This is a genomic window from Acinetobacter sp. AL9 (assembly GCF_041464035.1).
Lineage (GTDB): Bacteria > Pseudomonadota > Gammaproteobacteria > Pseudomonadales > Moraxellaceae > Acinetobacter > Acinetobacter towneri.
In genome coordinates this window covers 1-57,671 of record NZ_JAYFSK010000011.1, presented here as the reverse complement: position 1 = coordinate 57,671, position 57,671 = coordinate 1, and the positions used below count along the sequence as shown (strand labels likewise).

The 57,671-nt window shown below is 42.8% G+C and carries 46 protein-coding genes, 2 tRNA genes, 4 pseudogenes, 1 riboswitch and 1 other annotated feature (1 of these 54 running past the window's edge); of the genes and pseudogenes, 33 read left to right on the top strand and 19 right to left on the bottom strand.

Annotated elements, in window-relative coordinates; translation table 11 throughout:
• The 7 genes from murG to lpxC form a co-directional block, all read left to right on the top strand.
• A protein-coding gene (gene murG, locus ACEO2X_RS04335) for an undecaprenyldiphospho-muramoylpentapeptide beta-N-acetylglucosaminyltransferase (RefSeq protein WP_004974229.1) crosses the window boundary here: on the top strand, positions 1–816 show its 3' portion. Its footprint begins 288 nt before the window's first position; only the last 816 of its 1,104 coding nucleotides appear in the window; its start codon lies off the left edge, out of view; the stop codon is at positions 814–816.
• A gap of 3 nt (positions 817–819) precedes the next feature.
• Positions 820–2,268 carry a UDP-N-acetylmuramate--L-alanine ligase gene (gene murC, locus ACEO2X_RS04330; RefSeq protein WP_179990852.1) on the top strand — a complete coding sequence of 483 codons (1,449 nt, stop codon included), beginning with the start codon at positions 820–822 and terminating at the stop codon, positions 2,266–2,268.
• A gap of 56 nt (positions 2,269–2,324) precedes the next feature.
• Complete coding sequence (locus ACEO2X_RS04325; RefSeq protein WP_104852724.1) at positions 2,325–3,254, top strand: D-alanine--D-alanine ligase; 930 nt, start codon at positions 2,325–2,327, stop codon at positions 3,252–3,254.
• Between the two features lie 2 nt (positions 3,255–3,256).
• Positions 3,257–4,111 (top strand): cell division protein FtsQ/DivIB, encoded by an 855-nt coding sequence (locus tag ACEO2X_RS04320; protein WP_004974235.1) that lies wholly within the window; start codon positions 3,257–3,259, stop codon positions 4,109–4,111.
• A 67-nt stretch (positions 4,112–4,178) separates the two neighbouring features.
• Positions 4,179–5,441 carry a cell division protein FtsA gene (ftsA, locus tag ACEO2X_RS04315; RefSeq protein WP_371971123.1) on the top strand — a complete coding sequence of 421 codons (1,263 nt, stop codon included), beginning with the start codon at positions 4,179–4,181 and terminating at the stop codon, positions 5,439–5,441.
• A 159-nt stretch (positions 5,442–5,600) separates the two neighbouring features.
• Positions 5,601–6,782, top strand: a complete 1,182-nt coding sequence (ftsZ, locus tag ACEO2X_RS04310; RefSeq protein WP_004974238.1) for a cell division protein FtsZ — start codon at positions 5,601–5,603, stop codon at positions 6,780–6,782.
• A gap of 123 nt (positions 6,783–6,905) precedes the next feature.
• Positions 6,906–7,808 (top strand): UDP-3-O-acyl-N-acetylglucosamine deacetylase, encoded by a 903-nt coding sequence (gene lpxC / locus ACEO2X_RS04305; protein ID WP_004974240.1) that lies wholly within the window; start codon positions 6,906–6,908, stop codon positions 7,806–7,808.
• A gap of 97 nt (positions 7,809–7,905) precedes the next feature.
• Here the strand turns inward: lpxC and ACEO2X_RS04300 are convergent, their stop codons facing one another.
• The gene (locus ACEO2X_RS04300) at positions 7,906–8,346 is read right to left on the bottom strand and encodes a DciA family protein (protein WP_004974242.1); all 441 of its coding nucleotides are present in this window, start codon (positions 8,344–8,346) and stop codon (positions 7,906–7,908) included.
• A gap of 106 nt (positions 8,347–8,452) precedes the next feature.
• Between ACEO2X_RS04300 and ACEO2X_RS04295 the strand changes: the two genes are divergently transcribed.
• The 10 genes from ACEO2X_RS04295 (at position 8,453) to recJ (ending at position 22,205) form a co-directional block, all read left to right on the top strand.
• Positions 8,453–9,136 carry a M23 family metallopeptidase gene (locus tag ACEO2X_RS04295; protein WP_004974246.1) on the top strand — a complete coding sequence of 228 codons (684 nt, stop codon included), beginning with the start codon at positions 8,453–8,455 and terminating at the stop codon, positions 9,134–9,136.
• Positions 9,137–9,504: 368 nt separating this feature from the next.
• Positions 9,505–12,207 (top strand): pyruvate dehydrogenase (acetyl-transferring), homodimeric type, encoded by a 2,703-nt coding sequence (aceE, locus tag ACEO2X_RS04290; RefSeq protein ID WP_096901655.1) that lies wholly within the window; start codon positions 9,505–9,507, stop codon positions 12,205–12,207.
• Positions 12,208–12,209: 2 nt separating this feature from the next.
• Positions 12,210–14,189, top strand: coding sequence for a 2-oxo acid dehydrogenase subunit E2 (locus ACEO2X_RS04285; RefSeq protein ID WP_179988751.1), 1,980 nt, complete (start codon positions 12,210–12,212; stop codon positions 14,187–14,189).
• A gap of 98 nt (positions 14,190–14,287) precedes the next feature.
• A riboswitch (yybP-ykoY riboswitch) is annotated at positions 14,288–14,447 on the top strand.
• Between the two features lie 72 nt (positions 14,448–14,519).
• Entirely contained in the window at positions 14,520–15,095 is a 576-nt protein-coding gene (locus ACEO2X_RS04280; protein WP_004974251.1) for a TMEM165/GDT1 family protein, read from the top strand.
• 185 nt (positions 15,096–15,280) lie between these two features.
• On the top strand, positions 15,281–16,078 hold the full coding sequence (locus ACEO2X_RS04275) for an MBL fold metallo-hydrolase (RefSeq protein WP_004974253.1): 798 nt from the start codon (positions 15,281–15,283) through the stop codon (positions 16,076–16,078).
• Between the two features lie 106 nt (positions 16,079–16,184).
• Entirely contained in the window at positions 16,185–16,550 is a 366-nt protein-coding gene (locus ACEO2X_RS04270; RefSeq protein ID WP_004974255.1) for a YkgJ family cysteine cluster protein, read from the top strand.
• A gap of 328 nt (positions 16,551–16,878) precedes the next feature.
• Positions 16,879–18,345, top strand: coding sequence for an IMP dehydrogenase (guaB, locus tag ACEO2X_RS04265; RefSeq protein ID WP_004974257.1), 1,467 nt, complete (start codon positions 16,879–16,881; stop codon positions 18,343–18,345).
• Positions 18,346–18,487: 142 nt separating this feature from the next.
• The gene (gene glmM / locus ACEO2X_RS04260; protein ID WP_131261207.1) at positions 18,488–19,819 is read left to right on the top strand and encodes a phosphoglucosamine mutase; all 1,332 of its coding nucleotides are present in this window, start codon (positions 18,488–18,490) and stop codon (positions 19,817–19,819) included.
• Positions 19,820–19,831: 12 nt separating this feature from the next.
• Positions 19,832–20,488, top strand: a complete 657-nt coding sequence (gene pdxH, locus ACEO2X_RS04255; protein WP_131261206.1) for a pyridoxamine 5'-phosphate oxidase — start codon at positions 19,832–19,834, stop codon at positions 20,486–20,488.
• A gap of 13 nt (positions 20,489–20,501) precedes the next feature.
• A complete protein-coding gene (gene recJ, locus ACEO2X_RS04250; RefSeq protein WP_180043489.1) occupies positions 20,502–22,205 on the top strand; it encodes a single-stranded-DNA-specific exonuclease RecJ in 1,704 nt (567 codons plus the stop codon).
• A gap of 58 nt (positions 22,206–22,263) precedes the next feature.
• On the opposite strand, the gene ACEO2X_RS04245 is transcribed toward recJ, so the two are convergent.
• Together ACEO2X_RS04245 and ACEO2X_RS04240 are read right to left on the bottom strand one after the other, a co-directional pair.
• Positions 22,264–23,019, bottom strand: coding sequence for a putative porin (locus tag ACEO2X_RS04245; protein ID WP_371971122.1), 756 nt, complete (start codon positions 23,017–23,019; stop codon positions 22,264–22,266).
• Between the two features lie 173 nt (positions 23,020–23,192).
• Positions 23,193–23,978, bottom strand: a complete 786-nt coding sequence (locus tag ACEO2X_RS04240; RefSeq protein WP_371971121.1) for a putative porin — start codon at positions 23,976–23,978, stop codon at positions 23,193–23,195.
• A 576-nt stretch (positions 23,979–24,554) separates the two neighbouring features.
• Here ACEO2X_RS04240 and prfB point away from each other — a divergent pair.
• The 5 genes from prfB to ACEO2X_RS04215 all read left to right on the top strand — a co-directional run bounded on the left by prfB (position 24,555) and on the right by ACEO2X_RS04215 (position 29,288).
• Positions 24,555–25,650, top strand: a protein-coding gene (gene prfB, locus ACEO2X_RS04235) for a peptide chain release factor 2 (protein ID WP_179994026.1) whose coding sequence is annotated in 2 segments (ribosomal slippage) — positions 24,555–24,626 and positions 24,628–25,650 — 1,095 coding nt in all. Because the reading frame shifts where the segments join, the coding sequence is not laid out codon by codon here.
• A gap of 157 nt (positions 25,651–25,807) precedes the next feature.
• Positions 25,808–26,107, top strand: coding sequence for a helix-turn-helix transcriptional regulator (locus ACEO2X_RS04230; protein WP_019837093.1), 300 nt, complete (start codon positions 25,808–25,810; stop codon positions 26,105–26,107).
• A gap of 20 nt (positions 26,108–26,127) precedes the next feature.
• Positions 26,128–27,207, top strand: coding sequence for an alkene reductase (locus tag ACEO2X_RS04225; RefSeq protein ID WP_096901672.1), 1,080 nt, complete (start codon positions 26,128–26,130; stop codon positions 27,205–27,207).
• 84 nt (positions 27,208–27,291) lie between these two features.
• Positions 27,292–28,572: a 3-deoxy-D-manno-octulosonic acid transferase gene (locus ACEO2X_RS04220; RefSeq protein ID WP_371971120.1), complete on the top strand. Its 1,281-nt coding sequence runs from the start codon at positions 27,292–27,294 to the stop codon at positions 28,570–28,572.
• Between the two features lie 2 nt (positions 28,573–28,574).
• Positions 28,575–29,288 carry a 16S rRNA (uracil(1498)-N(3))-methyltransferase gene (locus ACEO2X_RS04215; RefSeq protein ID WP_371971119.1) on the top strand — a complete coding sequence of 238 codons (714 nt, stop codon included), beginning with the start codon at positions 28,575–28,577 and terminating at the stop codon, positions 29,286–29,288.
• Here ACEO2X_RS04215 and ACEO2X_RS04210 read toward each other — a convergent pair.
• Positions 29,262–30,248 (bottom strand): mechanosensitive ion channel family protein, encoded by a 987-nt coding sequence (locus ACEO2X_RS04210; RefSeq protein WP_317089754.1) that lies wholly within the window; start codon positions 30,246–30,248, stop codon positions 29,262–29,264. The two genes, ACEO2X_RS04215 and ACEO2X_RS04210, sit on opposite strands and share 27 nt — an antisense overlap.
• A gap of 469 nt (positions 30,249–30,717) precedes the next feature.
• Here ACEO2X_RS04210 and acs point away from each other — a divergent pair, with 469 nt between their 5' ends.
• From acs to cas3f, 5 genes and pseudogenes are all read left to right on the top strand, one after another.
• On the top strand, positions 30,718–32,661 hold the full coding sequence (acs, locus tag ACEO2X_RS04205) for an acetate--CoA ligase (RefSeq protein ID WP_371971118.1): 1,944 nt from the start codon (positions 30,718–30,720) through the stop codon (positions 32,659–32,661).
• A gap of 192 nt (positions 32,662–32,853) precedes the next feature.
• A pseudogene (locus tag ACEO2X_RS04200) lies at positions 32,854–34,314 on the top strand (DUF3375 domain-containing protein).
• A 10-nt stretch (positions 34,315–34,324) separates the two neighbouring features.
• Positions 34,325–35,032: a DUF4194 domain-containing protein gene (locus tag ACEO2X_RS04195; RefSeq protein WP_371971117.1), complete on the top strand. Its 708-nt coding sequence runs from the start codon at positions 34,325–34,327 to the stop codon at positions 35,030–35,032.
• Positions 35,007–36,240, top strand: a pseudogene (locus ACEO2X_RS04190) (IS3 family transposase). Before ACEO2X_RS04195 ends, ACEO2X_RS04190 begins: the two are co-directional and overlap by 26 nt.
• Positions 35,282–35,398 (top strand) — a sequence feature (AL1L pseudoknot). Its footprint overlaps the pseudogene before it by 117 nt.
• Before the next feature lie 36 nt (positions 36,241–36,276).
• Positions 36,277–38,312, top strand: a pseudogene (gene cas3f, locus ACEO2X_RS04185) (type I-F CRISPR-associated helicase Cas3f); the annotation flags it as partial.
• 65 nt (positions 38,313–38,377) lie between these two features.
• On the opposite strand, the gene ACEO2X_RS04180 reads toward cas3f, so the two are convergent.
• The 11 genes and pseudogenes from ACEO2X_RS04180 to ACEO2X_RS04130 form a co-directional block, all read right to left on the bottom strand.
• On the bottom strand, positions 38,378–39,637 hold the full coding sequence (locus ACEO2X_RS04180; RefSeq protein ID WP_131261189.1) for a type II toxin-antitoxin system HipA family toxin: 1,260 nt from the start codon (positions 39,635–39,637) through the stop codon (positions 38,378–38,380).
• A gap of 4 nt (positions 39,638–39,641) precedes the next feature.
• A complete protein-coding gene (locus ACEO2X_RS04175) occupies positions 39,642–39,944 on the bottom strand; it encodes a helix-turn-helix transcriptional regulator (RefSeq protein ID WP_070153706.1) in 303 nt (100 codons plus the stop codon).
• A gap of 286 nt (positions 39,945–40,230) precedes the next feature.
• Positions 40,231–40,306, bottom strand: a tRNA-Gly gene (locus tag ACEO2X_RS04170).
• Between the two features lie 313 nt (positions 40,307–40,619).
• Entirely contained in the window at positions 40,620–42,461 is a 1,842-nt protein-coding gene (glmS, locus tag ACEO2X_RS04165) for a glutamine--fructose-6-phosphate transaminase (isomerizing) (RefSeq protein ID WP_179989014.1), read from the bottom strand.
• Positions 42,462–42,473: 12 nt separating this feature from the next.
• On the bottom strand, positions 42,474–43,838 hold the full coding sequence (glmU, locus tag ACEO2X_RS04160) for a bifunctional UDP-N-acetylglucosamine diphosphorylase/glucosamine-1-phosphate N-acetyltransferase GlmU (protein WP_371971116.1): 1,365 nt from the start codon (positions 43,836–43,838) through the stop codon (positions 42,474–42,476).
• 18 nt (positions 43,839–43,856) lie between these two features.
• Positions 43,857–44,378 (bottom strand): phosphatidylglycerophosphatase A, encoded by a 522-nt coding sequence (locus ACEO2X_RS04155; RefSeq protein ID WP_096902633.1) that lies wholly within the window; start codon positions 44,376–44,378, stop codon positions 43,857–43,859.
• Positions 44,344–45,273 (bottom strand): thiamine-phosphate kinase, encoded by a 930-nt coding sequence (gene thiL / locus ACEO2X_RS04150; RefSeq protein ID WP_179990266.1) that lies wholly within the window; start codon positions 45,271–45,273, stop codon positions 44,344–44,346. The genes ACEO2X_RS04155 and thiL overlap by 35 nt, the downstream gene beginning before the upstream one ends.
• Positions 45,274–45,298: 25 nt before the next feature.
• Positions 45,299–45,748, bottom strand: coding sequence for a transcription antitermination factor NusB (gene nusB, locus ACEO2X_RS04145; protein WP_004974349.1), 450 nt, complete (start codon positions 45,746–45,748; stop codon positions 45,299–45,301).
• Positions 45,749–45,752: 4 nt separating this feature from the next.
• On the bottom strand, positions 45,753–46,223 hold the full coding sequence (gene ribE, locus ACEO2X_RS04140; protein ID WP_004974350.1) for a 6,7-dimethyl-8-ribityllumazine synthase: 471 nt from the start codon (positions 46,221–46,223) through the stop codon (positions 45,753–45,755).
• Between the two features lie 11 nt (positions 46,224–46,234).
• On the bottom strand, positions 46,235–47,356 hold the full coding sequence (ribBA, locus tag ACEO2X_RS04135) for a bifunctional 3,4-dihydroxy-2-butanone-4-phosphate synthase/GTP cyclohydrolase II (protein WP_096902634.1): 1,122 nt from the start codon (positions 47,354–47,356) through the stop codon (positions 46,235–46,237).
• Between the two features lie 346 nt (positions 47,357–47,702).
• A pseudogene (locus ACEO2X_RS04130) lies at positions 47,703–47,872 on the bottom strand (secretion protein HlyD); the annotation flags it as partial.
• 243 nt (positions 47,873–48,115) lie between these two features.
• On the opposite strand from ACEO2X_RS04130, the gene ACEO2X_RS04125 reads away from it, so the two are divergent.
• Positions 48,116–48,766: a response regulator transcription factor gene (locus ACEO2X_RS04125; RefSeq protein WP_004974358.1), complete on the top strand. Its 651-nt coding sequence runs from the start codon at positions 48,116–48,118 to the stop codon at positions 48,764–48,766.
• An 858-nt stretch (positions 48,767–49,624) separates the two neighbouring features.
• Here the strand turns inward: ACEO2X_RS04125 and ACEO2X_RS04120 are convergent.
• Positions 49,625–49,715: transfer RNA gene (locus ACEO2X_RS04120), tRNA-Ser, on the bottom strand.
• Positions 49,716–49,834: 119 nt separating this feature from the next.
• On the opposite strand from ACEO2X_RS04120, the gene ACEO2X_RS04115 reads away from it, so the two are divergent.
• Positions 49,835–51,715 (top strand): potassium transporter Kup, encoded by a 1,881-nt coding sequence (locus ACEO2X_RS04115; RefSeq protein ID WP_371971115.1) that lies wholly within the window; start codon positions 49,835–49,837, stop codon positions 51,713–51,715.
• An 83-nt stretch (positions 51,716–51,798) separates the two neighbouring features.
• Here the strand turns inward: ACEO2X_RS04115 and ACEO2X_RS04110 are convergent, their stop codons facing one another.
• Positions 51,799–52,404, bottom strand: a complete 606-nt coding sequence (locus ACEO2X_RS04110) for a hypothetical protein (RefSeq protein WP_004974369.1) — start codon at positions 52,402–52,404, stop codon at positions 51,799–51,801.
• 344 nt (positions 52,405–52,748) lie between these two features.
• On the opposite strand from ACEO2X_RS04110, the gene ACEO2X_RS04105 reads away from it, so the two are divergent.
• The gene (locus ACEO2X_RS04105; protein ID WP_004974371.1) at positions 52,749–53,825 is read left to right on the top strand and encodes a DNA/RNA non-specific endonuclease; all 1,077 of its coding nucleotides are present in this window, start codon (positions 52,749–52,751) and stop codon (positions 53,823–53,825) included.
• Positions 53,826–53,874: 49 nt separating this feature from the next.
• Positions 53,875–54,120, top strand: coding sequence for a hypothetical protein (locus tag ACEO2X_RS04100; protein WP_004974374.1), 246 nt, complete (start codon positions 53,875–53,877; stop codon positions 54,118–54,120).
• Positions 54,121–54,272: 152 nt separating this feature from the next.
• Here the strand turns inward: ACEO2X_RS04100 and aqpZ are convergent, their stop codons facing one another.
• Positions 54,273–54,923 carry an aquaporin Z gene (gene aqpZ / locus ACEO2X_RS04095; RefSeq protein WP_180060875.1) on the bottom strand — a complete coding sequence of 217 codons (651 nt, stop codon included), beginning with the start codon at positions 54,921–54,923 and terminating at the stop codon, positions 54,273–54,275.
• Positions 54,924–55,076: 153 nt separating this feature from the next.
• Positions 55,077–56,078: an AraC family transcriptional regulator gene (locus ACEO2X_RS04090; RefSeq protein ID WP_096902638.1), complete on the bottom strand. Its 1,002-nt coding sequence runs from the start codon at positions 56,076–56,078 to the stop codon at positions 55,077–55,079.
• A gap of 198 nt (positions 56,079–56,276) precedes the next feature.
• On the opposite strand from ACEO2X_RS04090, the gene ACEO2X_RS04085 reads away from it, so the two are divergent.
• Together ACEO2X_RS04085 and ACEO2X_RS04080 are read left to right on the top strand one after the other, a co-directional pair.
• Positions 56,277–56,918, top strand: a complete 642-nt coding sequence (locus ACEO2X_RS04085) for a hypothetical protein (RefSeq protein WP_096902615.1) — start codon at positions 56,277–56,279, stop codon at positions 56,916–56,918.
• A complete protein-coding gene (locus tag ACEO2X_RS04080; RefSeq protein WP_016659757.1) occupies positions 56,918–57,517 on the top strand; it encodes an IS607 family transposase in 600 nt (199 codons plus the stop codon). Before ACEO2X_RS04085 ends, ACEO2X_RS04080 begins: the two co-directional genes overlap by 1 nt.
• Positions 57,518–57,671: the final 154 nt, after the last annotated feature.

Sequence of the window (57,671 nt, the reverse complement as noted above, 5' to 3'; positions counted from 1 at the left end):
CAATTAAAAGTTGATGCTGTTGCAGGTTTTGGTGGTTATGTGGCAGGGCCAGGTGGCTTGGCAGCACGTGCTTTGGGTATTCCTGTGCTGATTCACGAACAAAATGCAGTTGCGGGTTTTACCAACACTCAATTGTCACGTGTGGCAAAAACCGTGTGTCAGGCTTTCCCAAATACCTTTCCAAACAGTAACAAAATTGTCACCACAGGCAACCCTGTTCGTGAAGAAATCACTGCGACCTTAAGCCCTGCATGGCGCTATCAGGAACGTGAAAAAGCAGGCTTGCCAATTCGTATTTTAATTGTGGGTGGTTCACTAGGTGCACAAGCCTTAAATGAATGTGTACCTGAAGCGTTAAAGCAACTAAATGTCGCTTTAGATGTTTATCATCAATGTGGGCAAAACCATGCCGAAGCGACGCAGGCACGTTATGCACACAAGCCTGACCATTTACAGGTTGAGGTACAGCCTTTTATTGAAGATATGGCCAAAGCCTATAGTGATGCCGATTTAATTATTTGTCGTGCGGGCGCACTCACGGTAACCGAGGTCGCGACTGCAGGTGTTGCAGCAGTATTTGTACCATTGCCTAGTGCGGTGGATGATCACCAAACTGCCAATGCCAAGTTTTTAGCCGATCTTGGTGCAGCAAAAATCTGTCCGCAAGCTAGCATGACACCTGAAAGTTTAACAACATTATTAACCCCGTTAATGAATCGTCAATTGTTGTCTGAAATGGCGGTCAAAGCCCGTCAGCAGGCGCAGCCTGATGCAACTCAACACGTGGTTCGTCTTATTCAAGCATTGTTCGAGTAAAATATGTCTCCATCTACACCCGCTGATCAAGCGAAAAAATTAATCAAAGTGCCTGAAATGCGCCGTATCAAACACATTCATTTTGTGGGTATTGGTGGCGCGGGGATGTGTGGTATTGCCGAAGTCTTGAAAAACCAAGGCTATAAAGTGTCGGGTTCAGACATCAAAGCTTCAAAAACCACAGCGCAATTAGAAGAAAATGGCATCAAGGTTTATATTGGGCATGCGGCAGAGAATATTAAAGGCGCCAATGTGTTGGTGGTGTCTACTGCAATTGACCCAGAAAACCCAGAAATTAAAACAGCAATTGACACCCGTATTCCTGTGGTGCGTCGTGCTGAAATGCTGGGCGAGTTGATGCGTTACCGTCATGGTATTGCAGTCGCGGGTACACATGGTAAAACCACCACTACCAGTTTAATCACCTGTATGTTGGCCGAAGAAAACATGGATCCAACCTATGTGATTGGTGGTTTGCTAAACCGTACTGGGGTCAATGCAGCATTGGGTGCTAGCCGTTATATCGTGGCAGAAGCCGATGAATCTGATGCATCGTTCTTATTCCTAGAGCCAATGGCGGCTGTGGTGACCAATATTGATGCCGACCACATGGACACCTATGGTGGTAGTTTCGATACCTTAAAAGATACCTTTATTCAATTTTTGCACAAACTGCCATTCTACGGTTTGGCTGTGGTGTGTGGTGATGATGCCAATATTCGTGAAATCATGCCGCGTATCGGGCGCCCTGTATTGACCTATGGTTTTAATGAAGACAACGATATTCGTGCCATTGATGTCGATCAAGACGGCATGCGCACACACTTTACTGTACTGCGTAAAGACCGCGAACCGTTACGCGTGACGGTGAATCAACCGGGGCTGCATAACGTATTGAATGCCTTGGCTGCAATTGGAATTGCCACCGATGAAGGCGTTTCTGATGGTGCAATTTGCCGTGCTTTAGAAGGCTTTAGCGGTGTCGGTCGTCGTTTCCAAGTACAAGGTGAGTTTGAGGTAGCAGACGGCAATGTGAAATTGGTAGATGACTACGGACATCACCCGAAAGAAGTGGAAGCCACCATTAAAGCTGCGCGTCAAAGTCATCCTGATCGCCGTTTGGTGATGTTGTTCCAACCACACCGTTTTAGTCGCACCCGTGACTGTTTTGATGACTTTGTGGAAGTGTTGTCACAAGTCGATCAATTGTTATTGCTCGATGTTTATCCTGCGGGTGAAAAACCAATTGTTGGCGCAGATAGCCGTACTTTGGCACGCAGTATTCGTTTGCGTGGTCAGGTTGAGCCAATTTTGGTCGATCCAAATGACGGCAACCTACCGAATATTGTGAAACAAGTGTTACAGGCCAATGACTTGTTATTGACCCAAGGTGCAGGTAATGTGGGGGCGATTTCAATCGAGCTTGCACAAAACCATTTATATTTAAAATAATCACAACCTGTGATGTTTGAATTTGATCGACCAGTTTAAAGTTTAAGGATATAAACGTGTCAAATGCTTCAAAGTTCGGCAAAGTTGCCGTGTTATTGGGTGGAAAATCTGCTGAGCGTGAGGTTTCTCTAGACAGCGGTCAAGCAGTACTCGAAGCACTGCTACGTTCTGGGGTCAATGCAGAAGCATTTGATCCACAAACACGTAGCGTGACCGAATTGGTCAATTATGATCGTGCCTTTATTGTGTTACACGGGCGCGGTGGTGAAGATGGTCAAATTCAAGGTGTTTTGGAATGGTTGAATATTCCATACACGGGTACGGGCGTGCAAGGTTCAGCCATTGGCATGGACAAAGTGAAGACCAAGCAAATTTGGCAAGGTTCTGACTTGCCAACTGCGCCATATCGTATTGTTAGCAAAGATTCCAATATTGAAGACGTGGTTGTCGAATTGGGTTTACCACTCATCATCAAGCCTGTACATGAAGGTTCAAGTATTGGCATGAGCAAAGTCGAAAAAGTAGAAGACTTTGCCGATGCTGTAGCGAAAGCAACTGCACATGACGCTATTGTTATGGCTGAAAAATGGATTACAGGACGTGAATTTACCATCGTGCTGTTAAATGGTCAGGCTTTACCGATTATTCGTTTAGAACCACCGAAAGATGTGGCGTTCTATGATTATGAAGCCAAATATCAACGTAATGATGTGCAATACGGTATTCCGTGTGGTTTAAGCACTGCCGAAGAGCAACAGTTACAAGCTTTGGCATTACGTGCCTTCCAAGCCGTGGGTGCAAGTGGCTGGGGTCGTATTGATGCCATGCAAGATGAGAACGGCAATTTCTGGCTATTGGAAGTGAATACCGTGCCGGGAATGACCAGCCACTCTTTAGTTCCGAAAGCGGCAAATGCAGTCGGCTATAGTTTTGATGAGCTGTGTGTGGCAATTTTGGCACAAACCCTTACAGGTGAAGCACACTAAATATGGCTCAACTTCCTGCATCCTTGCGCCGTAAACGGGCAGCGATTACCTCGATTCATGACAAACCGCCAACAGCCAAAGAAAAGCTGATTCATTTTGGCGGTTGGGTAATGCTGTGCGTTGCGGTGCTCGTGTTGGCAGTGGGTGCGTACGGGCTATACAAAGTCATGACCGATGCACAAATTGCCAAGCTAGATGTAGTGGGTACACGTTCAGATGCGGAACACCGCCAAGTGATGACGCATGTGAACCCTGTAATGACCAAGAACTATTTCACCTCTGACCTAGAGCAAATCCGCGATACCGCTTTGGAGTTGTCTTGGGTAGATCGAGTGGTGGTTTCACGTGCGTGGCCGAATGCTATTCGTGTGCGGGTTATGCCGCGTCATCCAATTGCACGTTGGGGGACAGGTCGTTTGCTCAGTGACAGCGGTGAAGTCTTTACCGAGGTCACGCCACAAAATAATCAACATTTACCGTTATTACACGGGCCAACGCATCAATCTAAAATGATGATGCGTCGTTATAATGAAATTAACCAATTATTCTTACCCGTCAACGATCGTTTAAAAGAACTATATTTAACAGAACGTATGACGTGGTTTATGCAGTTTGATTCAGGTCTACGTGTTATTGTAGATAAAGATCAAACCATGAGTAAGCTGCAGCGCTTGGGGCATCTTGCACAAAGTGATTTGAAACCTGTATGGTCTAAAATATCCGCCATCGATTTGCGTTATCGCAATGGTTTAGCCATTCAATGGAAAAACTCAATTCCGCCAAAAATTGCAAATGGTCACTTTGTTGTAACGATTGATGACACAAGCATTGCAGAGGGAATAAGAGCAAAGCCATAATATTGGGCTTTAAAAAAATAGAGGCATTAAGCCATAAATTAAACATACTGGTAATGGTAGTGAATAAATGAGTGAAGCTGTTCCCTCGGTTGTTGCGATTGACATTGGGACGCACAAAGTTTCAGTTTTGATTGCTAAGGTCCATGCGCCAGACAATATCCAAGTCATTGGTATGGCCACCGCACGTAATCGAGGCATGAGTAAAGGAAAAATTGTCAGTCTCGATAAAGTGATTACTGCAATTAAAAATGCCGTGCAAGAAGCAGAAGATATGGCGGAATGCCGTGTGCATTCGGCATGGATTTCTATTCCTAGTGCAGAGCTAAAAAGCTTTTATGCTTCAGGTCGCACACCTATTGAAAGTAGTGATCACACCATTACCACCAGTGAAGTGGTACGCGCATTGGACTTGGCCAAAGCCAGTCACCTCACCTCAGACCATTATTTGGTGAGCGCAGTACCACTCGGTTTCGATTTAGATGATTCGGGTGAATGGGTACAAAACCCAATTCGTATGTCAGCACATAGCATGACAGGGCATTATCAATTGATGATGTTGCCTATTAGCACCATGCAGAATTTAGACCGTGCTTTAAAAGGTGCCAATATTGGTGTCGAAAAAATGGTGGTGTCAAATTTAGCCACTGCAGAAGCCAGTCTGCTTAAAGATGAAAAAGAATACGGTGTGTGTCTGGTAGATATTGGCGCAGGTACGACCAGTATTGCAGTTTATTTAGATGGACGTTTGGCCTTGGCACACACTTTGCAGCGTGGTGGTGAGCATGTCACCCGCGATATTGCAGCGGTGTTACAAACCACAACTGAAGAAGCTGAACGGATTAAGCTATTGTATGGCTGTGTAGATATGAAAGTGGTCAAACCTGATCACATGATTCAGATTCAGGGCATTGATGGGCCGCAAACCATTAGCCGTATTGAACTGGCGGAAATTATTATTGCGCGTTATGAAGAAATTTTTGCACAAATTCGTCAGGAACTCGAAAAGAGCGGTGCCATTCATGGTTTATATCATGGTGTGGTTTTGGCGGGTGATGCCTCACAAATTGAAGGCATGATCAGATTGGTACGTCGTATGTTGGGTGTTTCGGCACACTTGGGGAATCATCCTTCACAAGTTTATGCCGATGAACCGCATCAGGCCGCCTTACGCCGTTCACAATATGCAACAGCTTCAGGCTTATTGCTTTATAGTCAAAACTATACTCAAGACACGATTGTAGAACATGAAGACCCTGAAACCTTATCGGTTTGGGGGCGTGTCGGACGGGCATGGTCTGGCTTGAACGAAAAGTTAAAATCTATTTTTTAGTTGAGTTTTTTGGGAATGTTGTTAGGAAGTTGTACGGATCATCACTGGTACTTGACAAGCCAGAAGTTGAACAGCATTCTTAAAAATAATTTTTATGAAGATCAAGGCAGTATACGGGCTTAAGTGACTGCCAATAACGTATTAGGAAATCTAAAGGTCATGGCCTCATTTGAATTTATAGATGATCAAACCGATAGCAACGGTCAAGCCCGTTTCACTGTGTTTGGTGTGGGTGGTGCAGGTGGTAACGCTGTGCAGCACATGCTTGAGTCGGATATTCAGGGTGTAAAATTTGTTTGTGCCAATACGGACAAACAAGCATTGGATCGCATGAATTCGCAATTCAAAATCCAGCTAGGTGAGCAAAGCACACGTGGTTTAGGCGCGGGCGGTGATCCTCAAGTGGGTCAAACTGCAGCGGAAGAAAGCCGCGAGCTGATCTGTCAGCAACTTGAAGGCACAGACATGGTGTTTGTGACTGCAGGGATGGGCGGTGGTACAGGTACAGGTGCTGCGCCAGTTGTGGCTGAAATTGCCAAAGAAATGGGCATTTTGACTGTTGGTGTGGTGACTACGCCATTTAACTTTGAGGGTAAGCGTCGCTTACTTTCTGCGGAAAAAGGGATTGCGGCATTAGAACAGCATGTAGACTCTTTAATCATTATTCCAAACCAGCGTTTAATGAAAGTTTACCGCGACATTTCAATGAAAGATGCGTATAAAAAAGCCGATGACGTTTTGTTGAACGGTGTACGCAGTATTTTTGATTTGGTGGTACGTCCAGGTCACATCAACCTAGACTTTGCTGACTTGAAAACTGCGATGAGTACGCGCGGTTATGCGATGATGGGTGTTGGTTCAGGTCGTGGTGAAAACCGTGCGCGTCAAGCGGCTGAACAAGCGATTCGTAGCCCATTGCTCGATAGCGTAACCATTGCCAATGCCAAAGGCTTGTTGATTAACGTAACGGGTGGTGATGATGTGACCTTCGGTGAAATCGAAGAGATCATGGACGTGATTCATCAACTTTCAGATACCGAACAAACCCAAGTATTCTACGGTACGGTATTTGATCCTGAAGCGCGTGACGAAATTAGCGTGACTGTTATTGCTACTGGTTTAGCGCGTAACACAGGCGATACACCAGAGCCTGCAAAACGCACCGTGACACAAACCACTTCTGCAGCACCAACAGCGGCAGTAGAAGAAGATGATGTGCCTGCAATTCAGCGTCAGCAGGCAGAAACTGCGCCTGCAATTAGTGCGACAACAACATCAGGCTCTGCGCGTCCAACGCCAATGAGTATTCAAGACTATTTGAAAAATCAGCAGCGTAAATAAGCCAAGATCCTCAATTTCATTGTGTGATCGGGAAAAGGCAGTTTTAAACTGCCTTTTTTGTTTTTTATCAATGGCTAAATATGCTAACGTATAGCGGTTTTAAAATTTAGATGAATTGAGAACATGCTGAAACAACGTACCCTACAACGTGTCGTCAAGGCGAGCGGTATTGGTCTGCACAGTGGTCAAAAAGTATTGATCAACTTTGTGCCGCATCATGCCGATGGGGGAATTGTGTTTCGTCGTATCGATTTAAATCCGCCTGTCGATATTCCAGCCGATGCCATGCTGATTCAAGAAGCATTTATGTGCTCGAATTTGGTTCAGGATAATGCCAAAGTTGGCACTATTGAGCATGTTATGAGTGCAATTGCAGGGTTGGGCATTGATAACTTGATTATTGAAGTGTCTGCCTCTGAAGTGCCCATTATGGACGGCAGTGCAGGGCCTTTTATTTATTTGTTGATGCAGGGTGGTTTAAAAGAACAGGATGCTGCGAAAAAGTTCATCAAAATTTTAAAACCTGTAGAAGCTTTAATTGACGATAAACGTGCGGTGTTCAGTCCGCATGAAGGTTTTCAGCTCAATTTCACCATCGACTTTGATCATCCTGCCTTTAAAAAAGAATATCAGTCTGCCACCATCGATTTTTCTACAGAAACCTTTGTCTATGAAGTCAGTGGCGCACGTACTTTTGGCTTTATGAAAGATTTGGACTATTTAAAAGCCAATAATTTGGCTTTGGGTGCGAGTTTAGATAATGCCATTGGGGTAGATGATACAGGCGTGGTCAATGAAGAAGGCTTGCGCTTCTCGGACGAGTTTGTACGGCATAAAATTTTAGATGCTGTGGGGGATTTGTACTTGCTTGGACATCAAATTATTGCCAAGTTTGATGGTTATAAATCAGGACATGCCTTAAATAATCAGTTATTACGCAATGTTCAGAGCGATCCAAGCAGTTATGAAATTGTAACATTTGATGACATAAATTCTTGCCCGATCACTTTTGTGCATGTGACATAAGTCATTGTCTTTTCTTACTACGTTATAATGTAACAACAATAATATGTGAATTTCATCACAAATTTGAGCACGAGTTTTTGGCGTTTTCTGCAAACAATTATTTTTTATTGCTTGCCAAACGTAACAAAGCTTGGCTAAGCTTAGGGTCGCTCACAAAGTCAGCAGCACCTCGTAACATATCTTGAGTTTCTGGACTAAGTGTTCTTAAAGGCTTTTCGCTTTTTGGGGGCGTTTGAGATTCAACTCTTAAACGAACTTGAATTTTTTGTATGTCTTTCAGTTCATGCAGTTGTGACAGTTGAGTAATGTATTGCTTTTGCAAATAAGCAAGTTGACTGACCATCGCTTGATTCGTTCCAGTAATGGTTAAGACACCTTGTTGATAACAAACCACCTGCCATTGCTCTGGTTGCGGCAGTAAAGGTTGAATAAGTTTGCCAAGTTTCTGCCATGCAGCAACTTGGGTTGAGAGAAACGTTAGGTTTCCTGTTTTTATGTGTTTTCTTGTTTGTTGAAAGAGATTCACAGGTTCGGACATACATCATTCCTTCATGTTTATGCCCTAATCTTATGCGCTCCTTTCAGTAGATATCAAGGAAGAGATCACAAGGAACTTCAAGTAAGAACAGTTAAGAGGTTTTTTTATGCATTCGCGCCGTATTTTATTAGCGTTTTCACTGGCAGCTTCGGCAGCATCTGTCGCATTTGCTGATTTAGTTGAGTTAGATTCTCAAAATTCATCGACTGATCGTATTGAGCAATTAACCCGCACCTTGTCACAAGGTTCTTATACAGAAACACAAGACATTGATGTTCCTGCACAAACGCAGATGACCGTTAAGCTTCGTGAAAAGACTACAGAATTAAACAATGCGTCTTTAGCAAAAAAATACGGTACCAATACCAGCACCCGTTTTGCTTCTTCAAATCCTTATGCTTGGTTAGTGTCACATCCATTACCAAATGCACGTATTAGCTCGAACTATGGCGGTCGTGTCATGAGTGGTCGTGCTGAAAACCATTCTGGCTTAGACCTTGCTGCACCAAGCGGTACTCCAATTTATGCGACTGGCCCAGGTATTGTGACCAAGTCAGGCTGGGGCACAGGTTATGGTCAATATGTAGAAATTAACCACGGTAATGGTTATATCACGCGCTACGCACACGCTTCACGTTTAATTGCACGTGTGGGTGACCGTGTAGATGCAGGCGAACATATTGCCAACGTGGGTTGTACAGGTCGTTGTACAGGTCCTCACTTACATTATGAAGTAGTGAAAGATGGTCAACGTAAGAACCCTTCTACCTATTTAGCAATGTTGCCGTAATGTTTTGGCTAGAAATTCATGCTCTAGCCACACTCACTGTAAACTACACGCGAACTACAAATTAAAACATGAAATTAAAGCGGCAAAGGTCGCTTTTCTTTATACTCACGTTTTAGCTTTTAGCGAAATCTAGTGAGACATTTCAGACATCAACTTATCACCTAAAAAAATAATAACACGCAGTATCTGCTTTATTGTATAAAAAACCGCCTAAATTGGCGGTTTTTTGTTATTTGCTGTAAGAATGTGTCAATGACTATTTATTTTCTAAATAGTATGCAGGATATGCATTTAAGATTAGCCATATCTACTAAAGTCTAAATTATGATACATATAAAGCATACGATTAGGCTTAGGAATAGTGAATTATGGCGTTTTACGGTGATACGGACTCACAAGAAACCCAAGAATGGCAAGACGCCTTTGATGCTGTGTTACAACATATGGGTACTGAACGGGCAGCATTTTTACTCGAAAAACTGTACCAACGTGCAATTGCAAAGCATGTACCCATTCAGCGATTAAATACTCCTTACCTCAATACCATTTCAGTGGAAGAACAACCTGCCATGCCGGGCGATCAGGATATGGAGCGTCGTATTCGCGCCCTGATTCGCTGGAATGCGTTGGCAATGGTATTGCGTGCCAATAAAACAGGTGATGATTTAGGTGGTCACCTTGCAAGTTTCGCATCTTCAGCAACATTGTATGATGTTGGTTTTAACCATTTCTTCCGTGCCAATAGTGATCATTTTGGCGGTGATATGATCTACTACCAAGGTCACTGTGCACCCGGTATTTATGCCCGTTCATTTTTAGAAGGGCGTTTAACCGAAGATCAATTGAATAATTTCCGCCGTGAAGTGGGCGGTAACGGTTTACCTAGCTATCCACATCCTTATTTAATGCCTGACTATTGGCAGTTCCCAACGGTGTCGATGGGTCTGGGTCCAATCATGTCAATTTATCAGGCACATATTCAAAAATACTTAATGAACCGCGGTTTAATTAAAGAAGAAGACCGTAAAGTCTGGGCATATCTAGGCGATGGTGAAATGGATGAGCCAGAAAGTTTGGGTGCAATTTCACTGGCAGGTCGTGAAAAGCTAGATAACCTGATTTGGGTGGTGAACTGTAACTTACAGCGTTTAGATGGCCCTGTACGCGGTAACGGTAAAATCATTCAAGAACTTGAGTCGTTATTCCGTGGCGCAGGTTGGCGCGTGATTAAAGTGGTCTGGGGGCGTCATTGGGATGCTTTATTAGACAAAGACGACACAGGTGCATTAAGAGCCATTATGGAAGAAGCGGTGGATGGTGATTATCAGCGCTTGCAAGTGAAAGGTGGTGCATACGCTCGTGAGAAATTCTTTGGTAAATATCCTGAAGCCAAAGAATTGGTCAAAGATTTAAGCGATGAAGATATTGATAACCTGAACCGTGGTGGTCACGATCCGTACAAAGTATTTGCGGCGTATGCTGAAGCATGTAAGGCCAAAGGTCAGCCAACGGTCATTTTAGCCAAAACTGTCAAAGGTTATGGTTTGTCTGATGAAATTGAAGCGGTGAACAAAACCCACCAAATCAAAAAAATGCAGTTGGATTCTTTAAAATATGTACGTGACCGCTTCAACTTGCCATTTAGCGATGAGCAACTTGAAGAAGTGCCGTTCTATCGTCCAAGTGAAAATTCGCCTGAATTGAAATATATGAAAGCGCGTCGCGAAGCGTTGGGTGGTTATTTGCCTGCGCGTCGTAAAGACAGCGAAGCTTTACAAATTCCTGAATTATCAGTTTTCGATTCAGTCTTGGCAGGTTCAGGTGGCAAAGAACAATCGACCACTATGGTGATGGTGCGTTTGATTTCTGCCCTGCTCAAAGAAAAAGCCATTAAAGACCGTGTGGTACCCATTGTACCCGATGAAGCACGTACTTTCGGTTTAGAAGGCATGTTCCGTCAACTGGGTATTTATGCCGCACATGGGCAAAAATACACCCCTGAAGACCAAGAACAATTGATGCATTATCGTGAAGCCAAAGACGGTCACATGCTGCAAGAAGGCATTAACGAAGCAGGTGCAATGAGTGCTTGGGCAGCTTTGGGTACCAGTTATTCGACCAATAACTTACCAATGATCCCAATGTATATGTATTACTCCATGTTTGGTTTCCAACGTATTGGGGATATTGCATGGGCGGCAGGTGATGCACAGGCGCAAGGTTTCTTGTTGGGTGCCACTGCAGGACGTACCACACTCAATGGTGAAGGCTTGCAACACCAAGATGGTCACTCGCATATTTTAGCCAATACTATTCCAAACTGTGTGTCCTATGACCCATGCTTTGGTTATGAGCTTGCCGTGATTGTGCATGATGGTTTGCAACGCATGTATGTCAATCAGGAGCGCGTGTTCTATTACCTCACCGTAATGAATGAAAACTACGAGCATCCTGAAATGCCACAAGGTGTGGAAGAAGGCATTAAGCGCGGCATGTATTTACTGCAGGAAGATGAAAAAGCCACGGTTCAATTGCTAGGTTCAGGTGTGATTTTGCGTGAAGTCATCAAAGCGGCGAAAATCTTGCGTGAAGAGTATCAAATCCACTCGAATGTCTACAGTGTGACCAGTTTTAATGAATTGGCGCGTGATGGTATGGCGTGTGAAGAATACAACCGTTTGCATCCATTGGCTGAAGAAAGCAAAGAGCCGTGGATCTCACAACAGTTACGTGGCAAAGATGGCATTGTCGTGTCTGCTACCGATCACATGCGCGCCTATAGCGAGCAAATTCGCGGTTACTTGCCAGACAATCGTCCATTTGTTGCCTTAGGTACCGATGGTTATGGTCGTTCCGATACCCGCGGTAACTTGCGTAGCTACTTTGGGGTCGATGCTGCACACATTGTGGTAGCCACCTTGAAAAAACTGGCTGATGAAGGCGAAGTCGATGCGCGTTTGGTCAAAGATGCAATCTCGACATTTGAGTTAGATACAGATCGTCCTGTCGCGTGGGCACCGCAAGCGGTTCCTGAAGTACAAGCGGTTGCTGACTACAAAGAGGAGCACTGATCATGCAAATTCAAACGCCTGATATTGGTGTCGATAAAGCCACTGTTGCAGATATTCTTGTCAAAGTTGGCGACACGATTGCAGTTGATGACAGCATTGTCCTATTGGAATCAGACAAAGCCTCTGTTGAAGTACCCAGCACCGTTGCAGGGGTGGTGAAAAGTATTTTGGTACAACAAGGCGATGAAGTGACTGAAGGTGCGGTGCTGATTGAGTTGGAAACTGAAGCTCAAACGGCAGCTGCTACAGAAGTTGCTGCACCGCAAGCCCAAGTAGATGCTGCACCGAAGCAAGATGCTGAACCAGTGATCGCTGCAGAACCAAGCTCAGCGACATCAAACACTGCGCAAGAAGTAGATGTACAAGTACCTGACATTGGCGTGGAAAAAGCCGTTGTTGGGGAAATTTTAGTACAAGTCGGCGATGCGATTGATGTTGATCAAAGCATTATTGTGGTGGAGTCGGACAAAGCCACAGTAGAAGTGCCGAGTACGGTGTCGGGTACAGTTACCGCTATCCAAATCAATACGGGTGATACCGTAAAAGAAGGTGTGGTGATTCTGAAAGTGAAAACCGCCGCTGCTGCAGTCACACAGGTGGAAACACCTCAAGTGGCATCAGCAGAAGCGGCTGCTGCAACAGCGAGCGCAGCAACTGCATCGGCACCACAAACAACAGCATCAGCACAGGTTGAAGTCGCAGTGCCTGATTTAGGGGTCGATAAAGCCACAGTGGCAGAAATTTTGGTACAAGTGGGCGATACGGTTGCTGCTGACCAAAGTTTGATTGTGGTGGAATCAGACAAGGCTACGGTAGAAGTGCCAAGTACTACTGCAGGCGTGATTCAAGCGATTCATGTAGAATTAGGACAAAGTGTTGCGCAGGGCAATGCATTAGTGACGATAGTAACTGCAAGCGCAGCTGCACCAACAGCAGTTGCAGCAGCTCAAGTTGCCTCTGCACCAAGTACATCGCCAGCAGTCAGTGCTGCATCTACAGCACAAAGCACGACAGTTGCAGCAAGCGCGCATACGAATGTAGACAAATTGAGTAAGGCGCAACATGAAGCCAATGCAAAAGTGTATGCAGGCCCTGCTGTGCGTAAACTGGCACGTGAGTTGGGTGTTGTTTTAGCAGATGTAAACGCCACTGGCCCACATGCGCGTGTACTCAAAGAAGACTTGAAGGCTTATGTCAAAGCGCGTCTTACTGCGCCGCAGACTGTTCCTGTCGCTGCTACAACACAGCAAGTTACAGGTTTGCCAAAGCTACCTGACTTTAGTGCATTTGGTGGTGTGGAAGAAAAAGATTTGACGCGCTTACAACAAGTGTCAATTCCGCAATTGTCCCTGAACAATTACATCCCACAAGTCACGCAATTTGATTTGGCCGATATTACCGAGCTAGAAGCGTGGCGCGGTGAATTGAAAGCCAACTTCAAAAAAGAAGGTGTCAGCCTGACCATTTTGGCGTTCATTGCCAAAGCAGTAGCGCATTTGCTGAAAGATGAGCCATATTTCGCTGCGCATCTGGCAGACGATCAAAAGTCTGTGCTGCTGCGTAAAGAAATCCACATGGGCATTGCGGTGGCAACCCCCGATGGTTTAACCGTGCCTGTACTACGTAATCCAGATCAGAAATCGATTAAACAAATTGCGATTGAACTGGGTGAGTTGAGTCAAAAAGCGCGTGATAAAAAGTTGTCGCCTAAAGATTTACAAGGTGCAAACTTTACCATCACCAGTTTAGGTTCGATTGGCGGTACGGCATTTACGCCGTTGGTGAACTGGCCGCAGGTTGCGATTTTGGGTATTTCACCAGCGACCATGCAGCCTGTCTGGAATGGTGAAGGCTTTGATCCGCGCTTGATGTTGCCATTGTCATTGTCGTATGACCATCGGGTAATTAATGGTGCAGATGCAGCACGTTTTACCCATAAACTGACCCAGTTGTTGGCAGATATTCGTAGCTTGCTGCTCTAAACTCAGAAAAGCTTTATAAAACCCTGCTGCGGCAGGGTTTTTTGTCACTGCCGTTATTCGGCTAAATTTGCTTAACCGCAGTATTCCGTTTAGAATAGCTGTACTTCATTGGGGAGTAGCCGCTTTTTACTAATTTCTGTTTCAACTGAATGCAGTAAAAAGGTGATGGTCAACATATTTGTTCCACAGAACATGGTCATCATAGCAAAGAACCAAGTCTGCTTTTTCAAGCTTTCTTTTGTTGGCAAGACCTTTGATTTATCACTCTGCAGATTTTGGCTAGCAGGAGGGATAGGTCATTGGTATGTGTGCTAGCCAGAGAAAAACATCATGTATGAATTCCTCATCTCGACTGCCATTGTCGCCTTAGCCGAAATGGGTGATAAAACCCAACTATTGGCTTTATTACTCGCGGCACGTTTTCGTAAACCTGCTCCAATCTTGGTTGCTATTTTACTGGCAACACTCATTAACCACGGACTTTCTGCAGTTTTAGGGCAGTGGATTACCACGGTACTTAGCCCAGAAATTTTATTGTGGATTTTGTCTTTAGGTTTTATTGGCATGGCGATTTGGATGCTTATTCCAGACCAGCTAGATGATGAAACTGAAAGCATCAACAAGTGGCAAAAATACGGTGTATTTGGCGCGACCTTTGTATTGTTCTTTTTGGCAGAAATTGGCGATAAAACTCAAATTGCCACAGTGGCTTTAGCCGCACGTTATGACAGCGTGTTTTGGGTCATGCTTGGAACCACTTTGGGGATGATGCTGGCCAATGCACCTGCGGTATTTATTGGCAATAAATTAGCGACCCGATTGCCAATTGCTTTAATTCATAAAATTGGCGCATTGATTTTCTTGATTATTGGTGTGTCGACTTTGGCGCAACATTATTTATTCTAAATTATTCATTAAAATGCATAAATCCTGAGCAAACTGCTCGGGATTTATTTATGTGAATGGTACTGCAATTCACTGATATTTCAGATAATCTGAGCCATTTTATTTATTGTAACTTTCCATAAATAGCTATATGTTATTCAGTGATAGAAAATCTATTTTTAAAATGAAAAAATTGGGGATTGGTTATGGCATTTGACCGTACAACATCGCAGGTCTTATTTGATAATGGGACACATAAATGTATTAGTTTTACCAGTTTGGTCAAAGGTGAAGGTGTTCAGGCCAACCAATTTCTGATCATTGATAATAACCGTGCCGCAGTGCTAGACCCAGGTGGCGACCTGACCTATGTACCACTGACCATGGAATTAAACAAATATACCCGTTTGACCAATCTTGACTATGTCATGGCATCGCACCAAGACCCAGACATCATCACTTCAATGCCGCGTTGGTTGGTCTATACCGAAGCAAAAATCGTAGCATCAAAATTGTGGGCGCGTTTCTTGCCGCACTTAAGCTCATCTTTTATGAGCGACCGTATGAAAGGCAACTGGTTAGATCGTTTGGTGGAACTGCCAGATGAAGGTCAGGCAATTCCTTTGGGTGAGTCTAAAATTATTGCTGTGCCTGCGCATTTCTTACACTCTGTTGGTAATTTCCAGTTTTATGATCCTATCGCCAAAATTTTATTTTCTGGTGATATGGGTGCGTCAATGGTGGAAGATGCTTCAATTCCATTGACTGATTTTGCTGCGCATATTCCTGCGATGAAAGGCTTTCATCAGCGCTATATGTGTTCCAATAAAGTGATTCGCCTCTGGGTGAATATGGTACGCACCATGGACGTTGAAATGATTGTGCCGCAACACGGTACGCCATTTGTGGGCAAAGAACAGGTGAATCAATTCTTAGACTGGATTGAAACACTGGAATGTGGCGTCGATTTGATGGACGAACACGTTTTTAGCTGCCCTGAATAAGCGACAAAAAAAGCTGAAAAAACTGTAAAAAAAACTTGAGTGCAAAAACAACTTTTTTTAAGATTTTCGCCCAAAAACGATTTTTTTGATGACGAGAACTTAACGAATGTTGTCTCAAGTACCTACAGCAGATGCCTGCTTAAGCTGCGGCGCGTGTTGCGCTTATTTCCGTGTTTCATTTTATTGGGCTGAAGGCATGAATATGCCTGAGCACTACACGGAACCAGTAACAGCAGTCTATTCATGCATGTGTGGTACCAATCAGAGTCAGCCGCGTTGTGTCGCTTTAGAAGGTGAAGTTGGACAGCAAGTGAGCTGCGGGATTTATGAATTACGCAGCAGCTCTTGTAAAGAAGTGCAAATTGCCGATGATCAATGCAATAAAGCACGTCGTGCGCATAACATGATTCCATTTGTGCAAGTCGATCCAGCCATTTCTGTGAATGATGATGACTTCGATCAAGTGGTTTAATGGTGCTTTAAGTTGTTGATCGCAATCCAGATTGAAAAAGCAAAGCTGCGGCTTTGCTTTTTTTTACGGCTAATTTTGGATAAATAGCCAATCATGGTTCACATTGAAGCGGCTTTATCTGCCTGAAAAATGAAACATCGCAAGTTTTAAACCTGCACGGCTAAAAAGCAAACTAAGGATGAAAACTTCAATTTTTAGATGAAAATTACCGATTTTTTCATGTCGCATCCCCCAGAAGGGCAGAATAAAAAATATTTCTTAGAGAACAAATGAAATTTGTGCCCAGATTTGTTTATAATGGCTCACGGAAATTACCAGTGAGACTGTTATGCTGACCATCGTTCAAGAAGCGTTAACCTTCGATGATGTCTTATTACTCCCTGCCTATTCTACTGTTCTCCCAAAAGATGTCTCCTTAAAGACACGTTTTACGCGCGGCATTGACCTGAATATTCCTTTGGTTTCAGCAGCAATGGATACGGTGACTGAATCTCGTATGGCAATTGCGATGGCGCAAAACGGTGGTATTGGTATTTTGCATAAAAACATGGACATCGTTGCGCAAGCAGCCGAAGTGCGCCGTGTGAAAAAATTTGAAGCGGGTATGGTGAAAGACCCGATTACCGTAACGCCAGAAACTACAGTACGTGAATTGATTGCGCTGACTCAAGCCAATAATATTAGCGGTGTACCTGTAGTAAAAGATGGCAAAGTTGTCGGTATTGTGACAGGACGTGATACACGTTTTGAAACCAACCTTGAGCAACCTGTCAGCAACATCATGACAGGTCAAGATCGTTTAGTGACAGTACGCGAAGACGAATCTAAAGAAAACATTCAAGCTTTATTGCAACAGCATCGTATTGAAAAAGTCTTGGTGGTGAATGACCAGCAGGAATTAAAAGGCTTAATTACGGTCACTGATTTCCGTAAAGCAGAATTGTATCCAAACAGCTGTAAAGATGACTTAGGTCGTTTACGTGTGGGTGCTGCAGTGGGTACAGGCGCAGAAACACCAAGCCGTGTAGAAGCATTGGTTGAAGCAGGTGTCGATGCGATTGTGGTTGATACTGCACACGGTCACTCTGCAGGCGTAATTGAGCGTGTACGTTGGGTAAAAGCTAACTATCCACAAGTTCAAGTAATTGGCGGTAACATTGCAACTGGCGATGCTGCTTTGGCATTGTTAGATGCAGGCGCAGACGCAGTGAAAGTGGGGATTGGCCCAGGTTCAATCTGTACCACACGTATTGTGGCAGGTATTGGTATGCCGCAAATCTCTGCAATTGACGCTGTTGCCAATGCATTGAAAGAACAGATTCCATTAATTGCCGATGGTGGTATTCGCTTCTCTGGTGATATGGCCAAAGCGATTGGTGCAGGTGCAAGTACCATTATGGTGGGTTCATTGCTTGCTGGTACTGAAGAAGCACCGGGCGAAGTTGAATTCTTCCAAGGTCGTTACTACAAAGCATACCGTGGTATGGGTTCATTGGGTGCAATGGCGGGTGCAACAGGTTCTGCAGACCGTTATTTCCAAGACTCGAAAGCAGGTGCAGAAAAACTTGTACCAGAAGGTATTGAAGGTCGTGTACCGTATAAAGGTCCAATGGGTAACATCGTGCATCAAATGATGGGTGGTTTACGTTCATCTATGGGTTATACAGGTTCTTCAACCATTGAAGATCTACGCCAAAATGCTAAATTCGTGAAAATTACTGCAGCAGGTATGCAGGAATCTCACGTGCATGATGTGACGATTACTAAAGAAGCGCCGAACTATCGCGTTGGTTAATATGAACTATCGCGTTGGTTGATATTTAGTAGCATTTTCAAATAAAAGCCGTCATCAATGTGACGGCTTTTTCATTTTTGGTGTAAAGTAACTCGCAGTAAAAAAGTGATGATAAAGATCACCCCTAAGAAGTGAGAACAATATGAGTTATTTTGGTACAGACGGCATTCGAGGGAAGTTTGGAGAGTTACCAATTACACCTGATTTTGCATTAAAACTAGGTTTTGCAGCAGGTAAAGTTTTAAAAAAACACACCAAAAAAAATAAACCTATTGTGGTATTAGGTAAAGATACACGTCTTTCAGGCTATATTTTAGAAGCAGCATTACAGGCGGGTTTAAATGCCGCAGGTGTCTATGTGCATTTGCTCGGCCCATTGCCGACGCCCGCTATTGCGCACTTAACCCGCGCTTTGCATGCCAGTTTAGGCATTGTGATTTCAGCATCGCATAATCCGTATTTTGATAACGGGATTAAATTTTTCTCGGGCGAAGGGAAAAAGCTGCCAGATGCCTTGCAAGAAGAAATTAACCAAGAATTGCAGCAAGAATTAAAAATTGATGATACGGCCAACTTGGGTAAAAGCGTTCGTGTTAAAGATGCCAATGGGCGTTACATCGAGTTTTGTAAATCGACCTTTCCATATCATTTAGATTTAAATGACCTCACCATTGTGGTCGATTGCGCCAATGGTGCTGCCTACAATGTTGGCCCTGCGGTATTCCGTGAATTAGGTGCGAAAGTGATTGCCATTCACAATGAGCCAAATGGTTTAAACATCAACGAAAATTGCGGCTCAACCCATCCTGAAAGTTTGCAAAAAGCAGTGCTTGAGCATCAGGCGGACTTGGGTGTTGCATTTGATGGTGATGCAGACCGTGTGATTTTGGTGGATAGTCAAGGCAAGCAAATTGATGGTGACCACATTTTATATATTCTTGCCACACAAGGCTCGAAAAAACCTGCAGGTATTGTTGGGACGTTAATGAGCAATATGGCGCTGGAATTGGCGTTAGAAAAAGCCCAAGTACCATTACTCCGTGCCAATGTCGGTGACCGTTACGTGCTACAAGGTCTGGAAGAAAATGGCTGGGTGATTGGTGGTGAGCCATCGGGGCATATTTTGACTTTGGACAAGAGCACCACAGGTGATGCAATTATTGCTGCCTTGCAAGTGTTAACGGTGATGGTCGAACAAAATAAAGCCCTACATGAATTGGTGGCAGATTTTAAACTGTTGCCAAATGTGCTGGAAAACGTGCGCTTAGCAAATATGTTTGATCCGTATACCGTTCCTGCCTTGGTGGAAGAGTTTGACCGTGCTACGGAACAGCTGAAAGGTCGTGGACGCTTATTGATTCGTAAATCGGGCACTGAACCTGTGATTCGTGTCATGGTGGAAGGTGATGATTTGGCTGAAGTGAAGGCAATGGCGAAAGATTTAGCCGATGCTGTACGTCGTCATGCCGTCTAAAGGGGGTAAATCGTGAGTGATTTAATTAAAGATTTAAGTGAGCTGCGTTTAAGTTACCAAAAAGGTGAATTGCTAGAAGCACAGGTCAGTGCCAATCCGCATATTCAGTTTTTGAATTGGTTTAACCATGCCTTAGAAGCCAAGTTGCATGAACCGTATGCGATGTCATTGGCGACTGCCAATGCGCAAGGTCGTCCGCATGTGCGTACTGTGTTGCTGCGTGGAGCCACCGAAGCAGGCTATGACTTTTATACCAATTATGACAGTCAAAAAGGGTTGGATTTAGCGGCCAATCCTTATGCTGAATTGTTATTTTACTGGCCTGAACTGGAACGTCAGATTCGTGTCAGCGGTTATGTCGAAAAAATTGATGAGCAAGAATCGACAGCGTATTATCACAAACGCCCACGTGACAACCAAATCGCTGCGCATATTAGCACTCCGCAAAGTGGTGTGATTGCCAGCCGTGAAGAACTACAGGCGCGTTTCCAAGACTTGCATGCCCAAGTGGGTGATCAATCTGAATTGCAAAAACCCGTATTTTGGGGTGGCTACCGCTTGCAGCCTGATTATTACGAATTTTGGCAAGGCCGTCCGAACCGTTTGCATGACCGCTTAGCTTATGAAAAAATTGAAGGTGACTGGAAACTACAACGCTTGATGCCTTAAATGACTGGAAACTATGTCAAAAATTTTAATAAAACAAAGACCTTTGCTTACACGCCCTGAAAACTTTCAGGGCGTCTCTACATTTGTTGCCCAAATTTTAGCGCGCCGTGGCGTTGCCTCTGAGCAGGAGCTGGAACTTAAACTGAAGCACTTGCTTGCTCCAAGCATGAAAGGTCTACCAGAAGCAATTCAGCTGATGGATCAGGCGATTGATCAGCAGAAAAAAATTGTAATTGTGGGCGATTACGATGCCGATGGCGCGACCAGTACCACACTCATGATTTTGGCATTGCGCGAAATGGGCGCACACGTGCAGTATTTAGTACCTGACCGTTTTAAATATGGTTATGGCTTAACCCCCGCCATTGCCGATTTGGCTTTTGAGCGTTATGCACCTGATTTATTAATTACGGTAGATAACGGCATTTCCAGTCATGCAGGTGTGGAGCGTGCGCAAGCTTTGGGGATGCAGGTCATCATCACCGATCACCACCTCACTACAAAAGCCACTCCAAATGCAGAGGCTGTGGTGAATCCGAATCAATTGGGTTGTGATTTTCCAAGTAAAGCTTTGGCAGGTGTGGGCGTGGCATTTTATGTGTTGGCGAACTTATCCAGTCAGCGTAAAAAACAGGGTAAATCTGCTGCAAATTTAACGCAATATTTAGATTTGGTGGCCTTGGGCACCTATGCCGATGTCGCTAGTCTGGATTATAACAACCGTATTTTGGTGGATGCAGGCTTAAAACGGATACAGCAGAATTTATGTCGTCCTGGGATTAGCGCATTGCTGGATTTGGCAGGACGTGAACCCGCACAGCTTAAAGCGCAGGATTTGGGTTTTGTCTTGGGGCCACGCATTAATGCTGCAGGGCGCATGGAAACCATGGACATTGGAATCGAGTGTTTACTGTCGGCGGATATGCAAAGTGCCTATGCTTTGGCGCGTCAGTTAAACAGTTTGAATCAGGAACGCCGTCAGGTTGAAGGGCAAATTAAACAGGATGCGCTGGCAGAGTTGGAAAAGCTGCAGTTAGATCAAAGCGATTTACCGCATGCCTTGATCATGTTTGAAGAACATTGGCACCAAGGTGTAATTGGAATTGTTGCAGGACGCTTAAAGGAACAGTTTCATCGCCCTGCGATTGTATTTGCTGCCGATGAAGATGGTGAGCATATTAAAGGCTCTGCCCGTTCAATTGAAGGGGTTCACATACGTGACACCATTGAATTGGTCGCAGAGCAATATCCATATTTGGTCAGTCATTTTGGTGGGCATGCGGCTGCGGCAGGTTTGACCATTAAAAAGGCGCACTTTGCAGAATTTAAACAGGTCTTTGAACAGATCATTGCGCAAATGGATGCGGATTTATTTCATGCTGTGCTATGGACAGATGGTGAATTGCCGCAAGAAGCTTTTGATTTACACACGGTAGATTTATTGCAGCATTTAGCACCGTGGGGACAAAAGTTTCCGCAGCCTGTGTTTGAGGGACGGTTTAAAGTGGTTGATTTTAGATGGTTGAAGGACAGTCATTTAAAATTGCGTTTGGCATTGGACAATGGGCAAGTGGTTGATGCGATTGCGTTTGGTGCCAAAGACAAATTTGAATTTAACCCGATGCGGGATGATGTGCGTTTGGTTTATGAGTTAGAGCGCAATGTGTTTAATGGCAATGTGAGTTTGCAGTTGCAGATTGTGCATTTGGAGCAGTAATCCAAATAAAAAAATCCGCTCAAATTTGAGCGGATTTTTTTGCTTTTAATGTAAGGGATTAGAAGCGATAAGCAGCACGAAGACCGAAGACATTTGCATTTTCTTCAAAGTCAATAGAGCCTTCTAGGCTGACTTGTTGATTGAAGAATTTTTTAGCACGAATTTGGAAGGTATCATCTTCACCGTCATCGGTATAACCGAGGCCAATGCTAAATGTTTTGTCTAGATATAGATCTGTACCTAGAGTGAACATTTCATCATCAGCAAAAACAACGCCACCTTCAAAGTTCATGTCGTATGCACCGACTTGAGTAACATATTTAGCGCGTAATGTTGCATCAGAATCATCAGTATCATCGTTATCATAACCAGCAATACCCGCTGCAATGAGTAAACCTGAAACTGGAAGGTAACCTACCTCAGCTGTATAACTTGTTGTGTCAAAATCCTCAAAACCATCTTCTTCAATTGTTGATTGACCAATGCTAGCACTTACATAGAAGTCTGTATTTGGAACAAAATATTCAACACCGATACCAAAAGAAGTACTCTCAGCTACATCAAAATCAATATAACTAATCTCAGCATTAACGTTGCTTGCACGATTTAAAAACGCAGCTTCATTTAATGGTGAGTTCTTCACTTGAACTGGATTAAAGTAAAAAGTCCCATCAAGCGCAAAACCTGTAGAAGTATCTGCATTTTCATAATCAGGATCAATCACTAAAAGTGATCCACCAATTTCAGCTTGATACGCATGAGCAGTACTTAAACCAGCAAGAAGAGCAGTTGCAAGCGCGAGTTTTTTAAACATTATTGAGATTCCCTCTGTTGTAGAAATATGACTGTTTTGTTACAGTTGTTGCTGATTGTACGGAAAATAAACATACAGTCAATGCACTATTTCTACCTAACTGCTTTATTTTGAGGCATAAAAAAGCACCCTTCCGAAGAAGAGTGCTGTTTGAGTATGTAATGAAGCGAAGCTTAGAAGCGATATTTCGCAGCGATACCAAAACTGTTGTAGTCAGCATTACCAGCTTCACCAAAGCCTACACGACCTTCTAGGCTCACTTGTGGGGTAAAGAATTTACGTGCATTGATACCAAACTCATTGCTATCGCGAAGATCATTGTCGTAGTAATCGACACCAATGCTTAGGGTTTTATCAATGTAGTAGTCTGCAGCAAGATTGTATTCATCGAGATCACCAAAAGCAGCACCTGCTTCAAGGTTGATGTCTTTACCATTTGAAAGTGTCGTTACGTATTTGGCACGTAAAGTCGGGTCTACGCCATCATCATGGTCATCGTCATAGCCTTTAAGACCTGCGGCAATTAGCAAGCCTGGTGCTGGTAAATAACCGACTTCTGCATGATAAGTCGTAAGATCATCTTTAAACTTTACAGCACCTATTTTTTCTTCAAATTCATGTTGTGCAACACCAGCACCTACATAAAAGTCAGAATTCGGTACGAATACTTCTACACTAGCACCGTAAGTATTGCTGTCGATATTATCACGGTCTGCAAAAGTTGCATATGCACCAATATTGCTTGCACGATCAAGATAAGCCGCTTCAGCCAAAGGCGCATTACGGGTTTGTACAGGGTTAAAGTAATAAGTACCATCTACACCAAAAGCGTTGCCTGAACTACCGTTGTCTGGATCGACATAAGCTGCTGATGCACCAATTTCAGCTTGGTATGCGTTCGCAGTACCAGTGATAGCCAAAGCTGAAAGTAGGGCTGATGCGATTGCTAATTTTTTCATGGAAAGTACCCCTCTGAAATCTGGTTAACAGTTAAATTTTTTGTTACAACTTTCAGTCTAGGCGAAAAAAAATCAGCGTCAATCACAGGAAAGTTACCGCATTGTTTCAAGCGTAAATTTGTGTAATATTTTGAGTTTAAGTGATTGAAATAAAAATGAAATAATTAAATGTTTTGTTTTATTAAAACTATGTGTATTTTGTGAATTTTACTAAAGTTGATCATTAAATCATCAAACTTGTTTCATCTTTGTTTTATTTTGGCGGGTTGAAGCAATTACCATACACCACTTTTTAAGCATGTTTTCAGCTGAATGTGTCAGGCAAAAAATCAGGGAGATAGATCAGCCATTTAGATAAACATCAGTGTTAATCGAGCATGCTGTTTTTTTAGATTGGATATCATCAGGCTTTCGTTTTAAAAAGTTTAAAGCGATCTTTATTTTTAACCACATTTAGCATTCAACCTATAAAAGCTGAAAAGTTATGCTGGAATTTACAGCAGGGTAGAAATGCCAGAACAGGTCTGTGCTACAATTATTGGCTATTGAGCTTTATTGTTAATTGAGAGAATTTACGTGGAAATTAATCCTTATCTAAACCAATTAAAAGACTTGAGCGAACGTGGTCAAACACTACGGGGGTATCTTTGACTACGATCTGAAAAAAGAGCGTTTAGAAGAGGTTCTCCGCGAGTTAGAAGATCCTGCAATCTGGAATGATCAAAGTCGTGCGCAAGCCATGGCCAAAGAAAAGGGCGAGCTTGAAAACGTGATTCATGTCCTAGAAGGTTTGGCGACCCAGTTAGAAGATGCCCAAGCCATGCTGGATTTAGCCGTTGAAGCCGATGATGAAGATTTATTGGTGGATGTGCAGTCTGAATTGACTTCTGCAGAAGAAGAACTGGCGAAGCTTGAATTCCGCCGTATGTTCAGTAATCCAATGGATCCAAACCCATGCTATGTCGAAATTCAGGCGGGTTCGGGTGGTACAGAAGCGCAAGACTGGGCATCGATGCTGTTGCGTATGTATATGCGCTGGATTGAACGTCACGGCTTTAAAGCAGAATTGATGGAAGAATCGGATGGTGATGTGGCAGGGATTAAATCTGCGACCATTCGCGTTGAAGGCGAATATGCCTATGGTTGGTTGCGTACCGAATCGGGTGTGCATCGTTTAGTGCGTAAATCGCCATTTGACTCAGGTAACCGTCGTCATACGTCATTTTCTGCAGTGTTCGTTTCACCAGAAGTGGATGACAATATTGAAATTGATATTAACCCTGCCGATGTCCGTACCGATACTTATCGTGCGTCAGGTGCAGGTGGTCAGCACATTAACAAAACTGACTCTGCGGTACGTTTAACCCACGCACCTACAGGTATTGTGGTGGCTTGTCAGAACCAACGTTCGCAACACGCCAACCGTGACCATGCGTGGAAACAGTTACGTGCTAAGTTGTATGAACTGGAAATGAGTAAACGTAATGAGGCGGCTCAAGCTTTAGAAGACTCGAAGTCTGATATTGGTTGGGGCAGCCAAATTCGTTCTTATGTATTGGATGACTCGCGGATTAAAGACTTGCGTACAGGCGTGGAAACTTCAAATACAGGTGCAGTTTTAGATGGTGATTTAGATAAGTTTATTGAAGCCAGTTTAAAACAGGGTCTATAAGTTAGGGTCTGTAAGATCATAATGAGCCTGCCCAATTCAGTTGAGTTGCTTAAAAATTTATATAAATCGTAAAAAAACGATATTAATATCGAAAAAATACGATATATTAAAAGCAGCTGCTGAATTGGGCTTATATTTACGAATATGTGTCTGAATGATGGATGTCGATTTAATCTTTAAAGCCTTAGCCAATCCTACCCGTCGGCAAATTTTAGAATGGTTAAAAGCACCAGAACAATTTTTGTCGGTAGATGAGTGTGGCGACTTTAAGCGTGGCGTATGTGCAGGACACATTGAGCGTTTGGGCAACGTGTCGCAATCGACCATGTCAAATCATTTATCGGTACTGCAACAGGCAGGTCTTATTCGTGCAGAAAAATATGGACAATGGTCGTATTTTTCTCGTAATGAAGCACTCATTCAGCAATATGTCGAATATTTAAAACACTCACTTTAACTGTGAGATTAGAGGCAAAAATGGCTGAATTAGACTCTCCTTTAGTTTTGGGTGATCTGCATCTAAAAAACCGTGTGGTGATGGCACCTTTAACCCGTAGCCGCGCCAGCGATGACCGTGTTCCAACGCCAATGATGGCAGAATATTATGCACAGCGTGCCAGTGCAGGTTTGATTCTTTCAGAAGCGACCGTAATTTCTGAAGAAGCCAATGGTTATTTAAATACCCCAGGATTGTTTACCGATGCTCAAGTGCAGGGTTGGAAACTCGTTACCGATGCCGTGCATGCCAAAGGTGGTTTGATTGTGGCGCAACTGTGGCATGTAGGTCGTGTTTCACATCCAGATTTACTCAATGGTGCAACACCAGTATCGGCAAGTGCGGTACAACAAGCAGGTTATGTCAGTTTGTTGCGTCCTAAACGTGAATATGTGTTGCCACGTGCCTTAGAAATTGCAGAAATCCACACCATTACCGAGCAATATAAACAAGCCGCCATCCGTGCCAAAGAAGCAGGATTTGATGGGGTAGAGTTGCATGCAGCCAATGGTTATTTGATTGATCAATTCCTGCAAAGCAAAACCAACCAACGTGACGATGAATACGGTGGTTCGGTTGAAAATCGTGCGCGTTTCTTGTTAGAAGTGATGGACGCCTTAATTGAAGTCTGGGGCGCAGGTCGAGTCGGTGTGCATTTAGCACCACGTGGCGATGAGCACGACATGGGAGATGATGATCCACGTGAAACCTTTGGCTATGTCATGCAGCAATTGGGGCAGCGTAAAATCGCCTTTTTCTTTACCCGCGAATATTTAGCCGAAGACAGCATTTCCCAAGAAATGAAAGTACGTTCAGGCGGTGTGCCATATATCGCGAACATGCGTTTAAGTCGTGCTGATGCCGTGGAATTATTGGCTTCGGGCAAGGCCGATGCGGTGTCATTTGGTAAGGCGTATATTGCCAATCCAGACTTGTATGAGCGTTTATTGGCAGATGTACCTTTAAACGAACTCAAGCTGGAAAACATGATTGGTACAGCCGTTGCAGAAGGCTATATCGATTATCCAACTTTGGCGGAAACACAACACGCTGTAGAATAAAAGCCAGTATAGCGCCACATGCAATTAACATGCGCGTGTGGCTCTGTTATATTTTGCCGATAATCTTTCTTTGGGGCGCATCTTTTGGCTACTCCATTTTGGTATAACGCAGCCTTGGCGCTGTTAAAACCGATTTATCAGTCACGTATTCGTAAACGTGCCGAACATCCTGAGCAATTACAACAAGAACTGCTTGAGCGTTTTGGCCCATTTCAGCCCGCTAAAAATTTACATGCCATTTGGTTTCATGTGGTGTCGGTGGGAGAAACCAATGCCGCGCAACCTCTAATTGAACATTATTTAAAAGTGGGACATCCCGTTTTAGTCACCAATACCACCAAAACAGGGCAGGCACGCGCCAAATCATTATTTTTAAAAGCACCGTATTTAGATTTATTTCAAGCTGTGTATTTACCTGCCGATCAGGTACATTTAATTCGTGAGTTTTATCAGAAATATCAGCCTAAATTATTGGCACTGGTCGAAACAGAATTGTGGCCTAATTTGATTGATCAGGCGCAGCATTTTCAAGTCCCGTGTTTGTTGATTAATGCGCGGCTTTCGGAAAAATCGGCCAAAGGTTATGCCAAAGTTAAAGGATTAACTCGCGGCATGTTGCAAAAATTGCAGCAACTTTTGGCGCAAGACCCTGCCACACAGCAGCGTTTTATTGCATTGGGGATGCCTGCCGAGCGTACAAAAGTGGTGGGTAATATTAAATTTGATATTACTGCACCAGAAGATTTTGTAGAGCAAGCCGCGCAGTTGCAACAGACATGGCAATTGGTACATCGCAAAATTATTACCCTTGCCAGTACCCATGCGCCTGAAGAACAGCAATTATTGACTGCACTGAAACCTTATTTCGCACAGCATCCTGAACTGTTATGTATTGTTGTGCCGCGCCATCCAGAGCGTTTTGATGAAGTGGCTATGCAGGTACAAAAACTGCAACTTAATATGCAGCGCCGTAGCTTGGCTGAAGCGATTCAACCTGAAACACAAGTGTATTTAGCCGATAGCATGGGTGAAATGTGGTTGTGGTACGCCTTAAGTCAGGCCTGTTATGTCGGTGGTTCGCTGAATGAACCTGGCGGTGGGCATAATATTTTAGAGCCTTTGGCCTTAAATGTCGCCACGGTATTGGGCAAAAATTATTTTAACTTCCAAAGTATTGTGGATGAGTTTGTTGCAGCAGAAGCCGTGTATGTGGTCGAAAATGCTGAACAAGCTGTAAATACGTTAACGCAATTGTTGTTTGAACCTGCGTTACGTGCACAGCTGAATCAAAATGCTCAAGTGATTATGTATAAAAATCGTGGCTCTTTAACTGAGCATATTCACGTGATTAATCAGTATCTTTAAATATGAATATCGTTTTGCTTGACCCTCGGCAGACCACAAATGAAGTGTGGTCTATTAGCGCCCAGCGCCAAGTGCAGCATTTACACACGCATGTCGGTGTACAAGTCGGTGACAGCTTAAAAGTCGGGATTCGCGGTGGCAAGCGTTATTTGACCGAAGTGGTGGACGTTAGTGAGCAGCGGATTCAAGTCAAAGCCCTGTATGAAGAAGCTGTACCGAAAAAACTGCCTGTGACCCTGATTGTGGCTTTACCACGCCCTAAAGTATTACGTCGTTTAATTATGGATAGCGTGACGCTAGGTGTGGATAAAATTATTTTACTGCACAGCTATCGGGTTGATAAAAGCTATTGGCAAACGCCTTTTTTACAGCAGTTGGATCAATATGTGACGTTGGGTTTGGAGCAAGCAGGCGATACCATTGCACCAGAGATCCAACTTTATAAACGCTTTAAACCCTTTGTGGAAGATGTTTTACCCAGTTTGATTTCTGCCGATTGTCCTGCTTATGTGGCGCATCCTTATACCGATCAAGTTATGCCACATGCCATTCAACATCCATGCAGTATTGTGATTGGCCCAGAAGGTGGATTTATTCCCTACGAAATTGATTTACTCGAAAAAAACGGCTGCCAAGCGCGACATTTGGGCAACCGTATTATTCGTACCGAAACTGTGATTGCTTATGTTTTAGGGCGTTTGTTTAGCGCGGGCTGAATCATCTTCATTGACTGCTGCATCACCACGATAAACTTTCACTTCCTGCACAGGATAAGGAATCGAAATGTGATGTTCGGCAAACGCGGCAATCACTCGTTCCTGCACTTCACTGATGGATGCTGAGGTGGTGGTTTCGGTGGTATTTACCCACCAACGCACATTTAAATTAATCGAAAAATCGGCCAAGGCAGTGACATTGACGCTAAATGCAGGCTGGCTCAAGATTTTGATGTCACGGTCTAAAATGGCCAAAATAATATCTTTGGCTTTTTGCACGTCATCTTCATAACCAATACCGACCACAAACTCGCAACGACGACGGGTATAAGCCGTATTGACCGTTACGGCACTGGTATACACCGTAGCATTTGGAATCACGATTCGACGCCCATCGGGAGAGCGCAGGAAGGTGGCACGAATCTGAATATCTTCTACCGTACCTTCCATATTATTCACGATGATGTCATCACCAATTTTAAATGGTTCTCCAATCAAAATCAGTACACCCGATAATAAATTCTGGAAAATATCTTTAAAAGCAAAACCAATTGCCACGGAGCCTAGACCTAAAGCACTCATCAGTTGGCTTGGGGTAAAACCTGGAATTGCAATCACCATCGCAATTAGAAAACCAAAGAAAATAATTGCAGAGCTACCGACCCGATTCAGCACCAAAACCAAATTTTGTCGGGTATAGGAACGATTGTTTAGGGTCTTGCGGACAAACCATTTAAACACACGGGCAAGCAGCCAAAACAGAATCAGCACCACGGCTGCAATCATTAAATACGGCACACGCTCCCAAAATCCTTCCATAATTTTGTCGATGGTGGAGTAGGCGTCATTGTACTTGGCCGTATGATTGATCACGGTTTGCGTGGTTTTTTCAGTGGCTTCCTGCAACAGCTGGCTGGTGTTTTCAGAAACTTCACTGAGTGAGGGTTTGGATTCTGCCACGATAATTCCGAATTCAAAATGAAGTGACTATTTTGCCTGAAAAACTCAATTTGGTTAATGAAGCAATGCTTACTTGCGAGTATTTTAGACAACTTGGAGAGAAGTGATGAGCGTACTATTTTTTGGCGCTTAAAATGCTAGTTGTATGTGGTTTTATCTGTAAGACAGGGTCGTTGGCATGGATGATTGGCTGCGTAAAAAAATGTTAATACTCGCGATTATTGGACGATATTTTCTTTAAAAATAATGCAATGCGCAGTACAGTGGAATGTAAACCTGAAAAGTATGAATGCAAGGACATGGCATTCGATCAACGATTTGGCATGCTCTTGTTTGTATAAAATTTATGCGACTAAAGCCGAATGGTGAGCCATAAAAAAGAAAGTTCATACTGTAAATGTGCAGAAATAATAATCAATAACGTGGCATACATCTCGTGAGAGATGCAAGAACATCAAGGAAGTAGCAGATGAAAGACGTATATCCTGTTCCAGATGAATTTAAAAAGACTGCCCGCACCACTGAGGCAGAATATTTTCAACGCTATCAACAATCTATAGATGACCCTGATACTTATTGGGCAGAGCAAGCCCAACGCTTAGATTGGATTAAACCTTTTACTCAAGTCAAAAATACCAACTTTGACCCCGAGCATTTTAAAATTGAATGGTTTGCCGATGGGCAACTGAATGTCAGTGCCAATTGCTTAGACCGTCATTTAAAAGAACATCCGCATAAACCTGCAATTATTTGGGAAGGAGATCATCCATCTCGGCATAAAGTGGTTTCTTTTGCTTCTTTGCATGATGAGACCTGTCGTTTTGCCAACGTGCTGAAAAAGAACGGGGTGCAAAAAGGTGATCGGGTGGTGCTGTACATGCCAATGGTTTCCGAAGCTGCGATTGCCATGCTGGCCTGTGCACGAATTGGTGCAGTGCATTGTGTGGTTTTTGGTGGTTTTTCTCCCGATGCTTTGGCTAGCCGAATTGAAGACTGTCAGGCCAAGCTGATTGTTACTGCAGACTCGACCATGCGTGGTGGCAAGCCAATTTATTTAAAAGCCAATGTTGATGCTGCCTTAAACGTAGCAGGTACCGACTGTGTGCAAAATGTGATTGTGGTGCATCGTACAGGGAATCCGATTGAGATGCTGCCTGAACGCGACTTGTGGTATCACATGGAAATTATGTCGGTGAATGACATCTGCCCACCTGAGCCGATGAATGCCGAAGATCCACTATTTATTTTATATACCTCGGGTTCGACTGGAAAACCCAAAGGTGTTTTGCATACCACAGGCGGTTATTTGACCTATGTGAATAGCACGTTCCGAGAAGTCTTTGACCTGAAACGGGATGATGTGTTTTGGTGTACCGCAGATGTAGGCTGGATTACAGGGCATTCTTATGTCTTATACGGGCCATTGTCGAATGGTACATCTACCGTGATGTTTGAAGGGGTGCCGAACTATCCAAGCTGGGCGCGCACAGGGCATATTGTTGATAAACACAACATCACCATTTTATATACCGCGCCGACTGCCATTCGCGCCATGATGCGAGAGGGAGATCGTTTTGTACGTGAAAGTGACCGCAGCAGCTTGCGTTTACTTGGTTCAGTCGGTGAGCCAATTAATCCTGAAGCATGGAACTGGTATTACAACGTAGTAGGTGAAGGACGTTGCCCAATTGTAGATACATGGTGGCAAACCGAAACAGGGGGCATATTAATTTCAGCATTGCCAGGTGCAACGCCACTGAAACCCGGTTCGGCGACGCGCCCTTTATTTGGGGTACAACCCGCAATTGTCGATGCCGAAGGTAATGAACTGGAAGGCGCGACCGAAGGCAATTTAATTATGAAAGATTCATGGCCAGGGCAAATGCGCGGTATTTGGGGCGACCCTGCACGTTTTATTGAAGCGTATTTTTCGACCTATCCGGGTGCGTATTTTACAGGAGATGGTGCACGCCGTGATGAAGATGGCTATTACTGGATTACAGGGCGTGTGGATGATGTCTTGAATATTTCGGGGCACCGTTTAGGTACCGCAGAAATTGAAAGTGCCTTGGTGGCACATGAAGCTGTGGCTGAAGCGGCAGTGGTGGGTATGCCCCATGAGATTAAAGGACAGGGGATTTGCACCTTTGTAACCTTGCAAGTTGGTACACCTGAGTCAGAGGAGTTGCGTGAAGAATTAGTCAATTGGGTTCGCAAAATTTTGGGGCCTGTGGCAACGCCTGATGCGCTGCATTGGGCACCTGCTTTACCTAAAACCCGCTCAGGTAAAATCATGCGCCGTATTTTGCGGAAAATTGCAGCGAATGAATTGGATAGTTTAGGAGATACTTCGACTTTGGCTGAGCCGCAAGTGGTGGAGCATTTGATTGCAACGGTGTATGGGGAGAGGTAGGTTAAGGTTGCTGTCACTGTACACAAAGAAGTTAGATAAGGTTTGTTTTTTATTTTTTTCGATGAAGTAAGGTGATTGTTTATATCATCTTACTTTATGCGACAACTCGTGTCGTCTTGCTTGGTAATTTGCTTGGGTGATTAAAAAATAACTGTAGAATAAATAACCATCATACAGATGATGTGGAATGGCATGAATATTCTAGGGTTACAGGCCAAGTATCGGCGTTTATATCATGAAAACTCAATTTGAAAATTATTAAGAGCAGATAACGCACCACATATTTTAGCGTTCATTGTTGACTTATTTGCAGAACAAAATGAAGTCCCTTATGGCCGTGCAAGAAATGTCTTGGATGAGTTGATTAAATCTAGTCGTGAGCAGGGTATTTGGCAGACAGAAAATAATGCAGCGCATTATTTAAATCATTGGATTCATTCAGGCTGGCTCAGAGAAATAGATGGCAAGCTGAGTAAAACGGATATTAGCGAAACCGTATTACGTTTTTGTCAGGGCTTGGATGAGCGAGCAACCCATACCACAGCATCACATTTAAGAATTGTGCAGGATGCGGTTCGTGATTTTGTGGTCGCATTGAGTGAAAATATTGAAGAACGAGTGGAGTTGCTCGAACAAAAAAAATTAGTGATTCAAAATGAAATAGATGCTTTGTTGGCGGGTGTTGTTACACAATTAGAAGAATCAGAACAAAAAGAAAGAATACGAGAAATTTATCAACTTGCTTCCATTCTTACAGGCGATTTTAGACGGGTCGAAGATGAGATTCGTCTACGAGATAAAGAGTTGCGTCTAGATATGATTAGTGGTGCTTATTCACGTGGAGAAGTATTGCTGAGCTTAATGGAAAAAGAGCAGTTGCTTGCCCAAAGTGATGCAGGCAGTGCTTTTGATGGGTTTTGTCAATTACTTCAGGATCAAGATCGTTCTACTGAGTTTAGAGAGCAGTTACGCAGTATTTTGAATCATCCTATTGCACAACAATTAAGCGAATCTCAACGTAAATATTTAGGTCAGTTAATGCGTGAATTAGGACGCGAAAGTAGCCGAGTTTTCCAAGTCCGACGTCGTACAGAAGAAGGTTTGAGAGCTTATATTGAAAGTGGTGCAGCATTGGAAAACCGTTTGATTGATCAGTTGTTGTCGGAATTAGAAAAAAATGCAGTGGCATTGTTAGAATCGGAGTGTGATTTAAAAACAGAAGTACAAGTGGATTTAGCCGTGGGTTCCATCCAGCTGAATTCGCCTGAAAGTCTTGCTTTAAAAAGTCCCACAGAACATATGGATACACGTGAGGTCGAAGAGCAACAAAACAAGACTGAACCTAGTGATCAGATGCTGAAGTACTTAGACAATGTACGGGTTCGTGCTGTTGCTGAAAAAGTATATCAAACGCTCGCACAGAAAGGGGTGATGAGTATTGCCCACTTAACACATGAACATCCTTTACAAGCGGGGCTTGAAGAACTTGTTGCTTATTTGCGTATAGCAAAAGCCATTAAAGCACCACAAATGCAGCATACCGAGCAAGTTGAACTTAAGGATCGTTCAGGTGTGCATTTGCAGGCCAGTATTCCAGTGTATTACTTGAGTGCAGATTTATTTCCCAAAAATATAGATGAGCTGGCACTTTAAGGAGATCGAGATGCAATCAGAAAATAAGATACAACAGCATGACAACTTCTTTGAAATGGTACGCAGACCATCTTCAAATTCAGAGAAAAATATAGAAATCCAAGCTAATCAGCCTGTAGAAGATTCGTTTCCTACAACTGGGGCAGAGGAACAACATGCAGATAATCAAACAGAGATGGAGCATGCTCAGGATCGTGATACAGATGCGCTTATGCCACATGCAGCCCGACGCGTATTGGTCTATCTCATGCGTCAAGGGGTTATTCTTGCAGCAGAAAACTTAAAACTTTTTGATTTATTGTGCCGATATGAAGCGGAAATTCGTAGACATTTGGCAGAGGTTTATATCCAGTTGGTTTTGGATGCCAAGAAAGGTGTAGCTTATATCATCAATCTCGAAAGTATTGAGGATGAACAGGAAGATGAGAACCAGCCTTTAGATGATTTTCCTGTACTGATACGAAAACGAACTTTGACTGTATATGACACCTTAATTTTACTTATTTTGCGGAAGTATTATCAGGAGCGGGAAACTGCGGGTGAGCAAAAAATTATTATTGATGTTGAGCGAATCCAGAGCAGTTTAATTCCATTTATTCCTTTAACGAATCATGACAGCAAAGATCGTAAAAAGCTAAAAGTTGAACCGTACCGGGTTTGTCGGAGACCAACTTTCTTGAGAGAATGTTCCAATGACAAAACCAAAATATACCCCTGAAATCAGAGAAAGAGCGGTTCAATTATTGATTGAATCCGAAAAAGATTATCCTTCTACTTGGGCTGCAATCACAGCAATTGCTCCTAAGATAGGTTGTACTCCTGAAACACTACGTGTTTGGTATCAAAAATATTTAGATAAACAAAATCCAGTTAAAGTACAGCAGCTTTCAGACCAAGAACGTATCAAACAACTGGAACGCGAAAATAAAGAACTGCAACGTGCTAACGAAATTCTACGTAAAGCAGCCGCTTTTTTCGCCCAGGCGGAGCTCGACCGCCCACACAAATAATGGTGGATTTTATCCATAATAATAAAGAGCTGTACGGAGTCGAGGCGATTTGTAAGATTTTACCAATCGCGGCTTCTACCTATTATCGAACACTAGATCTCACAGTAAATCCAGAACATCGAGCGAAACGAGATTTACATGATGAGCATCATGCTGAACAAATTAAACGAATTTGGAAGGAAAGTTCAGGTCGATATGGTGTACGTAAAGTTTGGCAAAAACTGAAACGTGAAGGCTATATTATTGCGCGCTGTACAGTTGCTCGATTGATGCAAAAGCTAGGTATACAAGGTGTTTGGCGTGGGAAGAATAAACAAACCACCCGCAGCCGAGATGATCAAAAACGAGCAGATGATTTAGTGAAATGGAATTTTAGTGCTGATCGACCTGACCCTTGCGAAGCAATGCTTCTCAGGTCAGTGACTTTACGTATATTCAAACCAATTCTGGCTGGGTCTACACCGCCTTTATTATTGATGTGTTCTCGCGAGCAATTGTTGGATGGAAAGTATCAACACGGATGAATACAGATATGGTACTTGATGCACTGGAGCAAGCATTGCATGATCGAGGCATGCCAAAGAATGTGATTCATCATTCCGACAGAGGAGTGCAATATCTTTCCATTCGCTATACCAATCGTTTAGAAGCAGCAAATTTACGAGCATCAGTCGGTACAACGGGTGATTCATACGATAATGCTTTGGCTGAAACGGTGAATGGCTTATACAAAACAGAGGTGATTGAATATCTAAAAGCAGATTGGCAAGGTTTAGCGGATGTACAACTTGCGACACTAAACTGGGTAGATTGGTTCAATAAAAAGCGTGTACACAGTGCACTGGGTTATGTATCGCCTTTTGAGTTTGAAGCAATGTACTATGATAAGATTAAACCGTTAGGTCAAGTGGCCTAACTTAAATAAAAAGTCTCCGACAAACCCGGTACGGTTCAGCAAATCAATAAAATGCCAGATACTCCTTGCTTATTGCTGAATATTGCAGGAACGGGGAGTGGTAAAACCAGGATGATATATTAAGACCGAATGATCCACGCCTTGCCATTGCACTGAATCTGCGTTCATTAACATTACAGACTGGTGATGCACTTAAAAGTTCCATGAATCTGTCAGATGATGAAATTGCTGTGATTATTGGTGATCATGTCAGCCAAAAGTTATTTAATGAAAGTCGTGCAAATGCGTCTGTGGCTGATGAAGATGAAAATTTACCAGAACCTGTATTTGATGCTTATGCACAGGATCAAGACTTACCACAGTGGTTGCATCCTCTATTTACTAAAATAGTCAAAGGAAAAAGGGGAGTAGATAAAGTTGCTCAAAATGTTTTAGCCTCGCCTTTATTGGTATCCACGATTGATTATTTAATCGCGGCAGGCGAGCCACATCGACAAGGGCATCATGTTAAAGCATTGCTCAGAATTATGAGCAGTGACCTGATTTTAGATGAAATTGATGGTTATGAACCTAAATCATTAATCGCTGTATTGCGTTTAGTCCAATTGGCTGCAATGTATGGTCGTCATGTCATTTGTTCATCTGCAACGCTTTCAGCAACAGTCGCAGATAGCATTTACCGCGCTTTTGAATCAGGAGTCGAGCTTCGCGCAGCCTTATATAAGGAACCACAAAAATTTATTGCAGCGATTGCAGACAATGAATTGAAGCCTAAAATACTGGTACAAAAAAGCCATGAACCATCAGTATTTAATCAGGTTTATCAACAGCATTTAGATGAGTTGCAGCACGTTCTTACGGTTAAAGCAGAACAGCCATATCGTTTGGCACGTTTAGCCAGTATTGAAAATCCTTCTGTTGATCAATGGAAAAGGACGATTTTGGAGCAGACAGAAGCTCTACATCAACAACATCGATGGTCACTTAAAAAACAGGACAAAAAACTTTCATTTGGTTTAATCCGTGTGGCAAATATCAAACATGCTATTGATTTAGCAAAGCATTTATCAGGCCGACTACCACATGCACAGATTGCTTGTTACCATGCTCATGATTGGCTAATTTCACGATTCCACAAAGAAAAACGACTCGACTTTTTGCTCACGCGGCATAAAAATGGCACAAAACGCCCAACGGGAAATGAACATATTTATACGGATGAAGAGATATTAAATATCGTTCAGACCTCTAACGCTATAGATATTCCATTGATTGTGATTGCGACGCCTGTAGAAGAAGTTGGGCGCGATCATGATTTTGACTGGGCGATTATTGATGCTTCAAGTGTGCAGTCGATAGTTCAGACAGCAGGGCGTGTTAATCGACATCGCTTAAATATTGTGCAACATCCCAACATTGTAATTCCACAATTTAACTATAAATACTGTGCAAATAAAGATAGAACTCAGCCAAAAAAGCAGGCGGTATTTAATCGGCCTGGTTATGAAGGTTATGTGGACACCAAAAAACAATATAAATCGCAAGATTTATCGCAACTTTTGCCTTGGTCTAATAATGAACTGGTGGTTGATGCCAGACTTAGATTCAATGCCAATACCTGCGACTTTACAAAATATGATGATGAACAAATTCAAAAGTTTAATCAGGACTTTTTTGCTTCAGAAGGTGAACAACTCTTTTCTAATATTCAGGTGAATGCAGCTTTGCTAACGGAACAGTTATATAAAGATACATGTCTAAGAGATATGCAAAATCAGGAAGTATATAGCTTTGATGTTGAGGATGATGAATTATCTATTTATCAGCATTTTCCAGATTCCGTAGAACTGAATATTCAGACTGGAAAATATGAGCAAGCTGTTAAAAGTGTCACTTTTAATATTGAACCAGCTCCTGATAATGCTTGGTTGAGTTTATCACCTGCGCAACTCAAGGAGCTAACATTAGAGTATGGGCTTGCAGTGCAAGAGGGATGTAAGTTGTCTTTGTCTGTTTATAATGACCAAAGCCCGCAGTGGATATACCATCTTGGGTTCGGGGTTTATCACTGATCTGTTATTGATTAAATTTTATATGTATTTCCAGATTGCTTTTGATTAAATCGGATGGTTTATATTCAATTCAATAAATGAATATTATGCTCAATCCTATTTTGGATCATTTGGAGAGTTTCAGATCTAATTTGTTCAGGTAATAGATCATGAGCAATCTTCGTAAATCGGCTGGCAACTTCGCAAATTGAGTTAATCATTTCATCAACCTCTTGAATAGAAAGCTCTGCTTCCTGAATGCCCAGTTTGACAATGGCAGACCGAGTAATATCCAGTGCTTCACCCATAATATCCATTTGATGATATCCACCTGGGCCTTCACAGAAAGTAACGTCGTAGGCTGGGGCGAGTTTCCATTGTCCATTTTGAGACATTAAAAACGAAAAGTTTTTGCAATGATCATCTCGATTATTGAACACCACATTGAAAACAGCGCGCTTGAATGCAATCGCTTTTTCGCGAATATCATTGGTACAAAAGTGTGTAGCACGAAGAAAGTTGCTGTAGTCTAAACTCCCAGGTGATTTAAAATCAGCCCCTGTAAAGGCAGCTAAACTTTGCATAGGGATGCGCATGCCATCGCAGCGGTCAAATCTTTTTGAGGCAAATGCAGTTAGGCCATTCGGAAGAGTGAAGTATTGGGTGTCTGGGGTGTCAATATGACAATGACGCAAACATTCTGCATAAACAGTTTCAATTGCACAAACTTCAGGATGCTCTTGCTGAGCGGGAAATTTGATCAGCCAAGCTTCATGTTGATGTGAGTGAACTGTTGAGAATTCATTAGTGACAGGATCACGATAAACAAGTGCTTTTGGCCTTGCACCTTGTGGAGACCCGCCCATAATTAATAAATGCTGTAAAAATTCGGCACCTTCTCCTTTGAGAACTTCCTGAACTTCTTGAGCGAGTCTTAGCAATGGAATATTTTCAGCTAATGTTAACTCGGATGCTGAAGGTTCAAAGGATAATGCCCCCATTGCATGTGTACTAATATACGTGAGGCGTTCTAAAGGCCCAACTCGTGCTGGATTAAGTCCATTTTTTTTAAATAAGCGATCCATCAGGAGCATGCCCCAGCCATCGGGTAAGGCATCGTATATAGGGCCTGGTAATCCCATTTGATGTGCAGGAAAGTTCTTTCTTAATGGGTCACCTTTTAGCGGAAGTAGGTAAGATGAAAGCTCTAAACCTTTACTAATTGCTTCTGCGCTGTATTCAAAAGCAATCAATGGTCGACCTGTGATTGCAGTTGAGGAAACTAGTGTGCCCCAAAGCCAATATTCGCCCCATCCATTGTAGTAAACATCAAGTTTTTTGAGCATGGATTCATTTCCTTTTGATACGTTGGCGAGCCGTATTACTCTCATAGCGGAGCATGTCATCTACACTATTTAAATGTGGTTTGAAAAGTTCCTCTAATTCTTTTAATCGGCCGAGCACCATGGCAACACGTACTAAATTTTCAAATGAAACATTTCGACCAGCTTCTAGATTAGATACAGTATTCACACCAATACCCGCACGCGCAGCAACATCTGCCTGAGTCATTTCCAGATAAAGACGTTCTTTACGAAGCCTCTCACATAATAAAGCAACAACTTCTTCAGGTTTTTTGAATATTAAATCCATAATATTGTGTTTTACATTGTGATATCACCATTAAAACACAAAAAAATGGATTTATGAAATTATGCCAGTTGGTCGATAATGAGATGCTTGATTGGCTGATGAGATTCTATTGGATTAAAGAAATCTAATGATTTTAATGCATTTATTTTTTGCAACTACCTACGAATATGTCGTATTTGGGGCCCGAAACTGTGAAATAAAAGATAATAAAGAAAGTATGATCGGGGATAACATAATATAAAATCAATAAAAAAGCCTCAATCTTTCGATTGAGGCTTTTTGAATTTGGAGCGGGAAACGAGACTCGAACTCGCGACCCCAACCTTGGCAAGGTTGTGCTCTACCAACTGAGCTATTCCCGCATGCGGTGTATAATACATGATGCAAAAATAGGGTCAATCATTTTTTGCATGTCATTGTACTGACTGAATAAATAAACAACATTTTTGGAAAAAAGTGCGGTTAAATGACTTAGGTTGTTTGTTTTATAAAAGTTTTCATTGTCTGCAAAAATATTAATATCACTTACAATGCGCTGCAGCTATGCGAAAAATAAAAAGCATCAGACATAAAAAATCCGCAGTACTGAACTTCTAAAAATGAAGCCGACTGCGGATTTTTAGGTGATTTAAAATAATTTTATTAAATTTAAATCATTGAATAATGTTAAAAAAATTATTCAACTGTTACACTTTTCGCCAAGTTTCTAGGTTGATCGACATCAGTACCGCGCAAAACCGCCACATGATAAGACAACAACTGCACAGGAATGCTATACACAATTGGCGCAAGCAACGCGCTGACTTGCGGTACATAAACCACATGCTGACGCTCTTTATCTGCAGGAATGCCGCTGTGTTCATCTGCAAATACAAACAGCTCACCACCACGTGCCTGTACTTCTTCCATATTGGATTTCAGTTTATCCAGCATGTCATCTTGCGGTGCTAAAATCACCACAGGCATGTCATTGTCTACCAATGCCAATGGGCCGTGCTTTAATTCACCCGCAGCATAACCTTCTGCGTGAATATATGAAATTTCTTTCAGTTTCAAAGCACCTTCCAAGGCAATTGGGAATTGTGTGCCACGACCCAAGAACAAGCAGTGATTTTTCTCTACAAACAATTCAGACAAACGTAAAATTGCCGTATCATTTTGCAAAGTATCTAAAATTACTTTTGGTGTGTGCCATAAGCCTGCAATAATTTCAGCCGTTTCTGTCGCTGCAATTGCATTTTTCACCTGACCAATTTTGAGCACTAACAGCATTAATGCTGCCAATTGTGTGGTAAAGGCTTTGGTCGATGCCACACCAATTTCAGGACCTGCAAGCGTCAACAAACTATGATTGGTTTCACGCACCATAGATGAAGTTGCCACGTTACAAATGGTCATGGTGCTAATATTTAAGCCTTTTGCAGCAGCACGTTTTTGCGTATCACGTAAAGCAGCTAAAGTATCTGCAGTTTCACCAGATTGTGAAATGCACACATACAATGTGTTATTCACAATGACTGGGGTGCGATAACGGTATTCGCTGGCAATTTCCACATGACATGGCAAGTTAATCAGCTGTTCAAACCAGTATTTTGCAATCATCCCTGCATGGTAGCTGGTACCGCAGGCAATAATCTGTACCTGTTGAATCTTGGCAAAATCAAGCTCGGCATCTTTCAGGAAATCTTCACGTAAAGCGTTGCCATTCAATGCTTGTGAAATGGTTTGTTGAATTGCTTCAGGCTGCTCATAAATTTCTTTGAGCATGTAGTGTTTATATTCACCCTTCGATGCATTGCTTACAGTTGCATCCAACTCTTTTACAGGGCGTTCAACCGTTTGACCGTTTACAAAAACTTCAATGCTGTCGCGAGTTAAGCGTGCGATATCACCTTCTTCCAAATACATAAAACGGTTGGTGATTGGCAATAATGCCAATTGGTCTGAACTGATAAAGTTTTCGCCAATACCGACCCCAATCACTAAAGGCGAGCCTTCACGTACCGTGATCAATTCATCTGGATAATCGGTATGGATAATTCCCAGAGCATAAGCACCTTTCAGTTGAGGCACGACTTGCTGTACCGCAACCAATAAATTCGGTGCAGTTTTAAGAGCATGGTTGACCAAGTGCGCAACCACTTCAGTATCCGTTTGAGAGCTGAACATATAGCCTAAAGCTTCTAGCTCATCTTTCAGTTCTTGATAATTTTCGATAATACCGTTGTGTACGACAGCAACATTGCCAGAAATATGCGGATGTGCATTGTTTTCTGTCGGTTTGCCATGTGTTGCCCAACGTGTATGGGCAATACCGAGTGAACCTGTGACTTGAGAATCTAGTACTGCTTGCTCAAGATTTGCTACTTTACCGACACGACGCTCACGCAAGACCTGACCTTGACTAATCAATGCCAAACCTGCGGAATCATAACCGCGATATTCTAAACGCTTTAAACCTTCAATGAGGATATTGGTAATACTACGTTCTGCAACGCCACCGACAATACCGCACATAGGAACTTCCTCTTATTTTTTCAATTTCTGTGGACGTTGATAATTTTCTTTAGTGAACTGTTTAGAACGTTCCACAGCTAAACACTGTTCTGCAACATCACGGGTAATGGTCGATCCTGCGCCTACCGTTGCACCATTGGCAATGGTGACAGGTGCAACCAATGAACTATTTGAACCAATAAAGACTTGGTCACCAATAATGGTTTTAAATTTATTGGCACCATCATAATTGCAAGTAATCGTACCTGCACCAATATTGCTGCCTGCACCCACTTCGGCATCACCTAAGTAGGTAAAGTGGTTGGCTTTGGAGCCTAAACCAATTTGACTGTTTTTCACTTCAACAAAGTTGCCAATATGCACTTCATTGGCCAATACCGCACCCGGACGTAAACGTGAGAATGGACCAATTTGCGCAGCTTCACCTACAACCGCTTGGTCAAATACGCTATACGGCTGAACTTTAGTGCCCGCAGCAATTTTGGTGTTTTTGAGGATACAACCTGCACCAATTTCTACGCCATCACCCAGTTCGCAATCGCCTTCAATAATTACGTTAATATCAATGCGAACGTCTTTACCTGCAGTGAGATTACCACGTAAATCAAAACGGGTTGGGTCAATTAAATGCACACCTTGTTGCATGAGTTGCTTGGCTTGGAAGTTCTGGAACTCGCGTTCTAATGCAGCCAATTGCACACGGTCATTCACGCCTTCTACTTCAAAAGCCAGTTGAGGTTCTACCGATGCAACTTCTAAACCATCGGCAATTGCCATCGCCACAATATCGGTCAGGTAATATTCACCCTGCGCATTGTTATTGCTCAGTTTTGGCAGCCATTCATGTAATTTGGCATTGCTGACGCAGTAAATACCCGTGTTGATTTCTTGAATTTGACGCTGTGCTTCAGATGCATCTTTATGTTCAACAATTGCTTGAATTTTACCGTTTTCACGCACAATACGACCATAACCCGTAGCATCGGCAAGGGTGAGTGTCACCAATCCAATTTGGGTTTCACGTGAAACATCGAGCAGCTTTTGTAAAGTTTGCTCTGTAATGCAAGGTACATCTCCCGATAAAATTAGGGATACGCCTTCATGTGGTAAAACAGGCAAAGTCACTTTGACTGCGTGACCTGTGCCGAGCTGTTCCGCTTGTTCGACCCACTGCACCTGTTCATGTGCAAAAGCATTTTGAACCAAAGTACCGCCGTGACCGTAAATGGTAATAATATGATCGGCTTGTAATTTTTTTGCGGTATCAATCACGTGACCCAAGAGTGGGCGTCCTGCAAGAGGTTGTAATACTTTTGGTAAATTTGAACGCATGCGCGTGCCTTTACCTGCTGCAAGAATAATCAAGGTGGTAGACATGTTGAATCCTAGTGATGGCTAAACCAAAGTAAAAGATAAATAAATATAAATACATAATGCGGCCCAAAGACCCGCAATAATATCGTCCAGCATGATGCCAAAACCACCCTCGACCCGACGGTCAATCACACGTATTGGCCAAGGTTTCCACACATCAAATAGTCGGAATAGGGCAAAACCCACAATTACCCAGACCCAGCTGATTTGATTGATAAAAATCAGGGGTAAAAAGGTAATCGATTGTCCTGCAAATTCATCCCAAACAATACGACCATCATCATGTACGCCCATAACCTGTGCAGTACGTCCACAGATATATATGCCAACGAGGGACATGATGGCAATGGCAAAAAGGCTTGGAATGAAACCAAGCGCGAACCAAATGGGAATGAACAGTAGGGCAAAGGCCGAACCAAAGGTACCGGGAGCTTTGGGTAGTAGACCTGAACCGAAGCCAACACCACAGCATACAATCAGTCGGTCAGTCCAAGACATGGCTTTGAAATTAATCGCGGGTTTTTGCAAAGTGTTGGTATCCATGAAAATGAAGTGAACGATCTACGCCATTCTGTTCAAAGCTTAAGCGGTTTTGATTGTTAATTTTGCCAATAATATGAATAGGGGTATTCAGCGGTTTTTGCAAAAGCTGCTGATAATTTTGTGGGCTTATTGTAAAGCATAACTCATAGTCATCGCCACCTGCCAAGGCATATTGCCACTGCTTTTGTTGTGGTAATTCGGTTAATGCAGTATCTATAGGCAGTTGGCTGAGTTCAACACAAGCACCGACCTGAGAGGCTTTGAGAATATGCCCTAAATCTTGTGCCAAGCCATCTGAAACATCAATCATGCTTGAAGCCAGACCTTTGAGCTGTTGCCCGAGTTGGCAGCGAGGGGTCGGATAGTCTAGGCGCTGTTTTAAGGGATGATCGAGATGATCTAAACTAAAAGCGGCATCGCCGACTTGTCCGCTGACACAAATATAATCGCCGACTTGTGCGCCTGAACGTGGAATTGCTTGTCCTTGTTCAATCCAGCCTAAGGCGGTAACGGAAATGGTGAGATGCGGGCTTTGTGTGGTATCTCCACCAATTAAACTTACCCCGAATTGATCGCAACAATCATGTAAACCCTGACTAAAACCTTTGAGCCAGTCATGATCAATTTGGGGTAGGCTCAATGCCAGTAAAATACTGTGTGGGGTGGCACCCATGGCGGCAATGTCAGATAAATTGACCGCAACCGATTTCCAACCAATCGCATGTGGGTTGGTATCGAGGGGGAAATGTCGTCCAGCGACTAAAGTGTCGGCACAAATGACCAATTGTTGTTGCGGCGGAGGGGTGAGCAGAGCTGAGTCATCACCGACACCTAAATCGACTGCATCGGGACGCGGTCTGTTGAAATAGGTCTCAATAATGGAAAACTCAGCCATACAACAATCGACTCAATACTTTGAATTAGTTGCTTTGTTGCTTTTCTGCTGCACGTAAGCTGTTGGCAAGACGGTCTAATACACCATTGATGTATTTGTGGCTGTCTGCACCACCAAAGTGTTTTGCCAATTCAATCGCTTCATCCAATACCACACGGTATGGAATTTCCAGATGTTGTTCTAACTCATAAGCACCTAAACGTAAGGTGGCGAGTTCAACACCATCGAGTGCTTGAATGTCACGATCAAGAACAGGCACCAGTAATGCATCCAATGCTTCATGATTGGCAACCACTTGAGTCAACAATTCATGATAATAGCCGAGATCCACTTTGTGCATGGCATTTTCCACACGGGTACGTGCTTCAATTTCATGTACTGGATTGTGGCTCATCTGCCATTCATAAATACCTTGCACAGCAAAACGACGTGCTTTACGTTTTGCTGCATAAGTTGCTTGAAGTGTTTGCGACATAGCGTTAAATAGCCTTTAACAAGTTAACCATTTCAATTGCAGTTAAGGCAGCTTCACTTCCTTTATTACCTGCTTTTGTTCCAGAGCGTTCAATTGCTTGTTCAATACTATCCGTAGTCAATACACCGTTAATCACAGGTAAGCCAGTATCTAAACCAACCACACCTAAGCCTTTGGCACATTCGCCTGCAACAAAGTCAAAGTGTGGAGTGCTACCGCGAATCACTGCGCCGAGTGCAATAATGGCATCATAACCATTCGATGCAGCTAATTTTTTAGCCACAACAGGAAGTTCCCAAGCGCCTGGTGCATGAACAACGGTGATATTATCCTCTGATACGCCATGACGTTTCAATGTGTCAATTGCGCCATCAAGCAAATGCTCAACCACAAAACTATTAAAACGACCGACTAAAATCGCATAACGGCCTTCGCTAGCGAGATGTAATAAACCTTCAATACGGCGAATTGCCATAGCAACCTCGATTATTTCTCTGATGTTGGATCTGCGGTGATATATTCCACCACTTCTAAGTTAAAGCCTGATAAAGCATTGAAACGTAATGGTGAGCTGAGTAGCTTCATTTTTTCAACGCCTAAATCACGTAAAATTTGTGCACCCACGCCAATGGTTTGGTATTGCTGTGACAATGCAGCATTGGCTTTGCCTTGTTTCGGGGATTTAAGGCTGTCTAGGGCAGGGCCCAAGTCTTGCAATTGAGCTTGACCAATCCAGACCAAAACACCACGTTCACTGTTGGCAATTTCTTTTAAAGCACGGTCTAAATTCCAAGTTGCCGAACCATCTGCTTTTTTCAGCTTCAGCAAATCACGGGTTGGATTAAAACCATGCACACGTACTGTGGTAACGCCTTCTTTCGGCTCGCCTTTGACCAATGCCAAGTGAATGTCTGGGTTCCCCAGTTCACGGTAGCGATATAAGTCAAAAGTACCATATTCGGTGTCGATGCTTTGCTGATCCAAACGCTCTACAGTTTGTTCATTGGTCATGCGATAGTGGATTAAATCGGCAATAGTACCAATTTTTAACCCGTGCTTTTCAGCAAAAATTTCTAAATCTGGACGACGCGCCATCGTGCCGTCTTCATTGATGATTTCACAAATTACCGATGCAGGCTCTAAACCTGCCAAACGGGCAAGATCACAACCTGCTTCGGTATGTCCTGCACGGTGCAATACACCACCTGGCTGTGCCATGAGTGGGAAAATATGCCCAGGCTGAACAATATCGGCAGGCTTGGCATGTGCAGCGACAGCGGTTTGAATGGTATGCGCACGTTCTGCGGCAGAAATACCCGTGGTAATGCCTTCAGCAGCTTCAATCGACAAAGTAAAGTTCGTACCGTGTTGTGCACCATTGGCATCAACCATTAACGGTAGGTTTAATTGCTGGCAACGGTCACGACTTAAGGTTAAGCAAACAAGACCACGCGCGTGTGTGATCATGAAGTTGATATCTTCAGGGCGAACGTGGGTTGCGGCAATGACTAAATCACCTTCATTTTCACGATCTTCATCATCCATGAGGATGACCATTTTTCCTGCACGGATATCTGCTACAAGCTCTTCGACAGTATTGAGCGGCATCAACCTTCACCTTCTTATTTGTCTGAAACGACATTGAATGAGAGAGATGCATAGTCTAACGGTTTTTTACCTGTTTTGCCTATGCTTATCATTTTCATTGCGTGACTTATGGTTATACACAGTGTCATCAGGCTTGGAAAGAGGTGAAAAGGAGGATTTGCTGCGTTGCTGTAGATTGTTTAGGCAATTAAGATGAAATGCAAAATCTGTGAAAAATAAAACTGTAGAGGGCATAGGATATTATCGCCCTCATTCTCGCCTTCACTTGAGCCCAGTTGGGTTTTGGGAGAAGGCAAGAATCAGAGATGAGATAATTCATTAAATTCAGGTATAAGAGAATTTCTGTTTAGCGCTCACGTAAGGCTTCTTTGGCTTTGTTGAATGGTTTGATCAGATAATCCAACACCGTTTTTTCACCCGTTTTAATATCGACTGTTGCGACCATGCCCAGGGTATATCAAACGCTTGTCCTGCTTTGTTGCTGAGTTTGTCTGAATCGGTACGGATATAAACCCTTATCTTGGGATATTTTCTATTTCATATTACATCTTGTTTTGAGCGTTTTGGTTGTAAAATAAAACTGATTAAAAAATCCACAAAATGATCAACCTTTTTGACTGAGCGCTGAAAACATAAAAAATAAACGCTTTTCTGTGATTAATTGCACAATAAATGCAAAAAAGTCATGTCTTGCATATCCTTAATTGTCTTTGTATGGTTAGAATATAACAACTGTGCCCAAGATCTCTCACGTCTGTTATGAATATATTAATCGTTGATGATCATCCGCTGTTTCGCCATGCCTTAATTCAGGCGGTTCGTTATAGCTTACCGCAAGCTCAAATTCATGAAACTGCTGCAGTTAATGAATTGTACGAACGTTTGGAAAATGGACCTGAGCCTGATCTTGTTTTATTGGACTTGAATTTACCAGGGGCATCGGGCTTTTCTGCATTGGTGCATGTGCGTGCGCAATATCCATCTATCCCAATTATTGTGGTGTCCGCTCACGAAGAAGCATCGATTATTCAACGTTCAATTGCGCATGGGGCGATGGGTTATATCCCAAAATCGGCACATCCGAGCCATATTGGTGAAGCAATTCGTCAAGTTTTAGAAGGTGAGATTTGGTTGCCGCCAAACTTGGCTGCGAATGTTAACTTTGACCCTCGCGCTGCAGATGAAACAGCTTTGGCTGAACGTATTCAGTCTTTAACACCACAGCAATTCCGTGTATTGATGATGGTGGCAGAAGGTTTGTTGAATAAGCAAATTGCCTATGAATTAGATGTTTCTGAAGCGACGATTAAAGCGCATGTGACCGCAATTTTCCGTAAATTGGGTGTGCAAAATCGTACTCAGGCGGTATTGGCAATCAATGCGTTAAATATTGAAGAAAAGAAAATGTAAGATGTGACTGATCTGTAAAAGATGAGTTTAAAACCGCTGTGTTGATCTGGAAGATTGAGCAGCGGTTTTTTTATTGGGTGGGTGGTTGGCTGATTATGACCTTTTTAAAAAGCTAATTCGCTTTAGGATGTGACATTTAGCGTTCAGGTTGTTGATGTGCTTAAAACCTAAAAGGAATATTGTCTTATTCCTTTAGCTGTATGGCATAAACATATTCAGGCTTTCATGTCGATAAAACTGACAAAAATCGACATGAGAGAGTTGTCATGTCGATGACATAAACATATTCAGGTTGTCATGTCGATAAAATGGGTAAAAATCAACATGAGCTGAATAGCTATCAGTCTAATGCAGGCGATATGCTTCTTTCAGATTCTTAGGCTTTGATTGTATCTGTACCCATAAATCCAATAGTGTGAAGTTGTCCGCAGCGGGAAAACCCGCCACTAATAAGAAATACATAGAAGGACGAATATGTTTTAATAGTAATAGATGAATGGTGATTTGAATAAATCATACCTAAGTGAGTAGGGGGCTTTCCCCTATATGGGTTCAACTTTTAGAATTCACGATAACCAAGCCCGCCAGCCGTGATATGTGCTAGATTTCGATCATAGGTAATTATTTGGCTTTCTTTTCCGATGGTTTTATTTTTCTGACTTGAGCATCTGTAAGCATTGCAATGATTCCACAGAATTGGGGGTATAATTTTGGGGGTAATTTATTATACCCCTAGTTATACCCCCAACAAGATCAAGCTTGCAATAGATAAAGTAGATTGCATTAGACATAAAAAAAGCTTAAACCCTTTAGATTCAAGCCCTTAAAACTACGGGATAATACCGTAAACAACTAATTTGGCGGTGAAAGAGGGATTCGAACCCTCGATACGCTATTAACGTATACACACTTTCCAGGCGTGCTCCTTCAGCCACTCGGACACTTCACCATAGGCGGTGGATAATAACCAAAAAATAGTACAAAGCCAAGTTGAAACATTTGATTTAGAGAAAAACTTTCAGCGTAGTGCTATGATTCTCAAAAATACCGTCTAAATCGAAGACACCTATGCAAAGTACTGCAAAAAAAGCAGCCTTACCCGTCATTACCTTGGCTGCGCTCGGCGTCGTATTTGGGGATATCGGAACCAGCCCCCTGTACGCCTTCCGACAAACTTTTTTAACGGCCCATCTTGCAATTACTCAAGCCAGTGTATTGGGAATTTTATCCCTGATTTTCTGGTGCATGATGCTCACCATCAGCTTCAAATACGTCACTATCATTATGCGTGCCGATAACAATGGCGAAGGCGGGATCATGTCATTATTGGCATTGAACCTGCGCACCACCCGCATTGCCGAAGACAAAAAAATCTTTCTGATCGCACTTGGCTTTATTGGCGCATCACTTTTCTTTGGCGATGGTATTATCACCCCCGCTATTTCAGTATTGTCGGCTATCGAAGGGCTAAGTATTGCCACGCCTATTTTTAATCAATGGCTCGTACCGCTCTCAATTGGTATTTTGGCAGGACTGTTCATTGTGCAGCGTCATGGTACAGGCACTATGGGCAAATTTTTTGGCCCACTGACTTTGCTGTGGTTTTTAGCCATTGGCGGTGCAGGGCTGCTCAGTATCATCCAAACCCCATTTGTATTGGCCATGGTCAGTCCACACTGGGCGTTTAACTTTGTAGTAGAGCAACCCTTTGTTGCATTTCTCACCATGGGTGCGGTGATTTTAACCATGACGGGTGGCGAAGCACTCTATGCCGATATGGGGCATTTTGGGCGGATGCCTATTCGCCTCGCGTGGTTTTTGATTGTCTTACCTTGCTTGTTATTGAATTACGCAGGACAAGGGGCATTATTGCTACGTAACCCTGCAGCGATTGAAAATCCGTTCTATATGTTGGTGCCTGAATGGGGCTTATACCCGATGATTGGTTTAGCCACAGCTGCAGCGGTGATCGCTTCTCAAGCGGTGATTACAGGGGTATTTTCAATGGTTAATCAGGCCATTCAATTGCGTTATTTGCCTCGCCTGACGGTACGCCACACGTCCGATGTCGAACGTGGTCAAATCTATTTGCCATTCATTAACTGGGCCTTATTTATTTCGGTGCTCATCTTAATTTTACTGTTTGAAAATAGTGCCAATCTTGCCAGTGCCTATGGTGTGGCAGTGACCATGACCATGCTGTGTGGCACTATTTTAATTTCAGTGTTGGCCTATGGTTTTTGGCGTTGGCCGATGTGGAAAGTTGCCCTTTTTGCAGTGCCATTTTTAACCCTAGATTTAATTTTTGTGGCTTCGACCTCGCTCAAAATTGTGTCAGGGGGATGGGTGCCAATTTTAATTGGCGCCATCATGTATACCATTTTAATAACGTGGAAAGATGGTCGTGCATTGGTTTTCAATCGTTTGGAAAAAGATGCCTTGCCGATAGACCTATTCATTCACAGTATTAGTATGGGCAATGAAACCAAATTTGTCCCTGGCGATGCGATTTTCTTGACAGGTACGCCTAACATTGTGCCACATGCCATGTTGCATAATATTAAGCACAACAAGGTCTTACATGAACGCAATATTATGGTAACGGTCATCACGCGTGATATTCCATTTGTGGCGCAGCAAGATCGGATTCAAGTCGAAAAACTGGATGATCGTTTTTATCGGATTGCCATGTATTACGGTTTTAAAGATCAGCCAAATATTCCAAATGCCTTGAAACAAGCCTATGAACAGCTTGAGTTTGAATTCGATATGATGCAAATGAGCTTCTTTATTTCGCGTGATCGAATTGTGCATACGGTGGGCGATGGCATGTCACCGTGGCGTGAAAAACTGTTTATTTCAATGCAGCGCAATACCAGTCCTGTGAGTGATTTCTATCAAATTCCAACCAACCGTGTGGTGGAATTGGGTAGTCAAATCGAAATTTAAAAACTGCTCAATAGATTTTAAAAAACCAGCATTATAAAGTGCTGGTTTTTTATTTTTAGCTCAAGATTGGTCTTAAACAGATCTTATTGTTCCGTATCACTTGGTTGTAGATGGCTTAAATCTATATCGTTTACATCTGCGCCCTGTGCCGCAGGTGCTGTGGTTTCAAGCCGTTCAGTCGTGGGCAGATTGACTGCTGCTTGTTCAGATGCAGCAGGGTTTTGTGGTGCAGCATTTAGCGCTTCTGCGGTGACATCCACATCATCGCCAGCATTTACAGGTAAATCGGCTGAAGATGACAATAATGGCGCAGAGGTGGCTTGTATGTGTTGTTCGCTCACTTGCTCTGCCTGCGCTGCGTGTTGCAGTTCGGATTCAGTCCCGACAGGCATCGTCATCGGTACATTGTCTTGAGCCAGATTGGCTTGTTCGGCTGAAATTTGGTTTGCAGGCTGTTGCGCTATATTTTCTGCTGGACTTGTTAAGTTTGTATCTGTACTCGGTACAATGCGTATCTGACCATTGGCGATTAATTCTTGTAGTGAGCCTGCTTGCCCATTAATCGTGGTGCTTATTTTGACTTTAGATAAACTTTCTAAAGTATCACCTGCTTGAATGGGTGGTTCGGCAAAGGCAGAAATGCTGATACTGCTACCAACCAAAGCACAAGCAAAAAGATGAAAACGCATGTATTTCTCCATCAAAAATCGCAAAAATAAAGTTAAAACCAATTTAAATCGTCAATGACATCCAGCTAGAGCAGCGCAATGCGCTTGGGTGTCGCTGAGCGATGTCTTTAAGGTGTATTTAGCTTGGCAGATTCGCTAAAACGGATGCAATCAAATCTACCAAACTTGATCTAGACTGATGTCAAAAGTGCTTAAAACTCAGGCTGTGTATGGCTTTTGTGGTGTTATGGCGCGGGTTTTGTTTAATTGTTAGACGAACAAGAGGTGCTTCATATACAAGCTGTGAGTGGATTGTTAAGCTCGGGCAAACTCTGCGGATTTAGAGCGAAGTCACAGTAACGGTTATGGCAAGAAAACGGCGCAATTCCAACAACATTTGGACTCAAATTTTCAATCAAAACAGCTTGAAAGTGCTACTCGGTGTAGTGGCAACAGGGAGTTTTGTGATTGCTTTTGGTCAAGAAAAAATTAGCCAGTGGACTTCACTGGTGCCGAGTTCAGGAAATAGTGCTTGCCTAACCCAGTTCTATCGAGAAACGCCGCCCTATTTACTGAAAAATAGCCTGCAAAAAGACAGCTATCCGCTGTGTTTTAATGACTTTAATGTGATGTATTCAGGGGTATCCAAAACCCCGTTATGGGTGGCAGAAGCCTTAACACCAGCGCGTTTGAGTCAGCGGATTCCACGTGAAGATAACTTTCACGAAGAACCGCGCGTCAAAGCCGAGCATCGTGCGACTTTGCTGGATTATCGTGGTTCGGGTTATGACCGTGGACACATGGCACCGAATGCCGACATGACCAACTTGGCAGCCCAGTTTGACAGTTTTTCTTTGGCAAATATGGTGCCGCAAGCCCCTAAAAATAATCAGCAGGTCTGGCGTGAACTTGAAGAAGCCACCCGAGCGGTGGTGACTAAGCAAAAGCAAGATGTGTATGTGATTACGGGGCCAAGTTTTAATGCCAAGCGTCTAAAAACCATTGGGCAGGGCGTTATTGTGCCGACTGCGGTGTATAAAGCTGTGTATATGCCCAAAACAGGCGCGATAGGGGCTTATTACGCGCCCAATAACGACTCGTTACAGGTGCAAGTGGTGAGTGTCTGCTATTTAGAAGAACAGTTGGGCATTAATTTATTCCCACAATTAAGTGAAGAACAAAAGCGCAATACCTATAAATTGCCTTTGACTGCAAATGCTGTAAAAGCCAATACACCGATTGCCTACTCACATTGGGATGCAGAAAGCCAGTGCGCAGAAGATGTATCTGCTGAGCAATTACAAGCCTTGCAAACCGAATTTAAACGCTCAGGCAGTAGTCCTGCATCGGGTGCTAGCATTGATGCAGATACCCAAGATGCAATTGTGAAGCAATTGATTGAAGCTTTATTGCAATATATTTTACAGTTGTTGAAATCTTAAACTGGGTTAAGATGATGGATATTGCATCCTTCATGCTAAGGTGAATTCAATGTTTAAACCGTTTCAAAATGGGACTGAATCACATGCGATTCATGACTTAACCTTAGAAAATGATTTAGATTGCATCAATGTGTATGGCAATTTGCAAATCAGCAAAGATCAGGCGGGTTTACAGGCAGCCAAAGCACTACAGGCTTTTTTGAATGAAGTTGTTGCAACTTTGGAGCAGACTCCGAATCTGCCTGAAAAGTTAGATCGTCCCGAAGCGGGTGAAATTGAAAATCCATTTTTATAATGGATGCCATCTCAAGATATTAAATCTACTTTAATCTGCTCATCTAAGCCATTAAAAAGCCCGCTCAAACGCTTGAACGGGCTTTGTTGTTTTGTGTGTTTTTAGATAAATCCCAGACATCTTGAAAAGCTGTGGATTTAAAGTTTTGAAGATCAGTCTTCAGCTTTTGCCATAGCGCGATACAGCACCGCACCAATCACCGCACCTACAATCGGTGCAACCCAGAAAGCCCAAAGCTGGCTGAGTGCTGCAGTTTCAGCAAAGAACGCCACACCTGTACTACGTGCAGGGTTCACGGAAGTATTGGTTACAGGAATACTGATCAGATGGATTAAGGTCAGTGCCAAACCAATTGCAATTGGAGCAAAACCTGCAGGTGCACGTTTGGCGGTTGCACCCATAATCACCATCAAAAAGCCAGCAGTGAGTACCACTTCAATCAATAATACTGAACTGAGGGCATATTTTCCTGGAGATAAATCACCATAACCGTTGGTCGCGAAACCGCCTGTGCCTGCAAAACCTGCCTGACCCTGTACAATCAGATACAACACCAGTGCGGCCAGAGTCGCACCAATAATTTGTGAAATAATATACGGTGCGAGTTCTTTGGCTTCAAAACGTCCACCTGCCCACAAACCAATACTGACTGCAGGGTTAAATTGACCACCTGAAATGTGCCCAAGTGCATAGGCCGCGGTTAATACGGTCAGACCGAACGCGAGGGATACCCCCACAAAACCAATGCCCAATTCAGGAAAAGCTGCAGCCAATACCGCACCACCACAACCACCAAATACCAGCTAGAATGTGCCAGCCAGTTCTGCGAAATACTTATTCAATTTGATTCTCCAGTGCTTATTTTTTGAGTTAATTAATCAAACTTCAATTAAATTTATCGCATTTTAGATCGATATTGTGATGAATTTAACACAAATTAAAGTAAAAAGAAGCAATCATGAAGCACGTTGCATCCGCCATTGTTGTGGTGTGTGCTGCGTCCATTGTTTAAACGCACGCTGAAAGGCACTTTGTTCTGAATAACCCAGCAATAGCGCAATTTCTTGCAGACTTAAATGTGGGTCTTGTAAATATTGTTCTGCCAATAAACAGCGTACTTCCTGCATGCGTTTTTGGTAGGTCGTGCCTTGCTGTTGCAAATGACGTTGCAACTGACGTACAGAAATATGTAATTGCTGAGCAATATGTTCAATTTGATACATATTTTTTTGCAGCCCCGTCAAAATGGCTTGCTGTAAACGCTGATCGGTTTGGGTGCTATTCGGTAGCTTTTCCAGTAAGGCTTGCGCCTGTTGCAACAATAAATGCTGTAAGGTTTGATCGCCCTGATGAAAAGGTTTTGCCAGTTCGGAAACAGGCAACAACACTTGGGTAATTGGCTGAGAAAAGCGCACTTTACAATGAAAATACTGCTCATACAGTGCAATATTTTTGGGTGCAGGATGATGAAAATGTACTTCGTGCAGGCAAATATCCTCAAACTGCATAAAGTGCTTCAAAAATTCCATCATCAAGGCAATGGCAATTTCATCGGTTAATTGTGTGGTCATGTGCACGGATAATTCTGACCAACGAATGGATAAGTAATCGTTTTGTGCTTCGACCTGCAATGGGCCACCATCGTAAATCAAGCGATGAAAATCGTGGTAACGCTGTAATGCTTCGCCCAGATGATCACAGGACAAGGCTAAATATGCAATGATGCCTAAATGTTTGGGCTGCACGTATTTGGCAATTTCCAAACCCAAAGCAGGTTGTGGTAATTGTTGCTCCAAAGTGCTGAGCAAGTCACGCCAGAGGGCATAATCAAAACGTTCCAGATTTTGAATCTGATGTAATTTTTCTGGAATGGGCAGCTTTTTTGCTTGGTAATAGCACATCAATAAATGCCCTAAGCCACCATAGACCGAGCCCGTATATTCTTTGAATTGTTGCATGTGTTATCGGTTTATTTTTGTCGTCATTTGTCAATGATATTGATTTTTTTGGTCAAGATCTAGTCAATCTCACATGCCTATAGTGAACATCAGAGTCAAGATGTCCTGTGTTTAAGGAGTGATTTATAGAAAATAATTATATTGACACATATAGTCAAACATATACAATTTAGGTATTAAATTTTAAAAAAACTTGCAATGAAATACTTGACTGAAAGCTTAAAGAAAGTAGAGCAAGACCTTGCTTATTTTGTATCCCCTGAAAATAAAGATGGGTTTATTAAGGAATTTGCATCATGGGTCTATGGTGAGTGGTCAAAGAATGATTTCTATGAAACCGATATTGTAGATTTAGGCTATGATTGTTCTTCGTACCCTGAAAAAACAAATCAATCACTCTCCGATAAATGCCCCACCTATGCTGATTTTATTAATGCAAATACAGGCTTTTCTGAATGTACTCACGTTTCAGGACAAGGTATGCGCTGTCAAGAATATGAGGAAAAATTATTAGAGATTTTTGGTGATGCTTGCGCTAAAAAACTAGATGATTTAGTAGAGCCATATCAACTAGAAGTGCCTGAAAAATACAAAAAATTTGCAGAAAATATTAGTGAACTAATTTTCCTTGAAGTTGTTGATCATCATGAGGATTCAGAACTTTATGAGGTTTGTGACGATATTTTATTAAAATATAATCAGCTAGGAGTCGCATCATCCCCTTATACATGCCCTATCTGTGGATGGGATGAAGACAATGATCTAGCCATATATTGTGATGAATCCATATTTAAAGACTATACACTTGAGGATTTCAAGAAGTTAGCGGAGATTGATTAATGTATTCTCCTGCTAAATTCGGTGAAATGATTGGGAAGTCGGTTAAAACTCTACAAAGATGGGATGCCGAAGGTATTTTGGTTGCATGTCGAAATCCTAAAAATCGCAGATACTACACGCACGATCAATACCTTGAATATATCGGTATAAAAGCAACGGAAGCTAAATCATCAGTAATTGTTTATTCAAGGGTATCTAGTGTTGCTCAAAAGCCCGATTTAGCTAATCAGGTGTCAGCTTTAGAAACTTTTTGTACTGTAAATGGCTATGCTGTTGATGATTGGGTGTCAGAGGTTGGAAGTGGTTTGAATTATAAAAGAAAGAAATTCAATCAGCTTTTTCTTGATATTGAAATGGGTAAAGTTTCAATGCTTGTCATCGCTCACAAAGACCGTTTGGTGCGTTTTGGTTTTGAGTGGTTTGAATCTTTTGCTGAAAGACATGGTTGTAAAGTTATTATTATGAATCAAGAATCTCTTTCCCCAACGGAAGAAGTAACACAAGACTTGTTAGCGATTATTCATTGTTTTTCCTCTCGACTTTACGGATTAAGAAAATACAAAGAAAAAGTTAAAGAATTAGTGAACATCAAGGAATAACTTTTGAAACTAACACGCATCCACCATTGTAAAAACTTGAATGTGCAAAAGTACAAACAGCTTGAGAAACAAGCTGTTTTACTTGGTCGTATTCGTAGCGAGGTGTGGGCTAAATATGGTGCTATTTCAGGTTTGAATATCAGTGACAGAGCTA

What these genes read in the sequence shown, in the direction of transcription:
- murC (WP_179990852.1), top strand. Translation starts at nt 820, where the DNA reads ATGTCTCCATCTACACCCGCTGATCAAGCGAAAAAATTAATCAAAGTG.
- ACEO2X_RS04320 (WP_004974235.1), top strand. Translation starts at nt 3,257, where the DNA reads ATGGCTCAACTTCCTGCATCCTTGCGCCGTAAACGGGCAGCGATTACC.
- ftsA (WP_371971123.1), top strand. Translation starts at nt 4,179, where the DNA reads ATGAGTGAAGCTGTTCCCTCGGTTGTTGCGATTGACATTGGGACGCAC.
- ftsZ (WP_004974238.1), top strand. Translation starts at nt 5,601, where the DNA reads ATGGCCTCATTTGAATTTATAGATGATCAAACCGATAGCAACGGTCAA.
- lpxC (WP_004974240.1), top strand. Translation starts at nt 6,906, where the DNA reads ATGCTGAAACAACGTACCCTACAACGTGTCGTCAAGGCGAGCGGTATT.
- ACEO2X_RS04300 (WP_004974242.1), bottom strand. Translation starts at nt 8,346, where the DNA reads ATGTCCGAACCTGTGAATCTCTTTCAACAAACAAGAAAACACATAAAA.
- ACEO2X_RS04295 (WP_004974246.1), top strand. Translation starts at nt 8,453, where the DNA reads ATGCATTCGCGCCGTATTTTATTAGCGTTTTCACTGGCAGCTTCGGCA.
- aceE (WP_096901655.1), top strand. Translation starts at nt 9,505, where the DNA reads ATGGCGTTTTACGGTGATACGGACTCACAAGAAACCCAAGAATGGCAA.
- ACEO2X_RS04285 (WP_179988751.1), top strand. Translation starts at nt 12,210, where the DNA reads ATGCAAATTCAAACGCCTGATATTGGTGTCGATAAAGCCACTGTTGCA.
- ACEO2X_RS04280 (WP_004974251.1), top strand. Translation starts at nt 14,520, where the DNA reads ATGTATGAATTCCTCATCTCGACTGCCATTGTCGCCTTAGCCGAAATG.
- ACEO2X_RS04275 (WP_004974253.1), top strand. Translation starts at nt 15,281, where the DNA reads ATGGCATTTGACCGTACAACATCGCAGGTCTTATTTGATAATGGGACA.
- ACEO2X_RS04270 (WP_004974255.1), top strand. Translation starts at nt 16,185, where the DNA reads ATGTTGTCTCAAGTACCTACAGCAGATGCCTGCTTAAGCTGCGGCGCG.
- guaB (WP_004974257.1), top strand. Translation starts at nt 16,879, where the DNA reads ATGCTGACCATCGTTCAAGAAGCGTTAACCTTCGATGATGTCTTATTA.
- glmM (WP_131261207.1), top strand. Translation starts at nt 18,488, where the DNA reads ATGAGTTATTTTGGTACAGACGGCATTCGAGGGAAGTTTGGAGAGTTA.
- recJ (WP_180043489.1), top strand. Translation starts at nt 20,502, where the DNA reads ATGTCAAAAATTTTAATAAAACAAAGACCTTTGCTTACACGCCCTGAA.
- ACEO2X_RS04245 (WP_371971122.1), bottom strand. Translation starts at nt 23,019, where the DNA reads ATGTTTAAAAAACTCGCGCTTGCAACTGCTCTTCTTGCTGGTTTAAGT.
- ACEO2X_RS04240 (WP_371971121.1), bottom strand. Translation starts at nt 23,978, where the DNA reads ATGAAAAAATTAGCAATCGCATCAGCCCTACTTTCAGCTTTGGCTATC.
- ACEO2X_RS04230 (WP_019837093.1), top strand. Translation starts at nt 25,808, where the DNA reads ATGGATGTCGATTTAATCTTTAAAGCCTTAGCCAATCCTACCCGTCGG.
- ACEO2X_RS04225 (WP_096901672.1), top strand. Translation starts at nt 26,128, where the DNA reads ATGGCTGAATTAGACTCTCCTTTAGTTTTGGGTGATCTGCATCTAAAA.
- ACEO2X_RS04215 (WP_371971119.1), top strand. Translation starts at nt 28,575, where the DNA reads ATGAATATCGTTTTGCTTGACCCTCGGCAGACCACAAATGAAGTGTGG.
- acs (WP_371971118.1), top strand. Translation starts at nt 30,718, where the DNA reads ATGAAAGACGTATATCCTGTTCCAGATGAATTTAAAAAGACTGCCCGC.
- ACEO2X_RS04195 (WP_371971117.1), top strand. Translation starts at nt 34,325, where the DNA reads ATGCAATCAGAAAATAAGATACAACAGCATGACAACTTCTTTGAAATG.
- ACEO2X_RS04180 (WP_131261189.1), bottom strand. Translation starts at nt 39,637, where the DNA reads ATGCTCAAAAAACTTGATGTTTACTACAATGGATGGGGCGAATATTGG.
- ACEO2X_RS04175 (WP_070153706.1), bottom strand. Translation starts at nt 39,944, where the DNA reads ATGGATTTAATATTCAAAAAACCTGAAGAAGTTGTTGCTTTATTATGT.
- glmS (WP_179989014.1), bottom strand. Translation starts at nt 42,461, where the DNA reads ATGTGCGGTATTGTCGGTGGCGTTGCAGAACGTAGTATTACCAATATC.
- glmU (WP_371971116.1), bottom strand. Translation starts at nt 43,838, where the DNA reads ATGTCTACCACCTTGATTATTCTTGCAGCAGGTAAAGGCACGCGCATG.
- ACEO2X_RS04155 (WP_096902633.1), bottom strand. Translation starts at nt 44,378, where the DNA reads ATGGATACCAACACTTTGCAAAAACCCGCGATTAATTTCAAAGCCATG.
- thiL (WP_179990266.1), bottom strand. Translation starts at nt 45,273, where the DNA reads ATGGCTGAGTTTTCCATTATTGAGACCTATTTCAACAGACCGCGTCCC.
- nusB (WP_004974349.1), bottom strand. Translation starts at nt 45,748, where the DNA reads ATGTCGCAAACACTTCAAGCAACTTATGCAGCAAAACGTAAAGCACGT.
- ribE (WP_004974350.1), bottom strand. Translation starts at nt 46,223, where the DNA reads ATGGCAATTCGCCGTATTGAAGGTTTATTACATCTCGCTAGCGAAGGC.
- ribBA (WP_096902634.1), bottom strand. Translation starts at nt 47,356, where the DNA reads ATGCCGCTCAATACTGTCGAAGAGCTTGTAGCAGATATCCGTGCAGGA.
- ACEO2X_RS04125 (WP_004974358.1), top strand. Translation starts at nt 48,116, where the DNA reads ATGAATATATTAATCGTTGATGATCATCCGCTGTTTCGCCATGCCTTA.
- ACEO2X_RS04115 (WP_371971115.1), top strand. Translation starts at nt 49,835, where the DNA reads ATGCAAAGTACTGCAAAAAAAGCAGCCTTACCCGTCATTACCTTGGCT.
- ACEO2X_RS04110 (WP_004974369.1), bottom strand. Translation starts at nt 52,404, where the DNA reads ATGCGTTTTCATCTTTTTGCTTGTGCTTTGGTTGGTAGCAGTATCAGC.
- ACEO2X_RS04105 (WP_004974371.1), top strand. Translation starts at nt 52,749, where the DNA reads ATGGCAAGAAAACGGCGCAATTCCAACAACATTTGGACTCAAATTTTC.
- ACEO2X_RS04100 (WP_004974374.1), top strand. Translation starts at nt 53,875, where the DNA reads ATGTTTAAACCGTTTCAAAATGGGACTGAATCACATGCGATTCATGAC.
- ACEO2X_RS04090 (WP_096902638.1), bottom strand. Translation starts at nt 56,078, where the DNA reads ATGCAACAATTCAAAGAATATACGGGCTCGGTCTATGGTGGCTTAGGG.
- ACEO2X_RS04085 (WP_096902615.1), top strand. Translation starts at nt 56,277, where the DNA reads ATGAAATACTTGACTGAAAGCTTAAAGAAAGTAGAGCAAGACCTTGCT.
- ACEO2X_RS04080 (WP_016659757.1), top strand. Translation starts at nt 56,918, where the DNA reads ATGTATTCTCCTGCTAAATTCGGTGAAATGATTGGGAAGTCGGTTAAA.